This is a genomic window from Phyllobacterium sp. NPDC097923, from assembly GCF_044760925.1.
Lineage (GTDB): Bacteria > Pseudomonadota > Alphaproteobacteria > Rhizobiales > Rhizobiaceae > Phyllobacterium > Phyllobacterium calauticae.
Window position 1 is genome coordinate 1 of sequence record NZ_JBIWBL010000002.1, and the last position, 57,671, is coordinate 57,671.

Sequence of the window (57,671 nt, forward strand, 5' to 3'; positions counted from 1 at the left end):
ACCGTCCTGCCCGCCAGCGCCAGTCAATATAGCACCACTGCGAAACAAATACGAAACCAAAAGAAAATATAACGCGCATCAACTCCCCCGGCAAGCCGGGATTCAACGGGATGTTTCGACCAGCCGCACATCCGCGTCCGCACAAATCGTGCGGATGATCTCGCTGTCGCAGCGGTCGGTGATGAATGTATTGACCTGTGAGAGATGGCCGATGCGCACCGGAGCCGTCCGCTCGAACTTGGTGGAATCGGATACCAGGATCACGTGCCGGGCGTTGGCCATGATGGCCTGCGCCACCTTGACCTCGCGGAAATCGAAGTCGAGCAACGCGCCGTCATGGTCGATTGCCGACGTGCCGATGACGGCGAAATCCACCTTGAACTGACGGATGAAGTCCACGGCGGCCTCGCCGACAATACCGCCATCGGAACCGCGTACCACCCCGCCGGCAATGACCACCTCAATGTCGGGGTAAACCCGCAAATTGTTGGCGACATTGATATTATTTGTGATCACCATCAGGCCTTTCCGGCCCAGCAATGCCTGACCGACCGCTTCCGTGGTCGTGCCGATATTGACGAAGAGCGAGGCATTGTCGGGAATGAGCGCGGCGGCGGCCTGACCGATCGCCTCCTTTTCGGTTGCAGCGATCAAACGCCGTGCTTCATATTCCAGGTTCTGGATGCCCGACGGAAACAGCGCGCCGCCGTGGATCCGGTTCAGCAGCCGCTGATCGCACAGATCGTTCAAATCCTTGCGGATGGTCTGTGGCGTCACGCTGAAATGCGCAGCGAGATCATCCACAAGCACGCGGCCATGAAGTTTGGCCATTTCGAGAATTTCAGCGTGCCGGGGCGGCAGGAACATGAGGTATACTTTCGTTTTCGTTTTTCTGAATACTATACGAAAATGAAAATGAGCGCATGTCAATTAGCAATAAAGCGAAGTTGGCAAGCGAATGTGATTTCCAATGGACCAAACCATGCGGCCATCGTCGCGGTTTGAAGATACCCAAAGCAATTTTTGTTTATTCGGCGTCTGTCTCGGACTTACGGTCTGAGGTGGGCTTTATCTGCGCGATCCGCACCTGCATACCGTTCCGGGCGGCGGATGGCCAAGTGTGAGCCAACGCACCGATCCGGCCGCCGGCAAACGGCGGCCGGATCGTGGCTTGGTACTATCGGGTTGCGCGCAGTGTCAGCTGCGTTGCGCCCGCAGCGACATTCAGTCCCTGGGTGGCTTCCGCGCTGAACGGCTGCAGGCCGAAGTTCTTCGATGTGCCGCCAACCAGTGCGTTTGCACCGAGACCGAAGCCAACCGAGGCACCCGCTGTCACGCCGACATAATTGCCGGCAAGGGCGCCATCGCCCGCCCGGTTTCCGGCGGCGGTATAAACAACCCACTGCAGATAGGATTTCCTGGTCACCCCGATATCGACGCCAAGTTTGCCGATGCGTCCGGCATATCGTTCAACGGAACCATTGGTCCGCATGAACCTGCATTGAACAGCCTTGCTCGACCCGATCAGCATGCCAACGCCGCCGTCAACGGCGCAAGACAGCGTCCCGAGACGGGTCTTGGGGCCGTTCGCCGCATGGGCCTGGTGTTTGGTCTTCTGATGAAGGGGAGCGGCACCTGCGCCCGAAGCCAGAGCCATGGAAACAGCGGCAGCCATTACGATCATTGTTTTCATCATCTATCCTTATTCCGTTGCGGCCCGGCGGTTTGAATGCGCCGGCGAAACCTGAAAACAAACGTGTGCGGGCCGGTTTGGTTCCGGAAACAGGCTATTGCCGCCGACCACCGGCCTTGGCGCAACCGGCACAGCGGCAGGAGGCGCGAAAACCGGCATTGAAATTTCCGTGCAATCTGCAAGGTTTGCGCAACGGAAATGCCCCGGGGAGGACATGGATTTGGCTATCACGTTCCGTATTGATCCTTTCCCGTCCAATGACGAGATGAACGCACTTTGGGAATGGGCCTGGGATGACTTCGTCTGGAAGGATTTCTCCGTCATTCTGGCCCGCAGCCTTGCCCATGTGGGGGTCTATGACGGGCAGCGGCTGATCGGCTTCGTCAACGTGGCATGGGACGGCGGTGTTCATGCTTTTCTTCTGGATACCTGCGTGCATCCCAAATTCCGCCGGCAGGGCATAGCCACACAATTGGTCAAGGAGGCTGAAAACCTCGCGCGCGATCGCGGAGCGTTCTGGCTGCACGTGGATTTTGAAGCCCGGCTGACCGGATTCTACCGGGGCTGCGGATTCAGGATGACAGGAGCCGGACTGATCAAGCTGCAACCTTGATCCGGCACATCGGTGTTTTCCCGGACAGGAGGGTTGATACCCGGAAGCAGCGTGCGCTCACTCGCCAAACCGCGAAAGCCGGAATGGCGACAATCGCTCCTCCGGCCTGTCCGATAAAATTTCCCGGCTCAGCAGCAGGCCGACAGCAGGCGCAAGCGTCACGCCGGAATGCATGACGGCGATGGAAAGGCCATCGAGACGTCCGGCCGGCCCGACAATCGGGAACCCGTCGGCAGGGGTCGGCCGGTAGCCGATGGTGAAAAAATCCAGTGCCAGAGCATCCACATCGTCGAGGTTTGCTTTCAGGCGGGAGAACAGCGCATCCGCGGTTGCCTGCTGATCCTCGCCGGGATCGCTGCCGCCAAAATCCGCGCCCGCAATGATCCGCCCATCCACCGTCTGGCGCATGTGCAGATCAGGGGTGATCACGATGCCGTTGAGCCGTTTCTGCATCGGCTTTGAATGAACGATCAGACCCGGCGGCGTCTCCATGGGCAGGGTCACCCCCGCAGTCTGCGCCAGGGCAGCGGCCCCCGCGCCCGCCGCGAGCACCACATGGTCGGCCTTCACTGCGCCGAACGACGTAACGACGCCGGCAATGCGCCCGCTCTCCTGGACGAGCCGTGTAACGTTTGCACCAACCAGCCGCCGTGCGCCGCGCGCCTGCGCCCCGGCCAGCATGCGCTGCGCCGCGGCAACGGGCTCAACGGCGCCCTCTTCGGCAATATGCACGGCCGCATCCGGCAGTCGCGCCAGATAAGGCTCGCGCGCGGCCACGGCTTGCCGGTCGATGCGCCTCACTCCATAGCCCCAGTGCCCATGCCGCGTGACGTAGGCCTCAAGTTCATCCGGCGATAAATCCCAGCTGATGCCGCCGCACCAGTTCACCCCGATGCCGGGCAGCTCATCGTGCAGGCGCTGCCAGCCTTCCATGGCATAGCGGCGGAAGCGGAAATAGAACTCGGGATTGCCCCAGCTGGCATTGATCCATGCAAAGGACGCAGCCGTGGCAACCCCGCCGCTTTGTTCGGCAACCACCGTGACAGCCGCGCCCTGCCGCGCCAGATGCCAGGCAATCGACGCACCGATAATTCCGGCACCGACCACGATCACATGTTTCTGTTTCGCCATGATTCATTCCTCTTGGAAAGGCCGGGACTCTCTGCGCAGGGGAATGACAGCATCATTTCCGGGCGAATGCCACCGCAAAGGCCGCAAATTTGTGATGGCGCACATCCGGTGATAGAAAGGTCCGCATGATGAAGGGCCAGTTCAGGATAATGCGCTGTACAACCGCGGGGGTGGATGCCGTCGCGGCGGCCACGCGGCACAGCTTTTCCCGGCACACACACGAACAGTACGGCATAGGCGTCATTCACCAGGGCGCGCAAAAATCCCTGAGCGGCCGGGGAATGGTGGAGGCCGGCCCCGGCGACATGATCACCGTCAATCCCGGTGAAGTGCATGACGGCGCGCCCATCGGCGATGCAGGCCGCTCTTGGAAAATGCTCTATTTCGATCCGTCCCTCATTGGCGCGGTGACCACAGATCTGCAGGAGCAGGGCGAAAGACGCGACGAATTTCCCCGGCCCGTCATCCAGGACGTGCGGCTGGCGCACCAGTTCGAGCGGCTCTTCACCGCCATGACGACCACCGGCATTCCCTCGACCATCCGGCAGGAAGAAGCGCTGCTGATTCTGCTTGCCGGCGTGTTTGATGAACCGGGCAATCCGCAGCGGGTTCCGGCAATACCCCGAGCCATTCGCCGTGCCCGCGACCTGATCGATGATCAGCCGGCACGCGCGGTGACATTGGAGGACCTTTCACGGGAGAGCGGTTTGAGCCGCTTTCAGGTGGTCCGTGCCTTCGCCCGCGCCACCGGCATGACACCGCATGCCTATCTGGTGCAACGGCGCATCGACCTCGCCCGCCGGATGATCGCCGGGGGATCATCTCTGGCGGAAGCTGCCATTGCCAGCGGCTTTGCCGACCAGAGCCATATGACGCGCACCTTCATCCGCAAATACGGCCTGTCGCCCGGCGCCTATGCCGACGCCATGAACTGAAGCCTTTCCTGCAATTTCGTTCAAGACGAACCCCGCCCGATCCGCTGTTGTGCGCCTTCCCGGGATGAAAAGGATTGCGCATGTCCAAGCAGGTTCAAGGTTATGTTTTTCTCGCACTCGCCATGGTGCTCGTCGGCAGCACCATCATTGCCAGCAAGGTGATTGCAGCGGGCTTGCCGCCCTTTACGGCAACAGCCCTGCGCTTTGCCGTCGCCTTCCCGATATTTCTGTTGCTGATGCGACTGACACGAACCAAGTGGCCGCGGCTTGACCGCTCTGCCTGGATCCTTCTCGTCCTGCAGGCAGGTGCCGGCAGCGTCGGTTACACGACCCTGCTGATATCCGGCCTCACACTGACCTCGGCAACGGATGCCGGCGTCATCATCGGGACGCTGCCGGTGGTTGCCGCAGCCATCGCCATTCTCGTCCTCGGCGAACGGCCGCACCGCTTTACCCTGGTCGCCATTCTGCTGGCGACAGCGGGCGTTGTCAGCATCGCCTTCCGCCCCGGCGAAAGCGGCACACACTCCCTGCCGGGCAATGCGCTGATCTTTGCGGCTGTCATCTGCGAGGGCCTGTTCATCCTGATCAACAAGCGCCTGAGGACGCCCATTCCGCCGCTTGCCCTTTCAACGCTGATGACAGGCCTTGGACTGGCAGTGGCCATCGTGCCTGCACTGTTCGAAATGCCATGGACGGGCGGCATGAGCATTGGATCATTCTGGGCTGTGATCTACTACGCCATTGTTCCGACGGTTGGCGGCTTCCTCTTGTGGTATGCCGGTGCCGCGCGGGTCAGTGGCGCCGAAGCCTCGCTCTTTACCGCCGTGGCGCCCGTCTCGGCGGTGGTATTCGCCGTCATCTTCCTCGGGGAAACCGTCAGCCGGAACCAGATCATCGGCATCGCCTGCGTGCTCCTGGCCGTTGGCGGCCTCGGACTGCAATCCCTGAAGCCGGTCAAATCCGCCTGAGCGCGGCAGCGAGTTCGGACAGGACCGCCGTCATGCGGTTGCTCCTTCTATGATGTCATAGCCGGTGTTGATGATGGTCCTTTCAGCCGGGCGTTCGCGGCTTTCCAGGAGCTTTTCGGCGGCGGTCTTGCCGATCAGGAATCGCTTGGAAAGAATCGTCGACAGCGGCAACGGCAAGGCCTGCCCGATATCGAGGCCGTTGAAGCCGAAAATGCCCAACTGTTCCTTCGGCGTAATCCCCGCATGCATGCAATGGAAGATGCCGCCCATGGCCATGTCGTCATTGGGGAAGACGACCACATCAAGCCCCGGCGCTTTCCGGAGGATCGCCTCAAGCAGATGGCGTCCAGCCATGGTGGAGCTGCCCCCCTGCACGCGCTCTTCGGCAACCAGCAGCAGACCGGCCTCTTTCAACGCGGCCCGCAAGCCATCATAGCGGGCGCGGGCGCGATCATCGCTGGCAATGCTGTGACCGGCATAACCGAAACGGCGGTAGCCACGCTGCACCAGATGTTTGCCGGTGTCATAGCCGGCTTGCCAATGCGACATGCCCACCGCGATATCAACCGGATCCCCATCGATGTCCATGAGTTCGGCGACGCGAAAACGCCCATGCTCCAGATGCCGCCGTGCGGTGGCCGTATGATGCAATCCTGCCAGAATCACCGCTGCAGGCTGCCATGCGAGAAAAGACAAGAGAATACGTTCTTCGATCACCGGATCGTAGTCGGTGACGCCGATGACCGGCTGAAACGCTGTTTCCGTGAGAGCTGTGTGGATGCCGCGCAGCACATCCGGAAACACAATATTCGACAGGGAAGGCAGCAGCACGCTCATCAGCGTGGAACCCGAGGAAGCAAGACTGCCTGCCGCCCGATTGGGAATATAGCCAAGTTCGGCGATGGCGGCGAGGACCTTCGCCCGTGTCGCGTCGGCGATCGGCCCCTTGTTTCGGACCACGCGAGAGGCGGTGATATCGCTCACACCGGCAAGCCGCGCCACGTCAGCCAAAGTCGGCGTGTCGGCATTCCTGTGCGCGTTGCGTTTGCGTGGCATGGCATGATCCCGGTGGGATTGAGCAGAATAATGATAGCGCTACCATAAATCGCTTGATGAATGCTAGTGAGTGTGCATAACTTTGTGTTAGCGCTGTCATAAGACCCGCCAGGGCTGGCAGGATAAGACGTTCTGGGAGGATCGGTTCTTGAGTTCAGCGGCAGGTATTGCAGGGATTGGCCGTGGCCCAACGGGGCTTGGCATGGCCTCTCCGCCACTGTGTCACTGCGAACCTCGCATCTTTTCCCTCGCGCATAGCGTTTGAACAAAACGGGCGGACTGCCCGCATGGCAAAGAGGTTGATTGCATATGCACGTACTGGTCATTGGCGCCGCCGGGATGGTGGGCCGCAAATTGCTGGACAGGATCGCGGCTGAAGAGGGTATCCTCGGCGGCGGCATCGACACGCTGACGCTGGTCGATGTGATCGAGCCGGTGGCGCCGCGCGCCCTCGCCGGTATTTCCACGACAAAAGCGGCCGACATTTCCGATGCCGGTGTTGCGGAACGACTGATCGCCGGCCGGCCCGACCTGATCTTCCATCTCGCAGCCATTGTGTCGGGGGAAGCGGAAGCGGATTTCGAAAAAGGCTACAAGGTCAATCTCGACGGCACACGGTTCCTGTTTGAAGCGATCCGGCTGGAAAGCGCCAAGGCACCTTATCGTCCGCGTGTGGTCTTCGCCTCCTCCATCGCCGTGTTCGGCACGCCCTTTCCCGACAAGATCGGCGACGAATTCTTCACCACGCCGCTCACCAGCTATGGCACGCAGAAGGCGATCTCCGAGCTGCTGCTGTCCGACTACAGCCGCCGCGGCTTTTTCGATGGCATCGGCATTCGCCTGCCGACCATCTGTATTCGTCCCGGCAAGCCCAACAAGGCGGCTTCGGGGTTCTTCTCCAACATCCTGCGCGAGCCGCTGGCGGGGCAGGAAGCCATTCTGCCGGTGGACGAGAACGTACGGCACTGGTTCGCCAGCCCGCGCTCCGCGGTCGGCTTTTTCGTGCACGCGGCAACGCTGGACCTCGAAAAAGTCGGGCCGCGCCGCAACCTTTCAATGCCCGGCCTTTCCGCCCTCGTCGGCGAAGAGATTGCAGCCCTGAAACGCGTGGCGGGTGAAAAGGCGGTCAAGCTGATCCGGCGCGAACCGGACGCGACCATCCAGAAAATCGTGGCCGGCTGGGCGACGGATTTCGACACGCGGCGCGCGGCCGCGCTCGGGTTCAAGGCGGAGACCGTCTTTGACGACATCATCAAGGCGCATATCGAAGACGAACTGGGCGGAACACTATGACCAATTATCAGGATTCAGGCAGGGGCAAGATTGCACTGGTGACCGGCGGCGGCACGGGTGTCGGCAAGGCGATTTCTGTGGCACTGCTCGGTGTCGGCTGGACCGTCGTCATCACCGGGCGGCGCAAAGACGTGCTCGATGAAGCAGCAAGGACACTGGCCGCCGAGACCAAGGGAACGGTCAAGCCCATTGTCTCCGACGTCAGCGACCCCAAATCCGTCGCCGCACTGTTCGAAGCCGTCAAGGCGGCCTATGGACGGCTGGACCTGCTGATCAACAATGCCGGGATCAATGTGCCGAATGTCGCCATGGAAGAGGTGACGTTCGAGCAGTGGAACGCCATTGTCGGCGCCAATCTGACCGGCGCATTCCTGTGCACACAGCAGGCGCTGAAACTGATGAAGGCGCAGACGCCGCGCGGCGGGCGCATCATCAACAATGGCTCGATTTCCGCAACGACGCCGCGACCGAATTCAGCGCCCTATACAGCAACGAAACACGCCATCACGGGTCTGACCAAGTCGACCGCGCTGGATGGGCGGCCCTTCGACATTGCCTGCGGCCAGATCGATATCGGCAATGCCACCACCGAAATGACGTCGAAAATGGCGGGCGGCGTGCTGCAGGCCAACGGCGAGACGGCAAGCGAGCCAACCATACCGGCGCACTATATCGGCGATGCCGTTGTCTACATGGCCGGTTTGCCGCTGGAGGCCAATGTGCTGTCGCTGACGGTCATGGCGACGAAAATGCCACTGGTCGGCCGGGGATAGTATTTTCGCGCGGTGTTTTGGGAGAAGCACCGTTAGGCACATTTCAGGGAGGAACAGGCATGGCATCAGTCGAATTCGCCAATGTCAGAAAATCATTCGGGACGCATCCGGTTATCAAGGGGGTTGATATCGAGATCGCCGATGGCGAGTTCGTCATTCTGGTCGGGCCGTCGGGCTGCGGCAAGTCCACGCTGCTGCGCATGCTGGCGGGGCTGGAGAATATTTCCGCCGGCGAGATCCGCATCGGCGGACAGGTGGTCAATGGTCTCGCGCCGAAGGAGCGCGACATCGCCATGGTGTTCCAGAACTATGCGCTCTATCCGCACATGACCGTTGCCGACAACATGGCCTTTTCGCTGACGCTGAAGGGTGCCGCCAAGGCCGAGATCGACAAGCGCGTCAAACCGGCAGCGGAAATTCTGGGCCTCTCCCACCTGCTCGACCGCTTTCCCCGGCAATTGTCCGGCGGCCAGCGCCAGCGCGTGGCCATGGGCCGCGCCATTGTCCGCGATCCGCAGGTGTTCCTGTTCGATGAGCCACTCTCCAATCTTGATGCCAAACTGCGCGTCGCCATGCGCGCGGAGATCAAGGAACTGCACCAGCGCCTGAAGACGACCACGGTCTATGTGACGCACGACCAGATCGAGGCCATGACCATGGCCGACAAGATCGTCGTCATGCATGACGGTATCGTCGAACAGATCGGGGCGCCGCTCGAACTCTATGACCAGCCGGCCAATCTGTTCGTCGCCAGCTTCATCGGCTCGCCCGCCATGAACATGATCAAGGGCAGGCTCGACCCGAATGATGCGCTGAAATTCGTGACGGAGAAGGGTGTTGTCCTGCCGGTGGCCAAAGCGCCGGAAAGCGCCAGAGGACGCGCCCTGATCTACGGCCTGCGGCCCGAGCACATGACGATTGCCGATGGCGGCATTCCGGCAAACGTCGTGGTGATCGAGCCCACCGGATCGGAAACCCAGATGATCATGCGCATCGGCGGCGACGACATTACCGGCGTGTTCCACCAGCGCATCAATGCCCGTCCGGGCGAGACGGTCGGCCTGTCGATCCACGCCGAGGCGACGTATCTCTTCGACGCGGAGAGCGGCAAGCGGCTCGTCTGAAAACCACCAAGCGGCACCTGCCAGTCGGGGAGCGTGTGCCGGTCATATAAGCCCCCGGAAAGCATGGGCCGGAAGCGGGAGACGTTCCGGACATGCTTGTGAAACCCCAAGGAGGAGCATCCATGACCATCAACAGACGACATCTTCTCGGCGCTTCTGCCGGACTTGTGGCCGCTGCCGGGTTGAACCGGCTGGGCCTTACTCCGGCCTTTGCCCAGGCCGCCCCCGCCTACAAGCCGGAAGCAGGTGCAAAACTGCGCCTGTTGCGCTGGGTGCCGTTCGTGCCGGCAGAAGAAGCCGCATGGCTTGCCAATACCAAGAAGTTCAGCGACGCCACCGGTGTTGAAGTGCGTATCGACAAGGAAAGCTGGGAAGACGTGCGCCCGAAGGCCGCCGTCGCCGCTAACGTCGGCTCGGGCCCGGACATGGTGATGAGCTGGTTCGACGACCCGCATCAATATCCCGACAAGCTGGTCGATGTCAGCGAGCTCGGCACCTATCTCGGCGGCGCCCATGGCGGCTGGTATCCGGGTCTCGAAGGCTATGCCAAACGGGACGGCAAATTCATCGCCCTGCCGCTCTGCGCCATCGGCAACGCCATCGTCTACCGCGACAGCCACATGAAGGCCGCCGGCTTCAGCGAATTCCCCAAGGACACGGCAGGCTTTCTTGAGCTCTGCAAGGCCATGCACGCCAAGGGCACGCCCGCAGGCTTCCCGCACGGCAAGGCCGTGGGCGACGGCAACAATTACGCGCACTGGCTGCTGTGGAGCCATGGCGGCAAGATGGTCGACGAAAGCGGCAAGGTTGTCATCAACAGCCCGGAAACGCTGGCCTCGGTGAAATATGCGCAGGAGCTGTACAAGACCTTCATTCCCGGCACGGAAAGTTGGCAGGACGTCAACAACAACCGCGCCTTCCTGGCCGGGCAGATATCGCTGACCGCCAATGGCGTGTCTGTCTATTATGCGGCCAAGAAGGACCCGGCGATGGCAGCCATTGCCGACGACATGCGCTCGGTCAATCTGCCCATCGGCCCGGTCGGCCAGTCGGTCGAGCTGCACCAGGCGTCCACGGTCTCCATTTTCAAGCACACGAAATATCCGGAAGCCGCCAAGGCCTATCTGCAGTTCATGTATCAGGCAGACAATATGAACGCCTGGATCGAAGGCGCCAGTGCCTATTGCTGCCAGCCGCTGAAGGAATATGCCGCCAATCCCGTGTGGACATCCAACCCCATCCATGCGGCCTATGCCAAGGCATCGGGCAGCCTGCGGCCGAACGGCTATGCTGGACCGCTCGGAACGGCATCGGCCGGCGTGATGGCCGACTATGTGCTGGTCGACATGTATGCCACCGCCGTGACGGGACAGATGACGCCGGAAGACGCCATCGCCCAGGCGGAAAAACGCGCCAACCGTTACTACAACGTCTAGCCAAAGGGTGGAGACCGGCAGGATGACAAAGAGCGTGAATACAGGATGCTGTGAAGGGAGTGATGTTCTTCACCCCCCTCTGTCCTGCCGGACATCTCCCCCACAAGGGGGGAGATCACATCGGCATCTGCACTTTTGCTTACCTCGCAGTGGCTCAGAGCTGATTGAAACAGCGGTGAAGGTTGATCTCCCCCCTTGTGGGGGAGATGGGCGGCAGCCCAGAGGGGGGTATTCCTTATGACAGCAACAACAAAGCCACCTTCAGCGCTCGGCGCGCTGACCCGGAACAATACGTTCCTGGGTTTCATGTTCCTGTTGCCGGCGGCGGTGTTCCTGCTGTGCTTTCTGACCTATCCGCTCGGCCTTGGTGTCTGGCTTGGCTTCACCGATGCCAAGATCGGCCGGGATGGGGTTTTCATCGGTCTCGACAATTACATAGCGCTTGCCAACGATTCCGTGTTCTGGATGACGGTCTACAATACGGTTCTCTATACCTTTATCGCATCGATCCTGAAGTTCGCGCTGGGCCTGTGGCTCGCGCTGATCCTCAATGAAAACCTGCCGTTCAAGTCATTCTTCCGCGCCATTATCCTGCTGCCCTGGGTTGTCCCGACGGTGCTGTCGGCGCTGGCTTTCTGGTGGATTTACGATGCGCAGTTCTCGATCATTTCCTGGTCGCTGATCAAGCTCGGCCTGATCGATACGCCCATCAACTTCCTCGGTGACCCCAACAATGCGCGGGCATCGGTCATCGCCGCCAATGTCTGGCGCGGCATTCCCTTCGTTGCCATTTCGCTGCTCGCGGGCCTGCAGACCATTCCGCAATCGCTGCACGAGGCGGCCTCGCTCGACGGCGCGACCGGCTGGCAGCGGTTCCGCTTCATCACCCTGCCCATGCTTACCCCCATCATCGCCGTGGTGATGACCTTCTCGGTGCTCTTCACCTTCACCGATTTCCAGCTGATCTACGTGCTGACCAAGGGCGGGCCGGTCAATGCCACCCACCTCATGGCCACGCTTTCATTCCAGCGGGGCATCCCCGGCGGGCAGCTCGGCGAAGGCGCGGCGATTGCCGTCGCCATGATCCCGTTCCTGCTCGCCTCGATCCTGTTCTCATTCTTCGGCCTGCAGCGCCGGAAATGGCAGCAGGGCGGACAGGATTAAGGGGGAGAACGACCATGAGCATTTCCGAACAGACCGCCACGGCGCCACTCACCGACGACGCGCAGGGCATGAGCTATCTCAACCGGCTGCCGCGGCGCATCGTCGTGCTCTATCTGCCGCTGGCCGTTTTCATCATCGTGTTGCTGTTCCCGTTCTACTGGATGGCAATCACGGCGGTGAAACCCAACTCGCAGCTGACGGACTACAACAATTACAGCCCGTTCTGGGTGGTCGGGCCGACACTCGACCATATCAAATATCTCCTGTTCGAGACCTCCTACCCCGGCTGGCTGTGGAACACACTCGTCGTCTCGGTCTGCGCGACCGTGCTGTCGCTTGCAGCCTCGGTCTTTGCCGCCTATGCCATCGAGCGCATCCGTTTCAAGGGCTCGCGTTCCGTCGGGCTCCTGATCTTCCTTGCCTACCTCGTGCCACCTTCCATCCTGTTCATTCCGCTGGCGGTGATTGTCTTCAAGTTCGGCATCTATGACAGCAAGCTGGCGCTGATCTTCACCTACCCCACTTTCCTCATTCCGTTCTGCACCTGGCTGCTCATGGGCTACTTCCGTTCGATCCCGTTCGAGCTGGAAGAAAGCGCGCTGGTGGACGGCGCATCGCGCTGGCAAATCCTCGTCAGGGTCATATTGCCGCTGGCGGTGCCAGGACTGATCTCTGCCGGCATTTTCGCCTTCACTTTGTCGTGGAATGAGTTCATCTATGCGCTGACCTTTATCCAATCCTCGGAGAACAAGACTGTCCCGGTCGGTGTCCTGACGGAGCTGGTGCGAGGGGATGTTTTCGAGTGGGGTTCGCTGATGGCAGGGGCGCTGTTTGGCTCGCTGCCCGTCGTCATCCTCTACTCATTCTTTGTCGATTATTACGTGTCCTCGATGACCGGCGCGGTCAAAGAGTAATTGGGGCGTGCCCCCATCCAGGAGTTGCTTTCATGACCACCAACAAAACCCCGAAAAAGCTTCGCTCGCAGGAATGGTTCGACAATCCTGACAACCCGGGGATGACGGCGCTCTATCTCGAGCGTTATCTCAACTACGGCCTGACACGGGCGGAATTGCAGTCGGGCAAGCCGATCATCGGCATCGCCCAGACCGGCTCGGACCTTTCACCCTGCAACCGCCATCACATCGAATTGGCCAAGCGGGTGCGCGACGGCATCATCGCGGCGGGCGGTATCCCGTTCGAGTTTCCGGTTCATCCCATTCAGGAAACCGGCAAGCGTCCCGGCGCGGCGCTCGACCGCAACCTTGCCTATCTCGGGCTGGTGGAAGTCCTCTTCGGTTATCCGCTTGACGGCGTTGTGCTGACCATCGGCTGCGACAAGACCACACCAGCCATGCTGATGGGCGCCGCCACGGTGAACATTCCCGCCATCGCCCTCTCCGTCGGGCCCATGCTGAACGGCTGGCACCGCGGCGAGCGCACCGGCTCCGGCACCATCGTCTGGAAATCGCGCGAAAAGCTGACTTCAGGCGAAATCAACTACGACGAGTTCATGGATATTGTGGCGTCGTCGGCACCGTCCGTCGGCTACTGCAACACCATGGGCACTGCGACCACGATGAATTCGCTGGCCGAAGCACTCGGCATGGAACTGCCCGGCGGCGCTGCCATCCCGGCACCGTACCGCGAACGCGGCCAGATCGCCTATGATACCGGCAAGCGCATTGTCGATATGGTGCGCGAAGACCTGAAGCCTTCCGATATCATGACGCGCGAAGCCTTTGAGAATGCGATCGTCATCAACTCGGCCATCGGCGGTTCGACCAATGCGCCCATCCATCTGAACGCGATTGCCCGCCATCTCGATATCGCGCTCGACAATGATGACTGGCAGACCATCGGTCATGACGTGCCGCTGCTGGTCAACCTGCAGCCCGCAGGGGAATATCTAGGTGAGGATTACCACCGCGCAGGCGGCGTGCCTGCCGTCGTGGCGGAACTGCTCAAGGCGAAGCGACTGCCGCACCCATCGGCGCTGACGGTCAACGGCAAGAGCATCGGCACCAATTGCGAGGGCGTGGAAAATCTCAACACCGACGTCATTCGTCCCTATGAGACACCGCTGAAGAAGAAGGCCGGATTCATCAATCTCAAGGGCAACCTCTTCGACAGCGCCATCATGAAAACCAGCGTGATTTCCGACGAGTTCCGCGAGCGCTATCTTTCCGATCCGGACGATCCGGAAGCGTTCGAAGGCATCGCGGAAGTGTTCGAAGGTCCGGAAGATTACCATGCGCGGATCGACGATCCGAAACTTGGCCTCGACGAGAACAGCATTCTGATCATGCGTGGTACCGGCCCCATCGGCTATCCCGGCGCGGCCGAAGTGGTCAACATGCAGCCCCCTGGCTATCTGCTGAAGAAAGGCATCCATGCGCTGCCATGCCTCGGCGACGGCCGGCAGTCCGGCACGTCCGGTTCGCCGTCCATCCTCAATGCTTCGCCCGAGGCGGCGGTCAATGGCGGCTTGGCACTGGTGCGCTCCGGCGACCACCTGCGCATCGACCTGCGCAAAGGCACCGCCAACATCCTCATCGATGACGAGGAACTGCAAAAGCGCCGGGACGACCTTTTGGCAGCGGGCGGCTACAAATATCCGGCAAGCCAGACGCCATGGCAGGAAATCCAGCGCGGCATGGTTGATCAGCTGGCGCAGGGCATGATCCTGAAACCGGCGGTCGGTTTCCAGCGCATTGCCCAGACCAAGGGACTGCCGCGCGACAACCACTGAGGCCAACCGTTCGGGAGGGAACATGGCGAACACCATCAGGCGCTATGAGGGGCGGCATGCGGTCATTACCGGCGGTGCTTCCGGCATAGGCTACAGGACGGCGGAGCGGATCGTGTCGGAAGGCGGCACGGTCAGCCTCTGGGACGTCGACGCAGCACGGATCGAGGAAGCAAAAGCCAGGCTCGGTGAGGGCGCGCATGGGCTGGCGCTTGATGTTTCCGACCCGGCGCAGGTGGAAAAGGCGGCGCAGGACACCGCCGCCAGCGCCGGCAGGATCGATATCCTCATCTGTTCGGCCGGGATCACCGGGCCGAACGCCAAGGTGGCGGATTATCCGATCGATCAGTGGAAACGGGTGTTCGATATCAACCTCAACGGCCTGTTCTACTGCAACCGCTTCGTCGTGCCGTTCATGCAGAAGAACGGCTATGGCCGCATCGTCAATGTTGCGTCCATCGCCGGCAAGGAAGGCAATCCGAACGCCTCGGCCTACAGCGCGTCGAAGGCGGCGGTGATCGGCCTGACGAAATCGCTCGGCAAGGAGCTGGTGCATGACGGCATCACCGTCAATGCCATTACGCCAGCCACCGTCGATACGCCGATCCTGCAGCAGCTCAAACCCGAATTCATCGACTACATGCTGTCGAAAATACCCATGCAGCGGTTTGGCACCGTCGATGAACTGGCGTCCCTGATCAGCTGGATCGCCAGCGAGGAATGCTCGTTCACGACGGGTGCCGTTTTCGACATTTCCGGTGGCCGCGCCACCTATTGATCCCCTCCCAATCAGAAAGGTTACTCCATGAAACTCGTGCGTTACGGTCCTGCCGGTCAGGAAAAGCCCGGGCTTGTCGACAAGGATGGCAAGGTCCGTGATCTCTCGGCTCATGTCGGGGATATCGCCGGTGAAGCGATCTCACCCGCAGGGCTGAAGAAGCTTGCAGCCATTGATCCGGCCTCGCTGCCCGAGGTCGCCGTCGACCGTTACGGTCCCTGCGTCGCGGGAACCGGCAAGTTCATCTGCATCGGCCTCAACTATTCCGACCATGCGGCGGAAACCGGCGCAACCGTGCCGCCGGAGCCGATCATTTTCATGAAGGCGACCTCGGCCATTGTCGGCCCGAATGACGATGTGGAAATTCCGCGCGGCTCGCTGAAGACTGACTGGGAAGTCGAGCTCGGCGTGGTCATCGGCAAGCACGCCAAATATGTCAGCGAAAACGAGGCGCTCGACCATGTGGCGGGTTATTGCCTGATCAATGACGTGTCGGAGCGGGCCTTCCAGGCCGAACGCCAGGGGCAGTGGACCAAGGGCAAAAGCTGCGACACATTCGGTCCCACCGGCCCGTGGCTGGTGACGAAAGATGAAGTGGCCGACCCGCAGAAGTTGAAAATGTGGCTGGAGGTCAATGGTCACCGCTATCAGAACGGCTCGACCGAAACGATGGTCTACGGCGTCAAATATCTCGTTTCCTACCTGTCGCAGTTCATGAGCCTGCATCCCGGCGACATCATCTCCACCGGCACGCCGCCCGGTGTCGGCCTTGGCCAGAAACCCAATATCTTCCTGAAGGCCGGAGATGTCATGACACTGGGCATCGAGGGGCTGGGCGAGCAGAAGCAGACCGTGGTTCAGGGCTGACAAGGAGCCGGTTTTCCTTACTATGAGAATCATCGCGCCGGATAACGGCGCGGTTTCATGGGCGTTGCGCAGCGTCCGAACGGTACTGGGAGGTCCATTCATGAGCATCGCAACGTCATCTGCCCATCCGCCGCAAAAGGCGCCGGCGGGCGCCAGCAAGGTCCGCTACATCATTCTTGCCATGTGCTTTCTTGGCATAACGATGAATTACCTCGACCGGGCCAATCTGAGCGTGGCACTGCCCTATATCGATGCCGAACTCAATCTTCAGCTGACCAATGCGGAAAAGGGTCTGATCTTCGGCGCCTTCTTCTGGGCCTATGACGGGATGATGCTCATTGCCGGCTGGTTCACCGACAAGGTCGGTTCACGCCGGTCATTCACCATCGCGGCGGTCTGGTGGTCGATCTTTACGGCGCTGACACCGCTGGCCACCAGTTTCTGGGGTTTTTTCGCCGTGCGCTTTGCCCTGGGCGCCGGTGAGGCCCCGGCCTATCCCAGCGCAACCAAGGCAGCCTCCCGCTGGTTCCCGAAGAGCGAGCGGGCCTTCGCCACGGCGGTGATCGATTCCGGTTCACGTGTCGGCACGGTGCTTGCCTTGCCGATCGTTACGGGAATTATCGCCCTGACCACCTGGCATTATTCCTTCGCCATCCTCGGCGCACTCGGCCTTGTCTGGGCGTTCTTCTGGTATGTGATGTACCGCGATCCGGCAGAACACACCGGCGCCAATGATCTCGAGCGTCAGTACATCACCGACAATGGCGGACGCACCGATGCAACCGACGATGCGGAAGCGGTCAAGATTCGCTGGATCGACCTTTTCCGCTACCGCACCATCTGGGGCATGATGATCGGATTTTTCTGCCTGAACTTCGTCATCTATTTCTTCCTCACCTGGTTTCCGGACTATCTGAAGAATGCCCGTGGCCTCAACCTGGCGGAGCTTGGTACATTCGGCATGATTCCGGGCCTGACTGCGGTGGTCGCCGCATGGAGCGCAGGCGCTTGGGCGGACCGGGCGATCCGCGGCGGTGCCGACGTCACGGCCATTCGCAAGCTCATCATGGTCGGAGGCCTGCTGGGCGGCGCGGCCATTCTCCCGGCGGCACTGGTCTCATCGCTTTACATGGCACTCATCTTCCTGGCGATTTCCTACAGCAGTCTCGCCGTAGCCGCCACGGCCATCTGGTCCCTGCCCGCCGATGTGGCGCCCAGTTCCCATCACGTCGCATCCATCGGCGGTATCCAGAATTTTGCCTCGAACATTGCCGGCATCATCAGCCCGTTCCTGTTCGGCGCACTGCTTGACCGTTTCCACGGCAACTATACGCCCTCCTTCGCCATGGCAGCCTTCATGGCGCTGGTCGGCGCGTTCACCTATGCCTTTGTGGTCGGCCGTGCAGAACCGTTGCCCGTGCTTCCGCCAAGAACCTGAGATGGAGAAGGACATCCCCCTCCGTTCCTGCAGCGCCGGTCAGTAATCTCTTTCGAAGAACACGCCGGCGCCAGAGTCACCATCGCTGCCGACGGAGCCCTTGGCCTTCAGCTGCGGCGTCACGTCGAGATTGATCGTGCCCTTGGTCTTGCCGCCGGCACCCGCTTCCACGCCAAGATAGACATTGTCGCGGATATAGCGCCCGGCCTTGACACCGGCATTGCCTTCGCTGTCCGTCGTCACATCGAGATCGTCGAGGCCAGTGCCTTTGCGCAGGCTGTCGAGCAGGGATGAGTTCGATCCGCCGGCCAGTTCGGCCGCGGCGGCTGCCAGCCGCGCAATCTGCAATGGCGACAATTCACTGATGGAACGGTTGAAGATCAGGCGGGCAAGGACTTCGTCCTGCGGCAATTCCGGCTGCGACGAGAACGCGATCTGCAGATCGGATACCCGCCCCTTGACCGTGACATTGACGGTAATGTCGCTGCTCTGGGTGCTCGCGACGAAATTGAGTTCCGGGTTGAGATCCCCGACCAGCGTGACCTGGCCTTCGGTGAAGGTGATACGCTGCCCGAGAATTTCAAGGCGCCCGCGCACCAGGTCGAACGCACCGACCGGCTGGATATCGGTTGCGGGGCCAGTGAGCCGCACTGAGCCGCCGATCTCCGTATCCAGACCCCGGCCGCGCACGAAGATCTTGTTGGGCGCTGTCACATTGATATCGAGCCGCACCACACTGGGCCGCGCGGTGGGTGTTGCCGTGGCGGGTTGGTCGGCCTTGGCGCGCTTCAGCGTCGTGGCGACGGCCTTCGGCGTCTTCTTGTGCTTGACGTCGATGACCGCCGACGAACCGCCAAAGCTTTCGGGAACGCTGATTTCCGCACGGTCGACATTAATGTTGCCGGAAATCACGGGATCGCGCGTCAAGGGGCCGTTGACGCCGAGCGCACCGGTCAGCGTGGCGACGACAAGATTGCCGTCGGCATAGCGGGCCTTGTCGAGCTTGATCTGGATGTTGGCGGGGAAATTGGCCGCTGCATCGGTGGAGATGGTGCCCGTGGCGCTGACGGTACCGCCGGTGGAAAGCCCGGCATTGAGCGTGCGGATGGTGACGGTCTGTCCTTCCATGCTGCCAAGCAGGGTAATGCGCTGCAGCCGCAGATTGGTTTCGGGATCCACCACTTCGGCACCATTGGCCGAGAACATGCCGCGGATCAGCGGCTGCTGGAAGCTGCCGGAGACGGATGCTGTGACGTCAATATTGCCCTTTGCCTGCGTGCCGCGATCGGCAAGGAAGCGGTTGGCCAGGGACAACGGGATATTGCCCGTTACATTGATGCCAAGCCCGTTTCCGGAAACCGGCACATTGCCATTGGCCGACACGGTGAAACCCTGCGGCCCGTCAGCCTTGGCCGAGGCCAGCGTCAGCGTATCATTGGCAAAGCGGCCGGCGGCGGTCAGCTGCAACGGCGACAGACCGGCGTCCTGCAAAGGCTTGGCGGACAGGCCCGACCCCTTCAGGTCAAACTCCGCATTGGGCTTTTGCACCGTGCCGGTGATGCGGCCCCTGCCGGTGACGTTGCCTGCCAGGTTCTGATCCTTGACGACGCCATTCAGAGCGCGCAACGGCAGGTTGCCGAGTGTCAGATCGACGGCAAGCTGTCCCGGCGTCAGCGGAACCGAGCCTTTGGCCGACGCATCGAGCCCGTTTGCACCAGTCAGGCGCGCATCGACATTGAGCTGATCGGTGGTCGATGTGCCCTTGGCGTCCAGATTGAGGCCGTCCAGTCCGGCCTTTTTCAGCACGGCGGCGGTGATCGCACGGGCCTGCACATTGAAGTTCACGTCGGGCTTGTCGCGCGTGCCGCCGATCCTGGCGGTGCCATTGACTTCACCGCCCAGTCCCAGATCGGGCTTGACCGCATTGGCGACATCGAGCGGCAGCTTTTCGATGGCAACGGCAAGGTCCAGCTTCTCGGCGACATCGCCGCGGATCGTGACCTTGCCCTTGCCGATATCCAGAATGATATCACCGAAGGAAACATTGCTGTCGGCGACATTGATGGCGGCCGGCTGGACCAGCCGGGCGGCAAGCGCGCCACGGGTCAGGTCCGCATTGGCGAGCGACAGGAGAAAGCCCTTTTCCGTCGGTTGGAGCGAACCGCCAACGGATGTCTTCGCACCATTTTTCAGCGCGGCGTTCAGCTTGAAATCGGTGGTCTTGCCCTGTTGCGCGGCCTGGGCATCGAGGGTTGAGATATCGACACCACCGGCCGAAACCGTGGTGGCCGTGATCGTGCCGTTGGCGGACGGAACCTTGAAGATGTTCTGGGCGGCCAGCACAATCGCCGCCTTGCCGACGATGACATTGTTGGCCTTCAGCCCGTCAATATCGCCCTTGATGTCGATGTTCTGGCTCTCCTCATCATGGCTCAGCGCAATGGCGGCGTTCGCCTTGCCGGTCGCCTCCATGAGGAACAGGGCTGCGGCCGTCGACGCATCGCTGGACGCGAGGGTCAGGTTGCCCTGAAGCAGCCCCTTCTTGTCCTGGGTGACATCACCGCGCAGCCGCGTGCCGCCGGCAATGAACTGGATATTGCTCAGGCGTTTTTCGTCCTTGCGCAAGGCAAGTTCCGTGGCAAGATCGGCCCGCACGCCGTCGAGGAACGCCAGACCGGACACCTTGCCGTCCAGAGCATCCTTGAGCAGAAGTCCGTTGAAGGAGAACGCGCCTTCGCTGAGCTTCCGCCCGGAAAGTTTGCCATCCGGAACCCCGGCATTAAAGGCAAGAGCGATGATGCCCTCACTGCCGCGCGCGCTGCCCTTGACCTTGAGCGCGCCGCTGGTCTTTTCCGACAGGAGCGCGAGGTTGGTGAGATCGAGACCGAAATCGAAATTGGCAGCGCCCGTGGCAAAGGTGCCATTGGCAGTCACCAGCGTCTGCGGGTTTTCGACCCGGAAGTTCCTGGCGCTCAGACCCGCTTCGCCGCGCGCAAGGCCGCCGGTGATACGGGTTTCGCCCTCAAGCACGCGATCCGCCGCATCAATGCCAAGCGTCATGCCGGTTGCATGGCCATCCAGCATCAGATTGAAGCCACCCGTCAGCGCTTCGACAGCACCATTGGCCTTCAGATCGAGCGCGCCGGCGAGATCGCGTCCGGCAAGTTCGGAAAACGGTGCGATGCTCGATGCCTTGACCAGGATATCGCCGTTATAGATGAACTTGTCGATGGTGCCGGCCAGCGCCGTGCTGAAGCCGTTGGCGGCAACCAGCGCCTGTTTGAGATTGACCGGCGTACCAGCCTTCCAGTCGCCGTTGATCTTCAGCTGGATCAGGTCGCCCAGTGCCTTGGCGATATCGGCGCGCTTGGCCGTGATGCCGGAGACATTGCCGTTCACATCATAGCTCAGGGAACGGGCGGCCGGGTTGTCGAGATTTTCCGCCAGGCCTTTGGCAACGAGATTGACCGTTTTGGCGGCAAAATTGTTGGTGGTGAGGTTGGTAACGTCAAGCGTGCTCGACCAGTCATTGCCGGCACTTGCCCCGAACGCAACCGCCAGCACAGCCTTGTCGACGGTTGTCTGGCCGCCCGCAACCGGCAGAATGACCTTCTTGCCGCTGGGATCGGCAATCGAGGCGTCCACCTTCAGGCGGCGCAAAAATCCATCGTTGGTTGTATCGGCTGTCGCATCGACCGCAAGGGCAGCGCTCTTGATGTTCAACCGGTCAAGCGAAACACCGCCGGCATCGCGCACCACGCCATTGACCGCCAGCGCGGTATCGTTGCCGAAGAAATCCCGGAAGAGCGGCGGAACCAGCATGGCAATCGCGCCATCGACGGTTGTCTTGAACGCAAGTCCCTCGCCCTGACGGTTGATCTGCGTGCTGCCGGTGAGAACGCGCTTGCCCGCGGCATCGAGCGTCAACTGCAAGGCAATATCGCTGAGCGGGCCCGATCCCTTCAGCGAAAGTGCGACTGGCGGCCTGCCTTCAATATTGAGAAGATTGGCGGCAATACCGTTCTGCGGTTCATTGAGCGACAGATCCAGGTCGAGCTTCTGGCTTTCCTTGGCATAGGCCGCCTTGATCGCAAAGGTGCCGCCCGGGCCGTCAAGGCGCTGCACCTTGAGGTTCGAATCCAGGGAGCCGCCATCGAGCGTCAGGCTGCCCGCCAGAGAGATTTCCGACTTCAACCCGAAAATACTGTCGCCGAAGGCAACGCGTCCTACCTGCAAATCCTGCAGGATGACCGCAAGCGGCAACTCCGGCAGACTGAAACCCTTGGCTTCGGGTGAAGGCAGGCTGCTGGTGTCCGGCAGCGGCTTGCGCATGACATCGATGCGCTCCGCGCCGAGGCTGTTGATATCCAGACGCCCGCGCAGCAACGCCAGACGGCTCCAGACAATTTTCGCGTTGGTAATGCGCAGCCAGATTCCTTCACGGTCGGCAATGGTGATGCTGCCAATATTGGCTTCCGACGACAGCACGCCCTGAATGTCGGAAATGGAAATCTGGCGATTGGGTGTCGACAGCTGTTCCTCGACGAAGCTGAGGAAATAGGACTTTTCCGCCTCGGCGCTATCCTGCGCGAAAGCCGGTGCTGCAAAAAGCATAAGGAATATGACTGCGAAAATCCGGGTCAAAACGCCTGTCCTATACCAACGTAGAATGCAAAACTCGGGTCGTTTGTCCGCCGGTCGAGCGGCATGGCCACATCGAGGCGGATCGGGCCAAGGCCCGTATTGTAACGAATGCCGGCACCAACGCCCACACGCAACTGCTGGGCAAAATCGGGGAAAGACTCTTCACCCACATAGCCCGCATCGACAAAACCGACGGCACCGATGGTGTTCGTGATCTTGGCGCGCGCCTCCACGGATCCCTCGACCAGTGACCGCCCGCCGATCACATAGCTTGTGCCGTTGCGCTCGACATTGACGCCGATGTTGCGATAGGCGTAGCCGCGCACCGAACCGCCGCCACCGGCAAAGAACAACTGGTCCGAAGGCAGTTCGGCAATTTCTGCGCCGACAATCGTGCCGAGTTTCAGGCGGCTGGCGAGCACGAACCGGTCGTCCTTGCCGAAGCCGAAATAGGTGCGGCCCTCCGCCGTGAATTTGGTGGCGAAGTTGCCATGCTCGATCTCGTAGAACGGCGACAGCAACCCTTCCAGAAAATAGCCGCGCGCCGGATCGACCTTGCTGTTGCGGCTGTCATAGGTGAGGCCGCCCAGCAGACCGACGGTGAGAAAATCGCGCGTGCCGAAGAAATCGTCCTTGAACTGCGATTTGGAAACATTGGCCGTAAGCCTGCCAGAGAGCTCATCGGAGAAAATCTGGGTGAACCCGGCATCGGCCGTAATCGACGTCTGCGTGTAGGCATCGAGCACCTTGCGCTCGCCAATCAGCGAGGCGATGAAATCGGTATCAGGCGTATAAACGCCAGGCTTGGTGAAACTTGCACCCAGCAGATAGCTGTATTCCGAGGGATCGTAGGACTGACTGCCGATGCCGCCGATCTTGGCGTCAATGCGCAGCCGTTCCGCCCGGCCGAAGAGGTTGCGGTGCAGCCAGTATGTCTCAAGACCGAGACCGTCCAGCGTCGAATAACTGCCGCCAACGCCGAAGCGGCGCAACTTCTGTTCCTGCACCGCCACGGTGATCGGCAGCAGGCCGTTGCTATCAATTGCATCGCCTTCCTCGATCCGAGCCGAGCGGAAGACTTCGAGGCGCGACAGCCGTTTCTTGGCTCTCTCGATTTCGTCGGGATCGTATTCCTGTCCCGGCTGCAGGCCGGTGATGAACGCCACGAATTCCGGGTCCATGCGCTCGGTGCCCTTGACCTGCACCGGTCCAAAACCAGCCTTGGCACCGGGATCGGCATCGATGGTCGCGTCAACCCGGTTGGTCTCGTGGTCGGCAATAACTTCCCGGCTGACAATTCTGGCTTTTGGATGCCCCTGCTGGCGCCAGGCATCGACCACCAGCCGCTCAGCTTTGACGATGGCTGTCGAGCGGGCGATCTCGCCAGCGATGTAGCCCTGTTTCTCCGGGCTTTCGACAAAGTCTTTCGGGTCGAGCGTCGGCGGCGCCATGTTCTTGACCCGGGCCGACGCAAACAAGAATTGTGATCCGGGATCGACTGAAATGACCACCTTGGCCGGCTTGGACAGCACGGCATCCGGCGGAATATCGCTCGCCTCCTTGCCATCGACCTGAATGCTGATGGTGCCGCCATAGCGGCCGTCCGCATAGAGCGCACCAAGGATGCGGCGGTAGTCTCCGCGCGCCTTGGCGAGCAGTCCCGCCGCACCGGAGGCAGGCTTGTCCTTGTCGGCAAACAGGCTCGATGCGCCCTCCACGAGCGCCTTGGTTTCATCGCTTGTCGAAGCAGCGGTTTCAACCGTGTATCTCTGCGGATCGGCGATGACCGAATCCGGATCGTCCTCCTTCTTGGCACCCCAGAGATGAACGCCGAAAAGATCAAAGGCCTGGGCAGGCGAGACAAGGGCCGTAAGGGCCAGCAATGCGGCACCGAAACAACTGGCCTGTGGGCGCTTCAAGTCCATCAACCAGCAAATTCCCTACACATCAATAAACACAAGGATACACTGCAGGGACCGTGCGCACGCTGCCTGCAATTGATAAAATTCGCCCTTCGAGCTTAAGAAAACGATAACATGCCGGGAAAAGCTGGCCAACCCGCAATGGCACCTGATCGGCCATGCAACCCGGCATTAGTGGCCATATCGCCACAAAACCGCGATACAAGCGCATTTAAACGCCAATCACTTTTTATGTGCCGCGCGCAATAGTTCGCCTGAAGCCAAACCCATTTCCACCCGCATCGCTGAATGACACATTTGCGTTTTCAAGTGCCGCAACTCTTAAAGTGCACGCTGCGCACTAATTATTGACAAAGTGCATGTTGTGCACTATTTTATCGAAAGCTATTTTAAAAATGCCAACCATTGCCAGAATTGGAAAAATACTCATCCGGATGTTTGCTGACGATCATAACCCGCCGCATTTCCACGTTGTGACCCCGGATTATCAAGCGCTCATCAGAATTTCAGATTTTTCCACCATTGGCGGCTGGGTACCGTCGAGCATTCGTCAAACGGCATTGCAGTGGGCTTCGCAGAACAAGGAAAGGCTCGAACGTGAGTGGGACAGGCTTAGAGAACGATGACATCATCAATGTCGGGTTGCCGCTACCCCGCATCAGAGACGTTGTTCCGCTGGATGGGCGTAAGGTTGCCGTCACATGGCGCTCGGGTGAAACGAAGATCGTGGATCTTGCTCCCGCCTTTGCCAGTCGCCGTGTCTACATACCACTGCGGGAAAATGACGACCTGTTCAGTACCGTGCGCGTCAGTGAATATGGCGAGGCGATCGAATGGACGGATGAGCTGGATTTTTCAGCGGTGTGGATTGCGCGCCTCCCCCCGGTGACATTCGACAATCAGGAATTCAGAACTGCCATGGATGAGCTTGGCATGAGCCTTGATGGCATGGCGGCAGCGCTTGAAGTCTCACGCCGCCTGATCGCCGATTTCCGTAGAGATAAGCCCATTCCACGGCACATCGCGCTTGCCACCCGCTACCTGGTCGAACACCATAAAAAGGGAACCTGAGGCAACAGGCACTCCTTTGCGTGCAAGCCGGTTTATTCTGCTGCGGCGAGCCAGCCGCCCTGCGGGCTAGCATTGACGGGCATGGCGGCGCTGATGTGCCCGGCGACGATTTCAGCCGTGGCGGCAGACAGTGTCCAGCCGAGATGGCCATGGCCGGTGTTGTAGAACACACCGGGCCGCTTGCCCGCGCCGACACGCGGCAGCATGTTCGGCATCATCGGGCGCAGGCCGGCCCACGGCACCACATTGGACGTGTCCATGCCCGGGAACAGGTCGCGGCTCCAGTCGACCAGCGGCTTGACCCGGTCGTGGCGAATGTCGCGGTTCTCGCCATTGTATTCGGCTGTACCGGCTACACGCAGGCGCCCCGCCCCAAGACGGCTTGTGACGATCTTTGCATCATCGTCGAGCAGGCTCACCCATGGCGCCGACTCCTGGCTCCCGGCATCGTCCAGATTGACGGTGATCGAGTATCCCTTGACCGGATAGATATTGACGCGGTCGCCGAGCTGGGCGGCAAATTTGCGGCTGGCAATGCCGGCGCAGATGACGATGGCGTCAAAACGCTCCGTCTCCGCCTTAGCATCGGCAACGGAGGCCCTGTTCCATGCAACCACAACGCCACCGGTGCCATGCTTCAACTCCGCCACATCAGCGTCGCCAATGAAGCGCACGCCATAGCGGATGGCAGCAGCGGCAAGGCCGCGGGTGAATTTGTGGATATCGCCGGTCGAATCGGATGGCGTGAAGAACCCGCCATAGAAGGAACCGTTCAGGGCCGGTTCGATGCTGCGGATTTCCTCGTTGGTGACGGCGCGGCGATCGAGACCGCCGGCCTCCAGCAGTCTGTTGACCTTGACGGCGTGGTCATAACCATATTTCGAGCGGTAAATATGCAGGATCCCGCGCTTTTCCAGGTCGAAATCGATCTTTTCATCCGCAGCGATTTCGAACATGCGCTTGCGCGCTTCAATGGCGAGCCTGGTGGTGGCGATGGTATTTTCTTCGTAGTGCGGGATGTTCATGACGAATTCCGCCATCCAGGAATATTTGTGCCAGGAGGGTTTCGGGTTCATCAGCAGCGGCGCATCCTTGCGCAGCATCCACTTCATGCCTTTAAGCACCGTGGACCAGCTGTTCCACACCTCCGCATTGGATGCGGAGAGCTGACCGCCATTGGCGAAGGATGTTTCCATGGCCGCATAGCGGTTGCGGTCGAACACGGTGACGGAATAGCCCTGGCGGGCAAGCGCATAGGCAGTCGTCACGCCGGTGATACCGGCGCCGATAATGGCGATATGGGTCATGATAAAACGGGCCTCAAGCAACACATGGTTTCAGTTTCGCCGTTGACAACGGCACGAAACCCCATCTGTCACGGAACCTGAGAGCTTGGCCCTTTGAGCGCCCGCCGGATGTTTGTCATCCGTGTCGTCGGCGCCTTTTTCCGGTCATGCAACCGGGCAGGGCTTTCTCCTTCGGTGGGTACGACTGTTCAAGCCATACCTCTCTCCAGATGTTCTAGACTATTCTGGTCCTTTTGCCTGAGAGTTTCCGGGGCGGTTGCTCCATCGGCGCCGGTTTTACCGGTCTCTCCCAGATAGTCTGTGCGAACGCGGGGATATATATCGCAGTTGCGAGACGAGAACAACTGGCTAAGAAGCGTCGCAGCAATTATGCTGACTGAAAATCGCCCAGCCTTCCGGAGGAATTTATGAAGCCTGTCTTTCTGCAACTGCAATGCGCACCCGGCAAGACATACGAAGTTGCAAAAACCCTGTTCGAGCGTGAAATCGTCTCGGAGCTTTATTCGACCAGCGGCGAGTTCGACCTTCTGGCCAAGATCTACATTCCGGAAGATCAGGATATCGGCAAATTCATTAACACCAACGTGCTCGATATATCAGGCATTGCGCGATCGCTGACAACGCTGACCTTCACCGCGTTCTGACAGGCCCTCGGCGGGGCGAGACATTACGTCCCGTTTCATGCGCCCGGTATCTGCCTTATGTAATCAATGCAATGAAACACGCCCCTTCAAGGCAATAAAATTCCATTCTTTTGCCATGGAAGCACTTTTTCTGTAAGAGATGCTCCCTCGCCCGTCATCAGCAGGATTTTCGACAATGCCTCCTTATCGTTCACGCACAACCACACATGGCCGCAACATGGCAGGAGCCCGCGGGCTCTGGCGCGCGACCGGCATGAAAGACGAGGATTTCGGCAAGCCGATCATCGCCGTGGTGAACTCGTTCACCCAGTTCGTGCCCGGCCACGTCCACCTGAAGGATCTCGGCCAGCTCGTGGCGCGCGAGATCGAAAGCGCCGGCGGCGTCGCCAAGGAATTCAACACGATTGCCGTGGATGACGGCATCGCCATGGGTCACGACGGCATGCTTTATTCCCTGCCGTCGCGTGAAATCATCGCCGACAGCGTCGAATATATGGTCAACGCCCACTGTGCGGATGCCATGGTCTGCATTTCCAACTGCGACAAGATCACGCCCGGCATGCTGATGGCAGCGCTGCGCCTCAACATCCCCGTCGTTTTTGTCTCCGGCGGACCGATGGAAGCGGGCAAAGTCGTCTGGGAAGACAAGGAAAAGAAGCTCGACCTGGTCGATGCCATGGTTGCGGCCGCTGACGACCGCATTTCCGACGAGGAAGTGAAGGCCATCGAGCGCTCGGCCTGCCCGACCTGTGGTTCCTGCTCCGGCATGTTCACCGCCAATTCCATGAACTGCCTGACCGAGGCACTCGGCCTTTCCCTGCCGGGCAACGGTTCGACGCTCGCCACCCATGCGGACCGCCGCCGCCTCTTTGTCGAGGCCGGTCATCTCGTGGTCGATCTCGCCCGCCGCTATTACGAACAGGACGATGAAACGGTTCTGCCGCGCTCCATCGCTTCGTTTGCCGCCTTCGAAAACGCCATGACCCTCGATATCGCCATGGGCGGCTCGACAAACACCGTGCTGCATCTGCTGGCCGCTGCGCATGAAGGCGAAGTCGACTTCACCATGAGCGATATCGACCGCCTGTCCCGCCGCGTTCCCGTCCTGTGCAAGGTGGCACCGGCCGTTGCCAATGTGCACATGGAAGATGTGCACCACGCGGGCGGTGTCATGGGTATTCTCGGCGAACTCGACCGCGCCGGTTTGCTTGATACATCCGTCTATTCCGTACACGCAGCCAATCTCGGCGCGGCGCTCGACCGCTGGGATGTGGTGCGCAGCAAGAACCCTTCCGTGCATGATTTCTTCAAGGCGGCACCGGGCGGCGTCCCCACACAGGTCGCCTTCAGTCAGGAACGCCGCTTTGCCGATGTCGATCTTGACCGCGAAAAGGGTGTCATCCGCAATCTTGAACACGCCTATTCCAGGGATGGTGGTCTGGCCGTGCTCTACGGCAATCTGGCGGAAGACGGCTGCATCGTCAAAACCGCCGGTGTTGACGACTCGATCCTGAAATTCTCCGGTCCCGCCCGCATTTTCGAAAGCCAGGACAGTGCTGTTCTCGGCATTCTCAATGGCGGCATCAAACCGGGCGACATCGTGCTGATCCGCTACGAAGGACCACGCGGCGGACCGGGCATGCAGGAAATGCTCTATCCGACCAGCTATCTGAAATCGAAGGGTCTCGGCAAGGCCTGCGCACTGATCACCGATGGCCGGTTCTCCGGCGGTTCATCCGGCCTTTCCATCGGCCACGTTTCACCGGAAGCGGCGGAAGGCGGCCTGATTGGTCTGGTTGAGGATGGCGATATTATCGATATCGACATTCCGAACCGCGGGATTCATCTGGCCGTCGACGATGCCATCCTGGCCGAACGCCGCGCAAAAATGGAAGCCAAGGGCACCGCTGCTTGGAAGCCGGAAGAAAAGCGCAAGCGCAAGATCACCACGGCTCTGCGCGCCTATGGCGCCATGGCAACCAGTGCTGCCCGGGGTGCCGTGCGCCAGATTCCCGAGGACTGGAACTGATCGGGGTTCAACGGATACCTACTGGAAGCGGGCTTCCAGTAGGTCGATATCCCGCACCATTTTTGTGGCAATGCTGCTTTCAAGCCGCCTTGCCCGAACCAGGCGGTGAATTTCCTGCCGTTCCGCCCGAAGCGCGGTGATGCGCAGCAGCTTCTCGATCTCCTCGCTTCGCGCCACCTCTTCGCGCTCTTCCCCGAGCTGCATGCGCCCGTCAATACGCTTGCGGTAAAGCTCCATGATGTGGTTGGCGACATCCGTATAGATATCGGCGTCAGCGCGACCCGATGCCAGGCTGTGCTGGGCCCGTTCGATCGCCATAATTGCGGCTTCCGCGGCAGCGATACGGGCATAATCCTCTTCGCGCTGGTTTGAATCCTCGATGGGCAGGTCGATGTTGCGCAGCAGGCGCGGCAGGCTGACGCTGGCCATGACCAGCGACAGGATGATCACACCGGTGGCGAGGAAAATGACGAGATCGCGGGCCGGAAACAGCGAGCCATCGTAAAGGAACAGCGGCAGTGTCAGGATACCCGCAAGGGTGATGGCACCGCGAACGCCGGCAAACGACATGGCGGCGATCAGCTGCCAGCTTGGCTTGACCACGGCCTCACCCTGCCTGCGGCGCTGCGCCATGGTTACGCGCCACGAGACCCAGACCCAGAGAAAGCGCAGGGCAGCCAGAGCGGCATAAATGACGACGACATAGACCAACAGCCACCAGGGGCTGGTCTCGCCGTGCCGCACATTCTCGACGGCACCGGAGAAAATGCCGGGCAGCTGTTCGCCGAGCAGAACGAAGATGGCGCCATTGGCGGCGAACTGCGCCGTATCCCACACCGCGGTGCGGCGCACGCGGGTCAGCGCCATGGACTGGGCCGTGTTCTCGGCATAGCTCATGGTGATACCGGCGGCTACAGCGGCAAGGATGCCCGAGGCATGCACATGTTCGGCCAGCAGGTATGCGCCGAAGGGGATGAGCAGGCTGATGAGAATCTGCGAGCCGCTCTCCTCACCGAGCTTGCGGGCGAGGAATGCCTTGCCGCGCGTGACGCCAATGGTCACGCCGATACCGATGGCAATGCCGGCAAAAGCAAGCCAGAGGAACGTAAAGAACGCCTCGGTGATCGAGAAGCTGCCGGTCAGCATCGCGGCCACGGCAAAACGCATACAGACGAGGCCGGACGCATCGTTGAGCAGGGATTCCCCTTCGAGAATATGCATCATGCGCGAGGGAATCGGCACGCGCGCCGCAATGGCGGAAACAGCGATCGGATCGGTCGGCGAGACGATGGCCGCCAGCGCGAAGGCCACCGGCAGGGGTACCGACGGGATCATCCAGTGCACGAAGAAGCCGACACCGATCACCGTGAAGATGACAAGGCCGAGCGCCATCTCCAGAATGATGCCCTTGTCCCGGAAAAGACCCTCCTTGGGGATGCGCCAGCCATCGAGAAACAACAGCGGCGGCAGAAACAGCAGGAAGAAAATGTTGGGATCGAGCTGCACACGGATGCTGGTAACCGAGGCAATCGCTGCGCCAAGCCCGATCTGCACCAGCGGCAGCGGTACGGCCAGAGGCAGCACGCGCACGATGGAGTCACTGACCACAACGGCCAGAAGCATCAGCAAGACGATGGTGATTGTTTCCACGGCGAATCCATTTTGATTGTCGGTGCAGGATGAAGGAAAGGCCGGTGCTTTGTCGAGGCGAACCTTGGCAACTTTGCGCCCAGATCGTGCCGATTGGGTGAATTGGCGGCAAAGCACGACAATTCCGCGACAATCAATTTTACGTTTACGTCAATGTAATACTTGCAAGCGCACCGCCTATCGCCATAGATAGAATTGTTGAGTAGCATGTTTAGGGTTGGAGGACCGTGGGCCAGCTACAAGGAAACCATCAGGGGAGGTTAATGTGGCAAAACAGACAACGCCGGTAAAAACATCCGTGACAGCCAAGCGCGCCACTGCAAAGGCAGCGCCAGCCAAAACGGCGAAACCCGCCGCCACGACTGCCAAAGCCGCCGCGAACAAACCAGCCGGTGAGGTCAAGACAACGAAAGCCGCCAGTGCGGCGAAACCCGCTGTGGTAAAGACGGCTGCCAAGGCTGCAAGAACGGCAACAAAACCTGCCGCGAAAACCACAGCGCCGGTTGCGAGCGAAGCCAAGATTGCGGCAAAACCCAAAGCCGCTGCCAAAGCAAACAGTGCAGCACCGGAAAAAGCGGCGGTGAAAACTCCCGCCAAGACACCTGCGATAAAGAAGCCTGCAGCCAAAGCCAAAACGGCGGCGCCAGCCGCCGAGGCAGCAACGGCAAAGGCGGCGTCCCTCGCCCAAATGCCCGAGCCGAAACTGTGGGTCAAATCCTATCCGGAAGGCGTTCCCGCCGAGATCGGACCGCTGCCCTACGAGAACATCAACGCGCTTTTTGCCACCGCCTACAAGAAATACGCCAACCGGCCGGCCTTTACCTGCATGGGCAAGGTGATGACCTATGCGGAAATGGATCGCAAGTCACAGGCATTCGCGGCATGGCTCCAGTTACGCGGGCTGGTCAAGGGCGACCGGGTCGCGGTGATGATGCCGAACATCCTGCAATATCCGGTGGCCATCGCCGCGATTCTGCGGGCGGGCCTGACTGTGGTCAATATCAATCCGCTCTACACGCCGCGCGAGCTTGAACATCAGCTCAAGGACAGCGGTGCGAAAGCGATCATCATTCTGGAAAACTTCGCCACGACGCTGCAAAAGGTCCTGACAGCGACGCCGGTCAAACATGTTGTCGTTGCGACCATGGGCGACATGCTGGGTCTCAAGGGCCATATCGTCAATCTGGTCGTGCGCCGCGTCAAGAAAATGGTGCCGGCCTGGTCCCTGCCCGGTCATACGCCGTTCAAAACCGCGCTGGCGCAAGGGGCCGCGCTCACGCTGAAGCCGGTCGAGGTCAAGCGGGACGATATCGCCTTCCTGCAATATACCGGCGGTACGACAGGGGTTTCCAAGGGCGCCGTGCTGATGCACAGCAACATCGTGGCCAATGTCACGCAGATGCGCCTGTGGGTGGAGGTCGGCTTCCGCAAGAAGGGCCGTCCGGACAATCTGACGTTCATCTGCGCCTTGCCGCTCTATCATATTTTCGGCCTCACCGTGAATGCGATGATCAGCATGGAACTCGGCGGCAACAATGTGCTGATCCCCAATCCGCGCGACATTCCTGCCTTCGTCAAGGAATTGCAGAAAGTGCCGATCCACGTCTTCCCCGGTCTCAACACGCTCTTCAACGGACTGCTCAACAACGAGGATTTCCGCAAGCTCGACTTCCGTAACCTGATCCTGACACTGGGTGGTGGCATGGCCGTGCAAAGACCGGTCGCCGATCGCTGGTTCGAGGTGACGCGCGGCCTGATCACCGAAGGGTTCGGCCTTTCCGAGACGTCGCCGGTTGCCTCGGCCAACCGCCTGGATGCAACGGAATTCTCCGGCACGATCGGCACGCCGCTGCCATCGACCGACTTCTCCATTCGCGATGATGACGGCAAGGAACTGCCATTGCTGGAAGTCGGCGAAATCTGCATTCGCGGGCCGCAGGTCATGGCCGGATACTGGAACCGTCCGGACGAGACAGCCAAAGTCATGACGCCGGACGGCTTCTTCCGCTCCGGCGACATGGGCTACATGGACGAGCGCGGCTACACCAAGATCGTCGACCGCAAGAAGGACATGATCCTGGTGTCCGGCTTCAATGTCTATCCCAACGAGATCGAAGAAGTCGCCATGGAACATCCCGGTGTGCGCGAGGCGGCGGCAATCGGCGTTCCCAACGAGCACTCCGGCGAAGTGGTCAAGCTCTTCATCGTGCGCAAGGATCCCCTGCTCACGGAAGAGGCGGTCAAGGCATTCTGTGCCGAGCGGCTGACCAACTACAAGCGTCCCCGGACGGTCGAATTCCGCGACGAGCTGCCGAAAAGCAATGTCGGCAAAATCCTGCGGCGCGAGTTGCGCGGCTGACATCCGAGAAAGCCGCCCCCGAGCGGCTTTCTTCTTTTCAGACGCTGGCACGCCGGTAGAGCGCGAGCGAACCGGCAAGCGCCAGCAATGCACCGCCGCAGATGCGGTCGAGCCACAGCGCGCCTGATTTCTTCAGGACGCGGACCGCTTGGGAACCGAGCAGGGCATAACCGAACATGATTGCAAAATCGAGCGTGGCGAAAATCACCGCCAGCACCGCATATTGCGGGATTTGCGGCATATCGGGCGCGATGAATTGCGGCAGGAAGGCCGAAAAGAACAGGTAGCCCTTGGGGTTGGTCACCGCAACAAGGAAGCTCTTGAGAAAGATGGCGCGGGTGGTTGCCGGTGGCTCGTGCGTGGCTGTGCGCAGCGACAGGTCAAGCGTTCCCTTCGAGCGCAGAAGCATGAGGCCGAGAAAGGCGAGATAACCGGCACCGAGCCATTTGACCACCGAGAACCAGAACTCCGAGGCCGCAAGCAAAGCGCCAAGGCCAAGGGCAACGGAGCCGATCAGGACGAAATCGGAAATGACCGCACCCGCCATCCCCGCCAGGGCGCGGCGGACACCGAAGCGCGAGCCATTGGTCAAAGCCAGAAGAACCGTCGGCCCCGGCGTGGCTATGCCGACGAAAGCGACGAGAGCAAAGGCCAGAAGCGTTGTTGCGGTCATGATCATCCCTCTTGGCGCCAGATTACGGACATCCCTGCCGCTGACATTACCCATGGCACGAAGCCGGTCAAGCGGGCGCGCATCCCTGTCCTTCACGGAGAAGGACAGGGCAGCCGGAGATTAAAGCGGCTGGGCGACATCAATGCGGTTGCCGTCGAAATCCTCGAAGACGAAGGCCCTGAGGCCATACTCCTTGTCCTTCAAACCCTTGATGATGCGCAGACCTTGTGCCCGGCAGATCGCATGCAGGGCATCGACATTGTCCACCATCATATGGATGACATTGAAGGGCACTGCCTTGTGGCCTTTCTGCAATGTCAGGTGCAGTTCGGCATTGTCGCGTTTCAAAATCATGAACCCGACGGGATCACCATTCTGGAAGGTTCTGGAAAAGCCGAGAACGCCCGTGTAGAAATCATGGGCGCGCTGCATATCCGCAACCGGCAGCATGGCGGCTATCCGTCCGAAATGGATGGAGCGGGCGGGACTATCGTTCATGTCATAACCTCATGGCTTGAAAGCTCAGGCAGGCTTTCCCGGACGATGCCGGTTGGAGCTGCTGCTTTTGTCGATCAGATCATGAGACGGTGCCCACCGGATTTCTATAGCGAGAGGTGTTGTCTCCATCAAGTCCGCAAAGCTTTATCGCGTCCCGCCAGGAAATCCGGCAGATCGGCGATCGAGCCCAGAATGGCGTCGCTCAGCGATGCCAGATCATCCAGCGTGCTGTTGCCCGAGAGAACGCCAACAGCCAATCCTGCGCCGGCCGCATGGGCCATTTCCAGATCGTGGCCGTTATCGCCGACCATGGCGATGGCGCTGGCCGGAATACCGGTCTTGGCCGCAAACAGCTCGAGCTGGTCGGCGTGGGGTTTTGCCCGTGCGACGGAATCATAGCCGATGATCACTGAAAACAATGCGGTCAATCCCAAAGCCTCGGCGGTTGCGCGCGCACCGGCTTCCGAATCATTGGTGGCGATGCCAAGGACGAACCCCTGCGCGGCCAGCCGCTCCAGCGTTTCGCGCAATCCGTCGATGCCGACGGCCCGGCGCGACCCTTCGCGCACCGTATAATCATCGTAGCTGCGGATACGCTCGCGCTTTTCCTCCAGCGTCAGTTCCGGATGCCAGAGATCGACAATGTCATTGATCGTTCCGGCGGCGACAACCGAGCCGCCGCGGAACCGTTCCATCTCCCAGTCATAGCCGCCCGCTTCGACAAGCGCGCGGGCGCGATCCACATCGCCATCCGCCGCCTTGTGCGCCAGTTCCATGGTGATGCCGAACCACGTCCGGTTGAAATCGACCAGCGTTCCATCCTTGTCAAACAGGATGGCACGGATTTCCGAAGGATGCGCGCGGGGCATCATGCTTCCAGCGAGCCCGGCCGCGCCTGTTCGGAGCGCTTGGAACCCAGGAGCTTGAGAAGGTCATCGCCCCGGCGGGTGTAACGATGGCTGCGCCGCGTCAGAATGCGGCCCGCCTGCGGCGCCGTCAGCGTGATATCGCCGGAGGGATCGCCGGGAACGGTGACCACCGTGACGAGTTTTGCGCCTGCCGCGACCTCGTCGCCAATGTTCACATGGAACAGGATCATGCCGCCCTGCGGCGCACGTACCATTTCGACATTCTCGAGTGGCGTAACCGGGCCCTTGAAATCAACCGTCAGCGTGACGGCGGGATCGGTGATCACACCGCGATGCACCAGGAACCGGTACAGGCCTTCCGCATCCGCCTTGCCTGTTGCAATATCGACATCGTTCAATCCGCGAAATTCGACTGTCGTAACAGCGCGCCGCTTCACGTCACGCTTGCCTTCCGGCAGCTGCAATACCGGATGGGCGCAGGCTTCCTCAAAGGCCGCATCGGCAGTGCTGTTCCAGGACAGGATCGCCGTTGATCCGAGCGCCGCAGCCAGATCGTACATCTCCGGCAGGAATGCCTGATGGATGTAGAGGTAGTTTTCGCTCTCGTCATCGCAGTGCAGATCGAGCACGATGTCGTGCGGCAAAGCGAGGCGCAGCAATTGCGCTTTCAGCCGTTCAGCCAGGGATTTCGGACCATCGATCGGAACCAGGCCCGATGTATCGAACGTATCGAGCAAAGGAAAAGAGCGGTTGAAATTGCCGCTGGAGAAGAATTCGAAACGGCCGAGATGCTGATGCGACAACCACTGAGCGGAACCAACCGGATTGGCCTGCGGGACAACGGTAATGTTACCGGCGATGCGGCCTTCCCTGCCGGCTTTTTCCAGCATGGGGATGAGGAAATGCAGCGCCGCCTGTCCGGGCAGTTCCGAACCATGGAGCGACGATTGCAGATAGGCACTGACCGCCTTTTCATCCTTGCCGGCAAAACGCAGCACACGCAGTTCGATATGATTGCCCGGCACATCGCCGGCCAGCTGGATCGTTTCCGTCTTCATCAATGCTTTTCCAGTTCCTCACTTCCGGCCCTGGAGCAGAGGCCGGATACCCATTCTGTTTGTTATCGGGCCACTATAGCCTATTTGCCGCGACGCTTCCTCAAGTGCGCGACAAGACCTTGCGTGGATGCGTCCTTGTCCGTTGGTTTTGCCGCTCCGGAGACGATCGGCAGAAGCTCGGTCGCCAGTTCCTTGCCGAGCTCGACACCCCATTGATCGAAGGCATTGATGCCGAAAAGCTGGGCCTCGACGAAAACGCGATGCTCGTAAAGCGCGATCAGGCGTCCCAAGGAGAACGGATCGAGTTTGTCATAGACGATGGTGATCGATGGCCGGTTGCCTTTGAAAACACGGTGCGGCGCAATGCGGTTCACCTCGGATTTCGCCAGGTTCTTTGCCGCGAGCTGCGCCCTGGCTTCTTCCAGCGTGCGGCCCTTCATCAGGGCTTCCGACTGGGCCAGACAATTGGCCAGGAGCATCTCATGCTGATTGTCGAGATGCGGCTCGTGGCCCTTCGCCGCGACGATGAATTCAAGCGGGATCGTATCGGTTCCCTGATGCAGGAGCTGGAAGAAGGCATGCTGACCGTTGGTGCCGGGTTCGCCCCAGACCACCGGGCCGGTCGGACCGGACACCGGCTTGCCGTCGACGGTGACGCCCTTGCCGTTCGATTCCATGTCGAGCTGCTGCAGGTAGGCCGGCAGGCGGGCCAGCCGCTGATCATATGGGATCACGGCGCGGCTGGTATAGCCGGAGATGGCGCGATGCCAGTAGCCGACCAGACCAAGCATCATCGGCAGGTTCTTGGAAAGCGCCGCCTTGCGGAAATGTTCGTCCATCGCATGGGCGCCATCGAGAAACCGGCCAAAGTTCTCTGGCCCGATCGCAATCATCAATGGCAGACCGATGGCCGACCAGATGGAATAACGGCCGCCTACCCAGTCCCAGAAGCCGAAGATACGATCTTCCGGAATGCCGAAGGCGTCGACCTTGTCGAGCGCCGTGGAAACGGCGGCAAAGTGCTTGCCGACAGCCTTTTCACCCAGCGCATCGGCGATCCATTTGCGCGCGGCGCGGGCATTGGTCATGGTCTCGATGGTGGTGAAGGTTTTCGACGCGATGATGATCAGCGTCGTCGCCGGATCGAGGTCTTTCAAGGTATCGGCGATGTGTGCCCCATCGACATTGGAGACGAAATGGGTCTTCGGCCCGTCATGATAGGGTGACAGGGCGAGCGTTGCCATGGCCGGTCCGAGATCGGAGCCGCCAATGCCGATATTGACCACATCGGTGATCGGTTTGTTCTTCGAACCCTTGATGGCGCCGGAGCGCAGGCCATCCGCATAGGCGCCCATGCGCTTCAGCACATCGTTGACGCCGGGCATGACATCCACGCCGTCAACCTTGATCGGCTTGTTGGAACGGTTGCGCAGCGCCACGTGGAGCACGGCGCGGCCTTCAGTATTGTTGATTGGTTCGCCGGCAAACATCGCATCGCGCCGGGCTTCCACATGGGCAACTTTTGCCAGATCAGCAAGGAGGGAAAGCGTCTCGTCATTGACCAGGCACTTCGACCAGTCGAGGAGAAGATCGTCGAGACTGAGGGAATAACGGGAGAAGCGTTTGGGATCTTCCACGAAGGTCGCGCGCATGTTTTTCGGCGCGCCGCTTTTGAAGTGTGCTTTCAATGCCTGAACGGAGCCACGCAGGTCGTTCGCTTTCACTGTCGCCATTTCTCTCTCCTGAAGTCACGCCTTGATCCTGACAGAGTGGAACCTGCCACCGGAATCATTTTGTTTCAATCGATTTAAAGCAGAATCTCTTCCGATTTTACATCAGGTAATCTGCGCCGCAAATCCGGGCGGAACTGCGGCGCGAAAGTTTACGAGCCCTTGATGGCTGTCAGAACGTCGTCATACGCCTTGCAGGCATCTTTCAGATCGGTCTGGCCCTGATATTTGGTGGCCAGTTCCTGCATCTTGGCAACGATTCCCTGAGCCTTGGACGGGTCCTTGGTAATGACCTGCTGAACGGCAGCGGTGATTTCACCGGCCTTTTTGGTCAGCTCTTCCTGGGTGCAGGTGGGGGCTTTGGAACAGCCGACGAGAGCGACAGCCAGCAGCGAAATGCCGGCGACCATTTTCAATTTCATGTGCAGTCTCCCTTGATGAGATGAATGAAGTAGAAGAATAGTTGGGTCAGTACTTTGTGGCCGTCATCCCTGCGGAATCACAAAGTCTTAATCCTGTTATTACACCGCTCCTGTCCGGTCCAGCATCTTCATCGCCAGTATCATGATGTTTTGTGACAGGATTTAATACAGCGGCAGGAAGAACGAAGTTTTATAAATCATGGACAGATGAAGTCGTCTATCTTAGCTTTCTTCTTCCAGGGAGGCATTGAAACATGGATATGACCGGCGAAGAACGCATTGCAGCGCCCCGCGAAGCAGTCTGGAAGGCATTGAACGACACGGAGGTGTTGAAAGCCTGCATTCCCGGCTGCGAAAGCCTCGAGCGGATTTCCGATACGGAACTGGAAGCCACGGTCGGCGTCAAACTCGGCCCCGTCAAGGCGCGCTTCAACGGCAAGGTCGAATTGAGCAATCTCAATCCTCCGCTGTCCTACACGATCACGGGCGAGGGCAAGGGTGGTATTGCCGGTTTTGCCAAGGGTGGCGCCGATGTCACCCTGATCGAGGAAGGCGGCGAGACCGTGCTCACCTATACGGTCAATGCCGATGTCGGCGGCAAGATCGCCCAACTCGGCAGCCGCCTTATATCATCCTCCGCCAAGAAACTCGCCACCCAGTTTTTCGAGAATCTCAATCAGGCCGCTGCCGGCACCTGACACGCCGGACAATTCGACAGGCCTGTCGCATTTTCCATAAGCCATGGCGGAATGACGTTTGGGTTTGCTACGATGAAGCCGGATATCCTGCCTGGATAAATAGATTGTGTTCGGGCTGGAATTCATGCGCGCGTTTGATTTCATCATTGTCGGATCAGGCTCTGCCGGATCGGTTGTCGCCGAGCGCTTGTCCGCCAGCGGACGCCACACGGTTCTTGTGCTGGAAGCGGGCGGGACGGACCGTCGGTTCTTCGTGCAGATGCCGCTCGGATACGGCAAGACCTTCTATGACAAATCCGTCAACTGGATGTACAAGGCTGAACCCGATCCGGGGCTTGGCGGCAATGCGGATTACTGGCCGCGCGGCAAGGTACTGGGCGGGTCAAGTTCGATCAATGCCATGGTCTATATCCGCGGCGCGAAGGAGGATTTCGACGAATGGCGCGCGCGCGGCAATCCCGGCTGGGGCTATGACGATGTGCTGCCGGTGTTTCAGGCACTGGAAGACCATGACGGCCCCGCAAAAAGCCTTGGCCGCGGCGGACCACTGCATGTCACCGATTGCTCGCACCTGTTTCATCCGCTGGCCAATCAGATTCTGAAGGGCGCGCAGGAGGCCGGGCTGCACTACAACCCCGATTTCAATGGCGCCACGCAGGAAGGCACGGGGCCATTTCAGCTGACCACGAAAGGCGGACGGCGCATGTCCGCCGCCAGGGCTTTTCTGCGCCCGGCGATGAAACGCCCCAATGTCACGGTTCTGACCGGCGCGATGGTGCAGCGGATTGTCTTTGAGGGCAAACGGGCTACCGGTGTTGCGTTCACCCGCAACGGCCGGACCGAGACGGTCAGGGCCGGGCGCGAAGTGATCCTGTGCGGTGGCTCCGTCAATTCTCCGCAACTGCTCGAACTGTCCGGGATTGGCAATGCGGCACGGCTGCGGGAATTCGGCATACCCATCGTGCACGCCAACAGCCAGGTTGGGGAAAACCTGCAGGACCATCTCGGCATCAATTACACCTACCGGGCCAACGTGGCCTCGCTCAACCAGGTGCTGCGTCCGTGGTGGGGAAAACTGCGCGTCGGCATCGAATATCTGCTGCTGCGGACGGGACCCCTGTCGATCAGCATGAATCAGGGCGGTGGCTTTTTCCGCACCGATCCGTCGCGGCAGCGCCCGAACATGCAGCTGTATTTTCAGGCCTTTTCCACCGTGCGGCCGAGGGAAGGCGAGCGCCCGATTCTGACCCCCGATCCCTGGCCGGGCTTTTCCATCGGCCTGTCCAATTGCCGTCCGACCAGCGTCGGGTCCATCCATATCCGCTCCGGCAATCCGCTCGACGCACCGACCATCGCGCCGAACGCTTTTTCAACCGGGCATGACGTTGCCGAGATGCTGGATGCGGTAAAGTTCCTGCGGAAAATCGCAGCGACGCCAACCCTGTCGAAGCTGATCGTCGAGGAATTGCTGCCCGGTCCGCATTGCCGGAGCGACGAGGATCTCATTGCCGATTTCCGCCGGCGCAGCGGCACGGTCTATCACCCGGTTTCGACCTGCCGCATGGGGCCGGACCCGGCAGTATCGGTAGTCGACCCGCGTTTGCGGGTGCACGGCGTCGAAGGGCTGCGTGTGATCGACTGCTCGATCTTCCCCAATATCATTTCCGGCAATACCAATGCCGCCGCCATGATGGTCGGGGCAAAAGGCGCAAGCCTTGTTCTGAACGATCTGACCTAACCCTTCCCCGCTGCCCTTGCCAGATTTGCGAGAATATCCAGCCGTGCAAACGAAACGAATATGATTCAATTTCATATTTCTTGACCGTTTGATAAAAAATTTGACCTTTTGTGAAAATCTGGCATTCTTTCCATCAACAGGCGCCGGACAAACCGGCCCATCACCAAATTGCGGCACGCCCAAAGGGAACGGGATGCTGCAGTTTCAGAAATGGAGAGGCGATTTCATGGGATCGATCGATTCTGGAATCCGTGATGTGAGGGCCGGGCGGCTAGAGTCCGATGCCTACACCGATGTTTTTTCCGATCTGCACCCGGCATTGACGCGGCATGAAGCCTTTGTCGAATCCGACCGCTGCTACTTCTGCTACGATGCGCCCTGCATGAACGCCTGCCCGACGGGCATTGATATTCCGCTGTTCATTCGCCAGATCGCCGCCGACAATCCCACCGGTTCTGCCAAGACGATTCTGGCCGAAAACATTCTCGGCGGCATGTGTGCCCGCGTCTGCCCGACGGAAACCCTGTGCGAACAGGCCTGCGTGCGTGAGACCGCCGAGGGCAAGCCGGTGAAAATCGGCCTTCTGCAGCGCTACGCCACCGACCATCTGATGGAAAAGGGCCAGCACCCCTTCAAGCGCGCCGAGCCGACAGGCAAAAGCATTGCCGTGGTCGGCGCGGGTCCGGCCGGCTTGTCGGCGGCGCACCGTCTGGCCAAGCATGGGCACAATGTGACGATTTTCGAAGCCAGGCCGAAAGCCGGCGGCCTCAATGAATATGGCATTGCCGCCTATAAGAGCGTCGACAATTTTGCCCAGAAGGAACTCGATTTCATTCTGGAAATCGGCGGGATCACCATCGAGAACGACAAGGCGCTTGGCCGGGACATCAGCATCGATGCGCTGAAAGCCGGTTTTGATGCGGTTTTCCTCGGCATGGGATTGCCGGGTGTGAACGAGCTTGGCCTCGAAGGCGAAGATGCCGCCGGTTGCATCGATGCCGTCGACTACATCTCCGTATTGCGCCAGAGCGAGGACCTGTCGCAGATCGCCGTCGGGCGCGACGTCGTCGTCATCGGCGGCGGCATGACGGCCATCGACGTGGCCGTGCAGACCAAGCTGCTGGGCGCCGAGAACGTCATCATCGCCTATCGGCGCGGGCCGGAAAGCATGAACGCCAGCCCCTATGAGCAGGAACTGGCGCTGAAAACCGGAGTGATCATCCGTCATTGGTTGCAGCCGCGGGCGCTGACCCGCAACGCATCCGGCGAAGTCTGCGGCATCACGCTGGACTATACCGCCATGGCCGACGGCAGGCTTGCCGTCACCGGCGAAAGCATCACCCTTGCCAGCGACCAGATTTTCAAGGCCATCGGCCAGACGCCGGCGGAGAGCATCCTTACCGAAGCCGGGCTTGCCCTATCGAAGGGACGTATCAGCGTCGATGACGACCGCCGCACCTCGATCCCCGGCATATGGGCTGGCGGCGATTGCATTGCCGGTGGTCAGGACCTGACCGTGGCCGCGGTGCAGGACGGCAAGCTTGCCGCTGAATCCATCCACCGGACACTGACGCAGCAGCCGGAGAAAGTCAGCGGCTTTGTCGAAGCCGTCATGGCGGAAAATCCGGACGGCGCGTCGGCACCGGCGCAGCACCCCACCCATCCAAGCCACATCGCTGGCTGAAGGAGATCGACATGGCTGATCTTTCATCGAATTTCCTCGGCATCAAATCCCCCAACCCCTTCTGGCTGGCCTCCGCACCGCCGACAGACAAGGCCTACAATGTCGAGCGCGCCTTCAAGGCGGGCTGGGGCGGCGTTGTGTGGAAGACACTGGGCGAAGAGGGCCCGCCCGTCGTCAACGTCAACGGCCCGCGCTATGGCGCGATCCACGGCCCGGACCGGCGCTTGCTCGGCCTGAACAATATCGAGCTCATCACCGACCGTCCGCTGGAAGTGAACCTGCGTGAAATGACCGAGGTGAAGAAGAAGTGGCCCGACCGGGCGCTGATCGCCTCCATCATGGTGCCCTGCGAGGAGAACGCCTGGAAAGCCATCCTGCCGCTGGTCGAGGCTACCGGTGCGGACGGCATCGAGCTCAACTTCGGCTGCCCGCACGGCATGTCCGAACGCGGCATGGGCGCGGCGGTCGGCCAGGTGCCGGAATATATCGAGATGGTGGTGCGCTGGTGCAAGCAGTATACGCGCATGCCCGTCATCACCAAGCTGACGCCCAATATCACCGACATCCGCAAACCGGCACGGGCAGCAAAATCCGGTGGTACCGATGCCGTGTCACTGATCAACACGATCAACTCCATCGTGTCGGTCGATCTCGATACCTTTGCGCCCAATCCCTCGATTGACGGGCGCGGGTCGCATGGCGGCTATTGCGGTCCGGCTGTCAAACCGATTGCGCTCAACATGGTGGCGGAAATCGCCCGCGATGCGGAGACGCGTGGCCTGCCGATCTCCGGCATCGGCGGCATCACGACATGGCGCGATGCGGCGGAATTCATCGCGCTCGGTTGCGGCAATGTGCAGGTGTGCACGGCGGCCATGACCTATGGCTTCAAGGTCGTGCAGGAAATGATCGACGGGCTCTCCGACTGGATGGACTCCCGCGGCTTCGCTTCCATCGAGGACTTCCGCGGCATGGCCGTGCCGAACGTCTCCGACTGGCAGTACCTCAATCTCAACTACATCACCAAGGCGCAGATCGACCAGGACCTGTGCATCAAATGCGGCCGCTGCCACATTGCCTGCGAGGACACGTCGCACCAGGCCATCACGGCAATGGTGGACGGCGCCCGGCATTTCGAGGTGATCGACGAGGAATGCGTCGGCTGCAACCTCTGCGTCAACGTCTGCCCTGTCGACAACTGCATCACCATGGTGCCGATGACCTCGGGAGTTGACCCGCGCACCAAGCTGCCGATCCAGCCGGACTACGCCAACTGGACCACCCATCCCAACAATCCGATGGCCAAGGCCGCCGCCGAATAACATTCAAAACCCGCCGTTAAGGCGGGTTTTTTCTTTGTCAGACTGCCCGCAACCGGCAGCTACCCCTTCATGTAATCGTACACGACTTCCCCGAGCCCGAGGGTCAGATCGGCGATGAAATGCGTTCCCGACAAGACTTCCAGAACGGGCAGGCCCGCAACATTGGCCATGACATGCGCATGAAGTTCGAGCGCCGCCGGTGCCGTCCACGCGCCTTTCAGATCGATATCCTGCAGGTGATATTCGACCAGCTCGCAGATGCGCGCGGTACCGTCCACATGCGGAATGATCTTGATGAGATAATTCGGCAGCAGCATGGATTTCAGAACGGCGGCATGATCGGCCGGCTTGTGCTTGTAGCCCATGGTGCCGGTGGCACAGAGCACACTGCCGTAATGCAGCGTGCCGAGGATGGTTTCGCCCTCATGGGAGATTTTCGGCTTGGCGAGTTTCTTGGGAAAGCCCCAGATTTCGCGCCCGCCGGCAATCGGCGCATCATCGTCGAGATACATGGAATGGACGTAGACGCCCTCCTTGCCGTTGAAGCGAACCGGAATGACCTGACCGGATTCAGTGTAATCGCCAAAGCCGGTGGAATCCGGCATGCGGATGAACTCGAACTTGACAATGGGTTCGGCGATCTCAAGCGGTTCGGGCACCACCGCCCGCAGCGCTTCCGGATCGGTGCGATAGGTGATGACCACGAATTCGCGGTTGATGAAGCGGTAGGGACCCGGCGGATAGGAGGGGTTGGTGAGCGGCATGGCATAGGCGGAACGAACATCGGATATTTTCACGGGGGCATCTCCGGATGTCAGGGGAACCGGCTTTGATGCAAGCCAGGCGCGGCAACGGATATTGCGACGCAGCGGAACAATAGTGCAATGCACAATCCGCGTCTGTCAATTTCGCGTGAGGCATGTGTTTTGCGTCAACATCGTGCGTGGTTCGACAAGCTCACCATGAGGGATGGAGGTGGATGGCAGGGAGCTATATCCACTGCATTTCCGATTGGCCTTGCAGTCAACAATCTCCCTCATGGTGAGCTTGTCGAACCACGCACAATCGACCAATCCCCTCACCCGCGCGGGCGAATGCCATTGAGAATGATGCTCAGGACCGCCTGCGCCGTCTGCTCGCGGAAACCGGGGCGGCCAACCTGATTGCCCATGATGGCGCGGACCTGCACATCAAAATCCGCATAGTGCTGCGTGGTCGCCCAGATCATGAAAATCAGGTGATAGGGATCGACCGGTGCGAGCTTGCCTTCGCCGACCCAGCGGCGGATCACCGCCGCCTTGTCGTCGACCAGCGGCTTCAGGTGCTTGCTCAGGAATTCACTGATCGCTGGTGCGCCGTGCAATACTTCGTTGGCAAACAGCCGCGATGCCTCCGGGTGGCTCTCCGACATGCGGATTTTCAGGGTTATGTATTTGCGCAACTGCTCGATCGGGTCGCCCTCGGGATCGATTTCCGCCAGCGGCGCCAGCCACTCCGCCAGCGTCTCTTCCAGCAGCGTCACATAGATGTTCTGCTTGCGCGGAAAATAGTAGAGCAGGTTCGGCTTCGACATCCCCGCCTTGTCGGCAATCTGGTCGATGGTGGTGCCGCGAAAGCCATAGGCGGAGAAAACATCGAGAGCGGCATCGAGGATGAGACGGCGATTGATTTCCTGGATGCGCGTCGTCTTTTCCGGCACATCGCTCGTCTTTTTCTTCGCTGCCCTCGCCATGCCACTCATCCCTTTTTGTTATCCGGCGCGACGGGCCGTTTCGTCGCATCCCGGAACCGCTTTTATTCCCCATAAAGCGCTTGACCGGCTTCCTATGCTCTTCTAGCCTGCATTTTGACCAACTAGTCAAGTTTTTGATTGCACCACAGGTTCAATCATTCGGGAACACAAAACAAGCGGCAATGTCCGCAAACAGGAGGCGTACGTCACATGTCGAAATCGGCATTGGGATTGGGCACCAATAATCTCGAGGCGTTCTGGATGCCGTTTTCGGCAAACAGGCAGTTCAAGCAAAATCCCCGTCTTCTGGTCAGCGCCAAGGACATGCATTTCAAGTCCGCCGACGGCCGCGAAATCCTCGACGGAACCGCCGGTCTGTGGTGCTGCAACGCCGGTCATTCGCGCCCGAAAATCGTCGAGGCCGTACAGAAGCAGGTTGCCGAACTCGACTACGCGCCCGCCTTCCAGATGGGCCATCCCAAGGTCTTCGAGCTGGCGGCGCGGCTTGCAGCCATGTTGCCGTCCCCCATCGATCACGTCTTCTTCACCAATTCCGGTTCGGAATCGGTCGACACGGCGCTCAAGATCGCCCTCGCCTATCACCGCGCCAAGGGCAACGGCACCAAGACCAAGCTGATCGGCCGCGAGCGCGGCTACCACGGCGTCGGCTTCGGCGGCATTTCCGTCGGCGGCATTTCCGGCAACCGCAAGACATTCGGCAATGCGCTCGGCGGTGTCGACCACATCCGCCATACCCACGATCTCGCACGCAACGCCTTCACGCGCGGCGAGCCCGAATATGGCGTCGAATTTGCCGATGATCTGGAAAAGGTGATCGCCCTGCACGATGCTTCCAACATCGCTGCCGTGATCGTCGAACCGGTGGCCGGATCGACCGGCGTGCTCATCCCGCCGAAGGGGTACCTGCAGCGCCTGCGCGAGATTTGCACGAAGAACGATATCCTGCTGATCTTCGATGAAGTCATCACCGGCTTCGGCCGCCTCGGCACCCCCTTCGCCGTGGATTATTTCGGCGTGGTTCCCGATCTCATCACCACCGCCAAGGGCATCACCAGCGGCGTGATCCCGATGGGCGCGGTGTTTGCATCCAAGCAGATCTACGATGCGTTCATGACCGGCCCGGAAAACATGATCGAACTTTTCCATGGCTATACCTATTCCGGCCACCCCATTGCCTGCGCGGCAGCGCTTGCAACGCTGGATACCTATGAGGAAGAGGGCCTGCTTACCCGTGCGGCGGAGCTTTCCGACTACTGGGCCGATGCATTGCATGCCCTGAAGGGCCTGCCGCATGTCATCGACATCCGCAACCTCGGCCTGATCGGCGCCATCGAGCTGGAACCCATACCAGGCGCACCGACCAAGCGCGCCTTCCAGGCATTCCTCGATGCCTATGAAAAGGGTGTCCTTATCCGCACCACGGGCGATATCATTGCGCTATCGCCACCCCTGATCATCACCAAGGGCCAGATCGAGCACCTCTTCGATACACTGGCCGACGTCCTGAAAAACCTGGCATAGTTGAAAGGCTCTCACATGGCGCTCACTGGAAATCTCAGGATCAACGGCGACCGTCTCTGGGACAGTCTGATGGACATGGCGAAGATCGGACCGGGACTGCGCGGCGGCAACAACCGCCAGACCCTGACCGACGAGGACGCCGAAGGCAGGCGCCTGTTCCAGAGCTGGTGCGAAAAGGCCGGGCTGACCATGGGCGTCGATACCATGGGCAACATGTTCTTCCGCCGCGAAGGCACCGACCCGGATGCCCTGCCCGTCTATGTCGGGAGCCATCTCGACACCCAGCCGACCGGCGGCAAATATGACGGCGTACTCGGTGTCCTCGGCGGCCTCGAACTTGTCCGTACGCTCAACGATCTCAACATCAAGACCAAGCACCCGATTGTCGTGGTCAACTGGACCAATGAGGAGGGTACGCGCTTTGCCCCCGCCATGCTGGCATCGGGTGTCTTTGCCGGTATCCACACGCAGGACTGGGCCTATGCCCGCGAAGACGCCAAGGGCAAGACGTTCGGCGACGAGCTGGAGCGCATCGGCTGGAAGGGCGACGAGGAGGTGGGCGCGCGCAAGATGCACGCACTGTTCGAACTGCATATCGAGCAGGGCCCGATCCTCGAAATCGAAGGCAAGGATATCGGCGTCGTCACCCATGGCCAGGGCCTGTGGTGGCTGCAGATCACGCTGACCGGCAAGGACAGCCATACGGGTTCCACACCAATGCCGATGCGCCGGAACGCCGGGCTGGGCATGGCCCGCATCACCGAACTCGTCCACACCATCGCCATGGCGCACCAGCCCAGCGCGGTCGGCGCGATCGGCCATTGCGATGTCTATCCGAACTCCCGCAATGTCATTCCCGGCAAGGTGGTCTTCACCGTTGATTTCCGCTCGCCCGACCTTGCGACACTCAATACGATGAAGGCAGAGCTCGAGGAGAAGGCGCCGAAGATTGCCAAAGAGCTCGGGCTTGAAATCAAGATCGAGGAAGCCGGACATTTCGATCCCGTCACTTTCGACGAAGGCTGCGTAACCGCCGTGCGCAATGCGGCCGAGCGGCTGGGTTACAGCCACCGCAACATCATTTCCGGCGCGGGGCACGACGCCTGCTGGGTCAACCGGGTTGCGCCAACGGCCATGGTCATGTGTCCATGCGTCGACGGGCTCAGCCACAATGAAGATGAAGAGATTTCCAAGGAATGGGCGGCCGCCGGCGCGGACGTCCTCCTGCATGCTGTTCTGGAAACGGCCGTGATCCAGACCTGACCGGATACCATTTCCATACAGAGCAACATGTTCGACAAAAGACCAATAAGGGGAACGGACACATGGCTACGAAAGTGATCAAAGGCGGGACCATCATTGCCGCCGACCGCACCTACAAGGCGGATGTGCTGATCGAGGGCGACATCATTGCCCAGATCGGTGCGGATCTTTCCGGCGATGAGATTATCGATGCGACGGGCTGCTACCTGATGCCGGGCGGCATCGATCCGCACACCCATCTCGAAATGCCCTTCATGGGCACCCACTCTTCCGATGATTTCGACACAGGCACCGCCGCGGCGCTGGCGGGCGGCACCACCATGGTGGTCGATTTCGTCCTGCCCGGCGCCGACGGCTTGCTGGCAGCCTTGCAGGACTGGTTCCAGAAGGCAGGCAAGGCACGTACCGACTATTCCTTCCACATGGCCATCACCGGCTGGAACAAGCAGATCTTTGACGAGATGCCGAAGGTAGTGGAACGCGGCATCAACACGTTCAAGCACTTCATGGCCTACAAGGGCGCGCTGATGGTGGACGATGACGAGATGTTTGCCTCGTTCACGCGCTGTGCCGAGATCGGCGCCATGCCGCTGGTCCACGCCGAGAATGGCGACGTGGTAGCGCATCTCCAGCAAAAACTCCTGGCGGAAGGCAACAATGGACCGGAAGCCCATGGCTATTCCCGGCCGCCGGAGGTCGAGGGGGAAGCGGCCAACCGCGCCATCATGATCGCCGATCAGGCCGGCGTGCCGCTCTACATCGTGCACGTGTCCTGCGAGCAGGCGCATGAAGCCATCCGCCGCGCCCGCCAGAAGGGCATGCGCGTCTATGGCGAGCCGCTGGTGCAGCATCTGACGCTCGACGAGAGCGAGTACAAGAACAAGGACTGGGACTATGCGGCGCGCCGGGTGATGTCGCCGCCCTTCCGCGACAAGAGCCATCAGGACGGCCTATGGGCCGGTCTCGCCTCCGGCAGCCTGCAGGTGGTGGCGACCGATCACTGCGCCTTCACCACGGAGCAGAAGCGTTTTGGCGTCGGCGATTTCACCAAGATTCCCAACGGCACCGGCGGCCTCGAAGACCGCATGCCCGTCCTGTGGACCAGGGGCGTTCGCACCGGCCGCCTGACGCCGAACGAATTCGTGGCCGTAACCTCCACCAACATCGCCCGCATCCTCAACATCTATCCGCGCAAGGGCGCCATCCTGCCGGGCTCCGATGCGGATATCGTCATCTGGGACCCCGAGGCATCGAAAGTGATTTCCGCCAAGACACAGAAATCCGCCATCGACTACAACGTGTTCGAAGGGATCGAGGTCACCGGCCTGCCGCGCATCACCCTGTCGCGCGGACAGATCGCCTACAAGGACGGCGAAGTGCTGGCCCCGACCGGCAGCGGCCGCTTTGTCGAACGCGAGGCCAATGCGCCGGCCAATCGTGCACTTTCCACGTGGAAGGAACTCACGGCACCGCGTAAGGTGGAGCGCGATCCGAAAAACATACCGGCGGGCGTCTGATGACAGTCGTCGCGCTCCGACCCAAGGCCCAGTCAATGCCAAACGCGACGCCAAAGAATGTGATCGACGTCAAGGACCTGTCCCTGGTCTTTCAGACCAATGACGGGCCGGTCAATGCCCTGTCGAACATCAACCTTGCGGTCAATGGCGGCGAGTTCGTTTCCTTCATCGGGCCCTCGGGCTGCGGCAAGACCACCCTCCTGCGGGTGATCGCCGATCTGGAGCAGCCGACATCCGGGACCATTTCCGTCAATGGCTTGACGCCATCCGAAGCGCGGCAGAATCGCGCCTATGGCTATGTGTTCCAGGCGGCGGCGCTTTATCCATGGCGCACCATCGGCGGCAATATTTCCCTGCCGCTGGAAGTGATGGGCGTGCCAAAAGCCGAACGGGCGAGCCGCATCGCCAAAAACCTTGATCTGGTCAACCTTGCCGGTTTCGAGAAAAAATTTCCGTGGCAGCTGTCGGGCGGCATGCAGCAGCGCGCCTCCATAGCGCGGGCCCTGTCCTTCGATCCCGACATGCTGCTGATGGACGAACCGTTCGGTGCGCTGGACGAGATCGTCCGCGACCACCTCAACGAAGAACTGCTGAAGCTGTGGGCGAAGACACAGAAGACGGTGATCTTCGTCACGCACTCCATTCCGGAAGCGGTGTTCCTGTCGACAAAGATCGTGGTGATGAGCCCGCGTCCCGGCCGTATCCATGAGATCATCGACTGCAATCTCGGCACGGAACGCACGCTCGATATCCGCGAAACGCCGGAATTTCTCGAGATTGCCCACCGGGTGCGCGAGGGCCTGCGCCATGGCCATTCCTATGATGAATAGCCGGGGCGCATGATGACCACGATCCGCGCCGCCAAACTGCGTGACATGTCCGACTGCGCGGCTATCGTCAATGCGTGGATCGACGTGACGGAATGGATGCCGCGCATTCATTCGGCGGACGATGTCACGGACTATTATTGCGATACCGTCTTTTCCAGATACGAAGTCTTTGTCGCCGATGACCATGACATGATAGCCGGCATGGTTGCGCTCGCGCCTGACAACATGGTCAATGCACTCTACGTGCATGCCGACCGGCGCGGCAGGGGCATCGGCAAGGCACTGCTGGATCACGCCAAGCGGCAGGCCACGGGACCGGTGGAGCTTTGGACCTTTGTGGCGAATACCGGTGCCCAGTCCTTCTACAGGCGCGAAGGCTTCACCGAAGTGCGCCGCACCGATGGCGACAATGAGGAATATTTGCCGGATATTCTGTACCGCTGGCAGCCTGAAGCGGGGATGCATTCATGAACTTCATCCGCAACAGCGTTATTCCCGTTGGCACTGTTCTCCTCGCCATTCTGGCGCTGTGGTATGCCTTCGCCATTATCCTCAATGCACCGTTCGAGCGGGATCAGGCGGCACGCGCCAACACAACGATCTCCACCGGCCAACTGATCGCCAACACGATGGCGCAGGAGCGCCCGGTCCTGCCCGCACCGCATCAGGTGGCCGAGGAAATCCGCAAGACCGTGTTCGATATCAGCCCGACATCGAAGCGCAGTCTCGTTTATCACGGTGGTGTCACCCTGTCCTCGACCTTGCTGGGTTTCGGGCTTGGCACGCTGCTCGGCATCCTGCTGGCCATTGCCATTGTCCATTCGCGCACGCTCGATAAAAGCCTGATGCCGTGGATCATCACGTCGCAGACCGTGCCGATCCTTGCCATCGCGCCGATGATCATCGTGGTGCTCAATGCGGTCAATATCACCGGGCTCCTGCCCAAGGCGATGATCTCCACCTATCTGTCGTTCTTTCCTGTTGCCGTCGGCATGGTCAAGGGCCTGCGCTCATCCGAGATCATGCATCTCGACCTGATGCACACCTATAACGCCTCGAAGGCGCAGGTGTTCTGGAAGCTGCGCTGGCCGGCGTCCATGCCCTACCTCTTCACCTCGATGAAGATTGCCGTCGCCATCAGTCTGGTCGGCGCCATTGTCGGTGAACTGCCGACCGGTGCGGTCGCGGGCATCGGTGCGCGGCTGCTGGCCGGTTCCTATTATGGCCAGACGGTGCAGATCTGGGCCGCATTGATCGCGGCGGCGCTGATGGCGGCCATTCTGGTCAGCCTGATCGGGCTGGTGGCCACGCTCGTCAACCGGCGCATGGGAGTACGGCCATGAGACTGTCCCGCTCCCCGCTGGCCATTGCCGCCTTCCTGCTCGCCGTTCCCGGATTGCTGATATCGTCCGGCGGCGACGTTCTCGACACGCTCAGCTATTCGACCCCGGTTATCCTGTTTGTTGCCGCTGCCGTTGCCCTGTTCACGAGCGTATCGATACCATCGCTGATCGTCGTTCTCGCGCTTGTCCATGTGGTCGCCTTCTGCCTCATCGGACTGCTCCACGCCATGCCGCAGCCGCCGGGACCGTCGATCGGCTACTGGTGCATGGTGACCTCATCCTGGCTGCTTGCGTGGTTCAGCGTGCAGAATCTGGCCGGCCTGAAACTCACTTCGCCGCAGGCCCAGCGGCTGGTCAATCTCGCCCTGCCGGTGCTGTTCGGTGCGTGGCTGCTGATCCTGTGGGAAATCATCGTCCGCGGCTTTGGCGTACCGAGCATTCTGCTGCCGCCGCCATCCATGATCGCCGAGCGTATTTCCAGTTCCGTACCGACGCTCTGGGCGGATTTTCAGCAGACCTATCTGAAGGCCGCCATTGCCGGTTATGTCATCGGTTGCGGTTCGGGTTTCCTTGCCGCCATCATTGTCGACCGGGTGCCTTTCCTGCGCCGGGGACTGCTGCCCATCGGCAATCTTGTGGCCGCCCTTCCCGTTGTCGGCATCGCGCCGATCATGGTCATGTGGTTCGGTTCCTACTGGGAATCGAAGGCCGCCGTGGTCGTCATCATGACCTTCTTTCCCATGCTGGTGAATACCGTGGCCGGACTTGCCGCATCCGGCGCGATGGAACGCGACCTGATGCAGACCTATGGCTCCAGCTACGGACAGACTCTTGTGAAGCTGCGCCTGCCCGCCGCCATGCCCTTCATCTTCAACGCGCTGAAGATCAATTCGACGCTGGCCCTCATCGGCGCCATCGTTGCCGAATTCTTCGGCTCGCCCATTGTCGGCATGGGCTTCCGCATCTCGGCGGAAGTCGGCCGCATGAATGTCGATATGGTGTGGGCGGAAATTTTTGTCGCGGCGCTTGCGGGCTCGTTGTCTTACGGGCTTATTACCCTCATCGAGCGGGCGGTTACTTTCTGGCACCCTTCCTACAGAACTTAAAAAACAAGAACAGAGGAGAACTGAAACATGAAGAAGACGATAGCATTGACGATGGGTCTGGCGATGACGCTGATGGCGGGCTCGGCGCTGGCGGCCGACAAGCTGACCCTGCAGCTCAAATGGGTCACGCAAGGCCAGTTCGCCGGCTATTATGTCGCCAAGGACAAGGGTTTCTACAAGGAGGCCAATCTCGACGTGGAAATCAAGCCGGGCGGGCCTGACGTTGCCCCGCCGCAGGTGATCGCCGGCGGCGGCGCCGACGTGGTCGTCGACTGGATGCCGTCTGCCCTCGCCACGCGCGAAAAGGGCCTGCCGCTCGTCAACATCGCCCAGCCGTTCAAGCGCTCCGGCATGATGCTGACCTGCCGCAAGGAGACTGGCATCACCAAGCCGCAGGATTTCAAGGGCAAGACCCTCGGCGTCTGGTTCGGCGGCAATGAATATCCGTTCCTGTCGTGGATGAACCACCTCGGCCTCAAGACCGATGGCGGTCCGAATGGCGTCACCGTCCTCAAGCAGGGCTTCAATGTGGATCCGCTGATCCAGAAGCAGGCGGACTGCATCTCGACCATGACCTACAATGAATACTGGCAGGTGATCGATGCCGGTATTCCCGCCGATCAGCTGGTCACGTTCAAGTATGAGGACGAGAAGGTCGCCACGCTCGAAGACGGTCTTTACGTGCTGCAGAAGAGCCTCGATGACCCGAAGATGGTGGAAAAACTTGCCCGCTTCGTCAAGGCCTCGATGAAGGGCTGGGACTATGCCCGCCAGCATCCGGATGAAGCGGCCAACATCGTGCTTGAAAACGATGCCAGCGGCGCGCAGACCGAAAAGCACCAGAAGCGCATGGTGGCTGAGATCAACAAGCTGACTGAGGGCTCCACCGGCGTTCTCGATGTGGCAGCGGCCGAGCGCACCGTAGACACACTCCTCGGCGGCGGCTCCGATCCCGTCATCACCAAGAAGCCGGAAGGCGCTTGGACAACGAAGGTTACGGACGCCGCGAAATAACGATTCGCAGCCGGAATGAACAAGGCGGGGAGTGATCCCCGCCTTTTGTTTGCATGAATACGGATCCTATTCAGCGGGCAAGGGCGGCTGCGACACCACTTCCAGAAGTTCCCGCTCGAGCCGCGCTTCCTCTTCCGCTTTCGGCTTGGAGAAACCGGCGAGCAGGAGATAGGCAACCGGCGTCAGGAACAATGTCGAGGCCGTGGCAAGGCCGAGACCGCCGACGATGACCCAGCCGAGGGCAATGCGGGCCTCGGCACCGGCACCGCTGGCCAGAACCAACGGAACGCCGCCGAGAATGGCGCAGAGCATCGTCATGACCACCGGGCGCAGGCGGATATTGGAGGCTTCCTCGATGGCCTGCCGCACGCTCCGGCCCTGATCGCGCAAATGGTTGGCGAATTCAACAATCAGGATGCCGTTCTTGGCCATGATGCCGACAAGCAACACCAGCCCGATCTGGCTGTAGACATTCATGCTGGTGCCGGTGAGCACCATGGCAAAGACCGCGCAGGCCAGGCCGAGCGGGACGGTCGCCATCACGATAACCGCGCTGATGAAGCTTTCAAACTGTGCCGCGAGCACGAGCAGGATGATCAGGATGGCGAAACCGAAGGTAACGAACATGCTGGCGGAATTCTCGCCGAGCGTTGCCGCCTCGGCGAGCGGAATGAGGCGGTAGCCCGGCGGAAGCAGTGGTGCAGCCACCTCCTGCGCTACCTTATAGGCATCACCCAGGGCAAAGTCAGGACTGAGGGCGGCCGTTATGGCGACTGACCGCATCTGCTGCTCGCGGGTCAATGCCGGCGGCACTGCCACTTCTGTCAGCTTGGCGATGGTCGCCATCGGCACGAAGCGGCCATCGCTGGTGCGCATGAAGACGTTTTCGAGATCAGTCGGATCATTGATCGGATTGGTGGTCGAGACCAGCTTCACATCGAAACTGCGGTCCTCGATGTAGACCGAACCGATCTTGTAGCCATCCAGCACCGATTGCAGCGCCTCGGCGAGGCCGGTGATGTCGATGCCGAGATCGGAAGCACGCTCGCGATCAATGGACACGGAGAGCTGCGGCTGCGTCGGTTCATTGGTCAGACGAGGCCGGTCAAAGCGTTTGTCCTTTTCCAGCGCCGACACGATCTTGGCGGCAGCCGTTCCGAGGTCGGCGTAGTTGGTCCCGACAATGGCGAACTGCAGGCCGTTGCCCGCGCCGCGAATACCGAGCGAATTGGGCTGGGCGGCAAAGACCTGGATGCCGGGAATATTGCGCACGCGCTTGGACACGTCGGCGAGAATTTCCTGCTGGCTCCGGTGACGTTCCTTCCATGTGGCAAGGCTGAGCACCATGAAACCGCGATTGGTGTTGCCGTTCTGTCCGGCGATGGAAAACGTGTTCTGGATTTCACCGGAATCGCGCATCGGCTGGATCAGCGTCTCGATCTGGCGCATCTGGTCGTTGAGATATTCAAGGCTGACGCCCTGCGGCGCCGTGATGCGCAGGAAGGCCGAAGCGCGGTCCTCGGTCGGCGTCAATTCCTGTTTAAGCAGCGAAAAGGCGCCAAAGGCTGCCCCGGCAAACAGCAGCGATGCCAGGACCACGAGCCATGGCGCAGCCAGACATCCGTGCAGCATGCGGCGATAGGCTTCGAGGAACCAGCCGCCCACCCGCCGGACAAGGCCCGGCGAATGGTTGATATCCTCGTGCTTGGCTTCGCTTGCCGAGAGCAGGCGCGAGGCGAGCATCGGACAGAGCGTGAGCGCGACGACGGCCGAGAGCAGCACGCAGATTGCCAGCACGAAGCCGAATTCGCGGAAGAGGCCGCCGGTCTGTCCGGGCAGGAACGAGAGCGGCACGAACACTGCCGCCAGCGTCACCGTCGTCGCGATGACCGCGAAAAACACCTCTTGCGTGCCAAGCACGGCAGCGGCGCGCGGCCCCATGCCCTGGTTGCGGCGCCGGACGATATTTTCGAGCACGACAATGGCATCGTCCACCACGAGACCCGTCGCCAGCACCAGCGCCAGCAGCGTCAGGATGTTGATCGAGAAACCGGCGAGATAGATCGCCGAGATGGTTCCGATCAGGGCGACCGGCATCGACACCGCGGGGATCAGCGTCGCACGCAGGTCCCACAGGAAGAGATAGATGATCAGGATGATGATGAAGACCGAGGCGCCCAGCGCGATTTCAACCTCATGCACGGCACCGTTGATGAAATCGGCATCGTCACTGGTCACGCGGATATCGACGCCTTCCGGCAAGGTTTTTTGCAACTGACCGATAGCCGTCCGGACGCCTTTGGAGATATCGAGCGTGTTGGACTGCGCCTGGCGGATGATGCCAAGACCAATGCCGGTCTTGCCATTGGCGCGCAGCGTCGATGTGCCGATATCGGGACCGAGCGTGACGGTTGCGACATCCCTGATCTTGGTGCGATCCTTGATGATGATGTTTTCGAAATCTTCCGGCGTCGACACCGGCGCGGTGGCGCGGACGACGATGCTCTGGGCGCTGCTGTTGATCTGACCGGCGGGCGTATCGAACGCCATCGTGTTGAGGGCCGTGCGGACATTGGCAACCGTCAACCCAAGGCTTGCCAGTTTGCCCTGATCGATATCGATGCGGAAAATCTTGCTGCGGTTGCCGTTGATTTGCACGTCCGCGACACCGGGCACCGATGCAAGCACGTCCTTGATCTGGTCTTCGACCAGAACGGTCATGTCTTCGACGGCCATCGTGGTCGAGGTGACGGCAAGGCGCATCACCGCATCGGCATTGGCATCCGCCTTGACGATCTGCGGCGGGTCGGCCTGCTCCGGCAGTGTGTTGGTGATGCGGCTGATGGCATCGCGCATGTCGGCGGCGGCGACGTTCAGATCGACACCGTCATTGAACTCCACGGTGACGCGGCTGGTCCCGAAGGACGAGCTGGAGGAAATGGATTTGACCCCGGAAACGCGGGACACCGCGCCTTCAATCGCGGCGGT

At 60.6% G+C, this 57,671-nt stretch carries 47 protein-coding genes and 1 riboswitch (1 of these 48 running past the window's edge); of the genes, 30 read left to right on the forward strand and 17 right to left on the reverse strand.

What is annotated here, in order from left to right; genetic code table 11:
• Positions 1-102: 102 nt before the first annotated feature.
• Together ACIQWS_RS12345 and ACIQWS_RS12350 are read right to left on the reverse strand one after the other, a co-directional pair.
• Entirely contained in the window at positions 103-867 is a 765-nt protein-coding gene (locus tag ACIQWS_RS12345; RefSeq protein ID WP_223614114.1) for a DeoR/GlpR family DNA-binding transcription regulator, read from the reverse strand.
• Between the two features lie 310 nt (positions 868-1,177).
• Entirely contained in the window at positions 1,178-1,693 is a 516-nt protein-coding gene (locus ACIQWS_RS12350) for a DUF992 domain-containing protein (protein ID WP_403179349.1), read from the reverse strand.
• Positions 1,694-1,907: 214 nt separating this feature from the next.
• Between ACIQWS_RS12350 and ACIQWS_RS12355 the strand changes: the two genes are divergently transcribed.
• Entirely contained in the window at positions 1,908-2,306 is a 399-nt protein-coding gene (locus ACIQWS_RS12355) for a GNAT family N-acetyltransferase (protein WP_403179356.1), read from the forward strand.
• 57 nt (positions 2,307-2,363) lie between these two features.
• Here the strand turns inward: ACIQWS_RS12355 and ACIQWS_RS12360 are convergent, their stop codons facing one another.
• Positions 2,364-3,437 (reverse strand): NAD(P)/FAD-dependent oxidoreductase, encoded by a 1,074-nt coding sequence (locus tag ACIQWS_RS12360; protein ID WP_403179360.1) that lies wholly within the window; start codon positions 3,435-3,437, stop codon positions 2,364-2,366.
• Positions 3,438-3,562: 125 nt separating this feature from the next.
• On the opposite strand from ACIQWS_RS12360, the gene ACIQWS_RS12365 reads away from it, so the two are divergent.
• The gene (locus ACIQWS_RS12365; protein ID WP_403179364.1) at positions 3,563-4,372 is read left to right on the forward strand and encodes an AraC family ligand binding domain-containing protein; all 810 of its coding nucleotides are present in this window, start codon (positions 3,563-3,565) and stop codon (positions 4,370-4,372) included.
• Between the two features lie 80 nt (positions 4,373-4,452).
• Entirely contained in the window at positions 4,453-5,343 is an 891-nt protein-coding gene (locus tag ACIQWS_RS12370) for a DMT family transporter (RefSeq protein ID WP_346305281.1), read from the forward strand.
• Between the two features lie 30 nt (positions 5,344-5,373).
• Here the strand turns inward: ACIQWS_RS12370 and ACIQWS_RS12375 are convergent, their stop codons facing one another.
• A complete protein-coding gene (locus ACIQWS_RS12375; RefSeq protein ID WP_403179371.1) occupies positions 5,374-6,399 on the reverse strand; it encodes a LacI family DNA-binding transcriptional regulator in 1,026 nt (341 codons plus the stop codon).
• A 309-nt stretch (positions 6,400-6,708) separates the two neighbouring features.
• Here ACIQWS_RS12375 and denD point away from each other — a divergent pair, with 309 nt between their 5' ends.
• The 10 genes from denD (at position 6,709) to ACIQWS_RS12425 (ending at position 18,018) form a co-directional block, all read left to right on the forward strand.
• Positions 6,709-7,692 carry a D-erythronate dehydrogenase gene (gene denD / locus ACIQWS_RS12380; RefSeq protein ID WP_403180950.1) on the forward strand — a complete coding sequence of 328 codons (984 nt, stop codon included), beginning with the start codon at positions 6,709-6,711 and terminating at the stop codon, positions 7,690-7,692.
• A complete protein-coding gene (locus tag ACIQWS_RS12385; protein WP_403179375.1) occupies positions 7,689-8,465 on the forward strand; it encodes an SDR family oxidoreductase in 777 nt (258 codons plus the stop codon). The genes denD and ACIQWS_RS12385 overlap by 4 nt, the downstream gene beginning before the upstream one ends.
• Before the next feature lie 59 nt (positions 8,466-8,524).
• A complete protein-coding gene (locus ACIQWS_RS12390) occupies positions 8,525-9,589 on the forward strand; it encodes an ABC transporter ATP-binding protein (protein ID WP_403179379.1) in 1,065 nt (354 codons plus the stop codon).
• Positions 9,590-9,711: 122 nt separating this feature from the next.
• Positions 9,712-11,025 carry an ABC transporter substrate-binding protein gene (locus ACIQWS_RS12395; RefSeq protein ID WP_223614104.1) on the forward strand — a complete coding sequence of 438 codons (1,314 nt, stop codon included), beginning with the start codon at positions 9,712-9,714 and terminating at the stop codon, positions 11,023-11,025.
• 237 nt (positions 11,026-11,262) lie between these two features.
• On the forward strand, positions 11,263-12,189 hold the full coding sequence (locus ACIQWS_RS12400) for a carbohydrate ABC transporter permease (protein WP_403179385.1): 927 nt from the start codon (positions 11,263-11,265) through the stop codon (positions 12,187-12,189).
• A 14-nt stretch (positions 12,190-12,203) separates the two neighbouring features.
• The gene (locus ACIQWS_RS12405; protein WP_223614102.1) at positions 12,204-13,103 is read left to right on the forward strand and encodes a carbohydrate ABC transporter permease; all 900 of its coding nucleotides are present in this window, start codon (positions 12,204-12,206) and stop codon (positions 13,101-13,103) included.
• Positions 13,104-13,135: 32 nt separating this feature from the next.
• Entirely contained in the window at positions 13,136-14,938 is a 1,803-nt protein-coding gene (locus tag ACIQWS_RS12410; protein ID WP_403179390.1) for an IlvD/Edd family dehydratase, read from the forward strand.
• A gap of 22 nt (positions 14,939-14,960) precedes the next feature.
• Positions 14,961-15,713 carry an SDR family NAD(P)-dependent oxidoreductase gene (locus ACIQWS_RS12415; protein WP_403179396.1) on the forward strand — a complete coding sequence of 251 codons (753 nt, stop codon included), beginning with the start codon at positions 14,961-14,963 and terminating at the stop codon, positions 15,711-15,713.
• Positions 15,714-15,740: 27 nt separating this feature from the next.
• Positions 15,741-16,580: a fumarylacetoacetate hydrolase family protein gene (locus tag ACIQWS_RS12420; protein WP_346305274.1), complete on the forward strand. Its 840-nt coding sequence runs from the start codon at positions 15,741-15,743 to the stop codon at positions 16,578-16,580.
• A gap of 100 nt (positions 16,581-16,680) precedes the next feature.
• Positions 16,681-18,018 carry an MFS transporter gene (locus tag ACIQWS_RS12425; protein ID WP_403179404.1) on the forward strand — a complete coding sequence of 446 codons (1,338 nt, stop codon included), beginning with the start codon at positions 16,681-16,683 and terminating at the stop codon, positions 18,016-18,018.
• Between the two features lie 39 nt (positions 18,019-18,057).
• On the opposite strand, the gene ACIQWS_RS12430 is transcribed toward ACIQWS_RS12425, so the two are convergent.
• Both ACIQWS_RS12430 and ACIQWS_RS12435 read right to left on the reverse strand, forming a co-directional pair.
• The gene (locus ACIQWS_RS12430) at positions 18,058-22,632 is read right to left on the reverse strand and encodes a translocation/assembly module TamB domain-containing protein (RefSeq protein WP_403179408.1); all 4,575 of its coding nucleotides are present in this window, start codon (positions 22,630-22,632) and stop codon (positions 18,058-18,060) included.
• A 26-nt stretch (positions 22,633-22,658) separates the two neighbouring features.
• Complete coding sequence (locus ACIQWS_RS12435; RefSeq protein ID WP_403180954.1) at positions 22,659-24,545, reverse strand: autotransporter assembly complex family protein; 1,887 nt, start codon at positions 24,543-24,545, stop codon at positions 22,659-22,661.
• Between the two features lie 398 nt (positions 24,546-24,943).
• Between ACIQWS_RS12435 and ACIQWS_RS12440 the strand changes: the two genes are divergently transcribed.
• Together ACIQWS_RS12440 and ACIQWS_RS12445 are read left to right on the forward strand one after the other, a co-directional pair.
• Entirely contained in the window at positions 24,944-25,210 is a 267-nt protein-coding gene (locus tag ACIQWS_RS12440; protein ID WP_403179410.1) for a DUF4160 domain-containing protein, read from the forward strand.
• Entirely contained in the window at positions 25,182-25,655 is a 474-nt protein-coding gene (locus tag ACIQWS_RS12445; RefSeq protein ID WP_403179413.1) for a DUF2442 domain-containing protein, read from the forward strand. The genes ACIQWS_RS12440 and ACIQWS_RS12445 overlap by 29 nt, the downstream gene beginning before the upstream one ends.
• Positions 25,656-25,687: 32 nt before the next feature.
• Here ACIQWS_RS12445 and ACIQWS_RS12450 read toward each other — a convergent pair whose 3' ends face one another.
• Positions 25,688-26,962, reverse strand: coding sequence for a D-amino acid dehydrogenase (locus tag ACIQWS_RS12450; protein ID WP_403179415.1), 1,275 nt, complete (start codon positions 26,960-26,962; stop codon positions 25,688-25,690).
• Positions 26,963-27,177: 215 nt separating this feature from the next.
• A riboswitch (glycine riboswitch) is annotated at positions 27,178-27,264 on the reverse strand.
• A gap of 105 nt (positions 27,265-27,369) precedes the next feature.
• Between ACIQWS_RS12450 and ACIQWS_RS12455 the strand changes: the two genes are divergently transcribed.
• Together ACIQWS_RS12455 and ilvD are read left to right on the forward strand one after the other, a co-directional pair.
• Positions 27,370-27,606, forward strand: a complete 237-nt coding sequence (locus ACIQWS_RS12455; RefSeq protein WP_105733984.1) for an Lrp/AsnC ligand binding domain-containing protein — start codon at positions 27,370-27,372, stop codon at positions 27,604-27,606.
• Between the two features lie 175 nt (positions 27,607-27,781).
• Positions 27,782-29,635: a dihydroxy-acid dehydratase gene (gene ilvD / locus ACIQWS_RS12460; RefSeq protein ID WP_346305269.1), complete on the forward strand. Its 1,854-nt coding sequence runs from the start codon at positions 27,782-27,784 to the stop codon at positions 29,633-29,635.
• Positions 29,636-29,653: 18 nt separating this feature from the next.
• Here the strand turns inward: ilvD and ACIQWS_RS12465 are convergent, their stop codons facing one another.
• Positions 29,654-31,285 carry a Na+/H+ antiporter gene (locus ACIQWS_RS12465; protein WP_346305268.1) on the reverse strand — a complete coding sequence of 544 codons (1,632 nt, stop codon included), beginning with the start codon at positions 31,283-31,285 and terminating at the stop codon, positions 29,654-29,656.
• A 607-nt stretch (positions 31,286-31,892) separates the two neighbouring features.
• Between ACIQWS_RS12465 and ACIQWS_RS12470 the strand changes: the two genes are divergently transcribed.
• Positions 31,893-33,644, forward strand: a complete 1,752-nt coding sequence (locus ACIQWS_RS12470; RefSeq protein WP_403180957.1) for a long-chain-fatty-acid--CoA ligase — start codon at positions 31,893-31,895, stop codon at positions 33,642-33,644.
• 37 nt (positions 33,645-33,681) lie between these two features.
• Here the strand turns inward: ACIQWS_RS12470 and ACIQWS_RS12475 are convergent, their stop codons facing one another.
• The 6 genes from ACIQWS_RS12475 to ACIQWS_RS12500 all read right to left on the reverse strand — a co-directional run bounded on the left by ACIQWS_RS12475 (position 33,682) and on the right by ACIQWS_RS12500 (position 38,894).
• Positions 33,682-34,317, reverse strand: coding sequence for a LysE family translocator (locus ACIQWS_RS12475; protein ID WP_346305267.1), 636 nt, complete (start codon positions 34,315-34,317; stop codon positions 33,682-33,684).
• 120 nt (positions 34,318-34,437) lie between these two features.
• A complete protein-coding gene (locus ACIQWS_RS12480) occupies positions 34,438-34,815 on the reverse strand; it encodes a glyoxalase superfamily protein (RefSeq protein ID WP_403179423.1) in 378 nt (125 codons plus the stop codon).
• A gap of 128 nt (positions 34,816-34,943) precedes the next feature.
• A complete protein-coding gene (locus ACIQWS_RS12485) occupies positions 34,944-35,684 on the reverse strand; it encodes an HAD family hydrolase (protein ID WP_403179426.1) in 741 nt (246 codons plus the stop codon).
• Positions 35,684-36,742 (reverse strand): succinylglutamate desuccinylase/aspartoacylase family protein, encoded by a 1,059-nt coding sequence (locus ACIQWS_RS12490; protein ID WP_403179428.1) that lies wholly within the window; start codon positions 36,740-36,742, stop codon positions 35,684-35,686. The genes ACIQWS_RS12485 and ACIQWS_RS12490 overlap by 1 nt, the downstream gene beginning before the upstream one ends.
• An 80-nt stretch (positions 36,743-36,822) precedes the next feature.
• Complete coding sequence (pgi, locus tag ACIQWS_RS12495) at positions 36,823-38,451, reverse strand: glucose-6-phosphate isomerase (RefSeq protein WP_403180960.1); 1,629 nt, start codon at positions 38,449-38,451, stop codon at positions 36,823-36,825.
• A 173-nt stretch (positions 38,452-38,624) separates the two neighbouring features.
• The gene (locus ACIQWS_RS12500) at positions 38,625-38,894 is read right to left on the reverse strand and encodes a hypothetical protein (RefSeq protein WP_223614085.1); all 270 of its coding nucleotides are present in this window, start codon (positions 38,892-38,894) and stop codon (positions 38,625-38,627) included.
• A gap of 254 nt (positions 38,895-39,148) precedes the next feature.
• On the opposite strand from ACIQWS_RS12500, the gene ACIQWS_RS12505 reads away from it, so the two are divergent.
• The 4 genes from ACIQWS_RS12505 to preA all read left to right on the forward strand — a co-directional run bounded on the left by ACIQWS_RS12505 (position 39,149) and on the right by preA (position 44,336).
• On the forward strand, positions 39,149-39,592 hold the full coding sequence (locus ACIQWS_RS12505) for a carbon monoxide dehydrogenase subunit G (protein WP_346305262.1): 444 nt from the start codon (positions 39,149-39,151) through the stop codon (positions 39,590-39,592).
• Between the two features lie 124 nt (positions 39,593-39,716).
• Positions 39,717-41,330, forward strand: a complete 1,614-nt coding sequence (locus tag ACIQWS_RS12510) for a GMC family oxidoreductase (protein ID WP_403179434.1) — start codon at positions 39,717-39,719, stop codon at positions 41,328-41,330.
• Between the two features lie 226 nt (positions 41,331-41,556).
• On the forward strand, positions 41,557-43,014 hold the full coding sequence (locus ACIQWS_RS12515; protein ID WP_403179437.1) for an NAD(P)-dependent oxidoreductase: 1,458 nt from the start codon (positions 41,557-41,559) through the stop codon (positions 43,012-43,014).
• Between the two features lie 11 nt (positions 43,015-43,025).
• Entirely contained in the window at positions 43,026-44,336 is a 1,311-nt protein-coding gene (gene preA, locus ACIQWS_RS12520) for an NAD-dependent dihydropyrimidine dehydrogenase subunit PreA (RefSeq protein WP_346305259.1), read from the forward strand.
• A gap of 59 nt (positions 44,337-44,395) precedes the next feature.
• On the opposite strand, the gene ACIQWS_RS12525 is transcribed toward preA, so the two are convergent.
• Both ACIQWS_RS12525 and rutR read right to left on the reverse strand, forming a co-directional pair.
• Positions 44,396-45,133: an acetoacetate decarboxylase gene (locus ACIQWS_RS12525; protein ID WP_105733997.1), complete on the reverse strand. Its 738-nt coding sequence runs from the start codon at positions 45,131-45,133 to the stop codon at positions 44,396-44,398.
• A gap of 281 nt (positions 45,134-45,414) precedes the next feature.
• The gene (gene rutR / locus ACIQWS_RS12530; RefSeq protein ID WP_223614079.1) at positions 45,415-46,068 is read right to left on the reverse strand and encodes an HTH-type transcriptional regulator RutR; all 654 of its coding nucleotides are present in this window, start codon (positions 46,066-46,068) and stop codon (positions 45,415-45,417) included.
• A gap of 210 nt (positions 46,069-46,278) precedes the next feature.
• Here rutR and ACIQWS_RS12535 point away from each other — a divergent pair, with 210 nt between their 5' ends.
• The 8 genes from ACIQWS_RS12535 (at position 46,279) to ACIQWS_RS12570 (ending at position 54,683) form a co-directional block, all read left to right on the forward strand.
• Positions 46,279-47,610, forward strand: a complete 1,332-nt coding sequence (locus ACIQWS_RS12535) for an aspartate aminotransferase family protein (protein WP_105733999.1) — start codon at positions 46,279-46,281, stop codon at positions 47,608-47,610.
• Between the two features lie 15 nt (positions 47,611-47,625).
• The gene (locus ACIQWS_RS12540; RefSeq protein ID WP_403179445.1) at positions 47,626-48,873 is read left to right on the forward strand and encodes a Zn-dependent hydrolase; all 1,248 of its coding nucleotides are present in this window, start codon (positions 47,626-47,628) and stop codon (positions 48,871-48,873) included.
• A gap of 62 nt (positions 48,874-48,935) precedes the next feature.
• Complete coding sequence (gene hydA / locus ACIQWS_RS12545) at positions 48,936-50,390, forward strand: dihydropyrimidinase (RefSeq protein WP_403179448.1); 1,455 nt, start codon at positions 48,936-48,938, stop codon at positions 50,388-50,390.
• 35 nt (positions 50,391-50,425) lie between these two features.
• Positions 50,426-51,220 (forward strand): ABC transporter ATP-binding protein, encoded by a 795-nt coding sequence (locus tag ACIQWS_RS12550; protein ID WP_403180963.1) that lies wholly within the window; start codon positions 50,426-50,428, stop codon positions 51,218-51,220.
• 12 nt (positions 51,221-51,232) lie between these two features.
• Positions 51,233-51,691, forward strand: a complete 459-nt coding sequence (locus tag ACIQWS_RS12555; RefSeq protein ID WP_403179455.1) for a GNAT family N-acetyltransferase — start codon at positions 51,233-51,235, stop codon at positions 51,689-51,691.
• A complete protein-coding gene (locus ACIQWS_RS12560) occupies positions 51,688-52,563 on the forward strand; it encodes an ABC transporter permease (RefSeq protein ID WP_403179459.1) in 876 nt (291 codons plus the stop codon). Before ACIQWS_RS12555 ends, ACIQWS_RS12560 begins: the two co-directional genes overlap by 4 nt.
• Positions 52,560-53,669: an ABC transporter permease gene (locus ACIQWS_RS12565; RefSeq protein WP_403179463.1), complete on the forward strand. Its 1,110-nt coding sequence runs from the start codon at positions 52,560-52,562 to the stop codon at positions 53,667-53,669. The genes ACIQWS_RS12560 and ACIQWS_RS12565 overlap by 4 nt, the downstream gene beginning before the upstream one ends.
• A gap of 27 nt (positions 53,670-53,696) precedes the next feature.
• On the forward strand, positions 53,697-54,683 hold the full coding sequence (locus tag ACIQWS_RS12570; protein ID WP_105734004.1) for an ABC transporter substrate-binding protein: 987 nt from the start codon (positions 53,697-53,699) through the stop codon (positions 54,681-54,683).
• Between the two features lie 66 nt (positions 54,684-54,749).
• Here ACIQWS_RS12570 and ACIQWS_RS12575 read toward each other — a convergent pair whose 3' ends face one another.
• Positions 54,750-57,671 carry the 3' portion of an efflux RND transporter permease subunit gene (locus ACIQWS_RS12575; protein WP_403179469.1) on the reverse strand. It continues 216 nt past the right edge of the window, so 2,922 of the gene's 3,138 nt are visible here — the last part of the coding sequence; its start codon lies off the right edge, out of view — the gene reads right to left on this strand; its stop codon occupies positions 54,750-54,752.

Excerpts from the sequence above, each read along its gene's own strand:
- ACIQWS_RS12345 (WP_223614114.1), bottom strand. The coding sequence starts at position 867 with ATGTTCCTGCCGCCCCGGCACGCTGAAATTCTCGAAATGGCCAAACTT.
- ACIQWS_RS12350 (WP_403179349.1), bottom strand. The coding sequence starts at position 1,693 with ATGAAAACAATGATCGTAATGGCTGCCGCTGTTTCCATGGCTCTGGCT.
- ACIQWS_RS12355 (WP_403179356.1), top strand. The coding sequence starts at position 1,908 with ATGGATTTGGCTATCACGTTCCGTATTGATCCTTTCCCGTCCAATGAC.
- ACIQWS_RS12360 (WP_403179360.1), bottom strand. The coding sequence starts at position 3,437 with ATGGCGAAACAGAAACATGTGATCGTGGTCGGTGCCGGAATTATCGGT.
- ACIQWS_RS12365 (WP_403179364.1), top strand. The coding sequence starts at position 3,563 with ATGATGAAGGGCCAGTTCAGGATAATGCGCTGTACAACCGCGGGGGTG.
- ACIQWS_RS12370 (WP_346305281.1), top strand. The coding sequence starts at position 4,453 with ATGTCCAAGCAGGTTCAAGGTTATGTTTTTCTCGCACTCGCCATGGTG.
- ACIQWS_RS12375 (WP_403179371.1), bottom strand. The coding sequence starts at position 6,399 with ATGCCACGCAAACGCAACGCGCACAGGAATGCCGACACGCCGACTTTG.
- denD (WP_403180950.1), top strand. The coding sequence starts at position 6,709 with ATGCACGTACTGGTCATTGGCGCCGCCGGGATGGTGGGCCGCAAATTG.
- ACIQWS_RS12385 (WP_403179375.1), top strand. The coding sequence starts at position 7,689 with ATGACCAATTATCAGGATTCAGGCAGGGGCAAGATTGCACTGGTGACC.
- ACIQWS_RS12390 (WP_403179379.1), top strand. The coding sequence starts at position 8,525 with ATGGCATCAGTCGAATTCGCCAATGTCAGAAAATCATTCGGGACGCAT.
- ACIQWS_RS12395 (WP_223614104.1), top strand. The coding sequence starts at position 9,712 with ATGACCATCAACAGACGACATCTTCTCGGCGCTTCTGCCGGACTTGTG.
- ACIQWS_RS12400 (WP_403179385.1), top strand. The coding sequence starts at position 11,263 with ATGACAGCAACAACAAAGCCACCTTCAGCGCTCGGCGCGCTGACCCGG.
- ACIQWS_RS12405 (WP_223614102.1), top strand. The coding sequence starts at position 12,204 with ATGAGCATTTCCGAACAGACCGCCACGGCGCCACTCACCGACGACGCG.
- ACIQWS_RS12410 (WP_403179390.1), top strand. The coding sequence starts at position 13,136 with ATGACCACCAACAAAACCCCGAAAAAGCTTCGCTCGCAGGAATGGTTC.
- ACIQWS_RS12415 (WP_403179396.1), top strand. The coding sequence starts at position 14,961 with ATGGCGAACACCATCAGGCGCTATGAGGGGCGGCATGCGGTCATTACC.
- ACIQWS_RS12420 (WP_346305274.1), top strand. The coding sequence starts at position 15,741 with ATGAAACTCGTGCGTTACGGTCCTGCCGGTCAGGAAAAGCCCGGGCTT.
- ACIQWS_RS12425 (WP_403179404.1), top strand. The coding sequence starts at position 16,681 with ATGAGCATCGCAACGTCATCTGCCCATCCGCCGCAAAAGGCGCCGGCG.
- ACIQWS_RS12430 (WP_403179408.1), bottom strand. The coding sequence starts at position 22,632 with ATGCTTTTTGCAGCACCGGCTTTCGCGCAGGATAGCGCCGAGGCGGAA.
- ACIQWS_RS12440 (WP_403179410.1), top strand. The coding sequence starts at position 24,944 with ATGTTGTGCACTATTTTATCGAAAGCTATTTTAAAAATGCCAACCATT.
- ACIQWS_RS12450 (WP_403179415.1), bottom strand. The coding sequence starts at position 26,962 with ATGACCCATATCGCCATTATCGGCGCCGGTATCACCGGCGTGACGACT.
- ACIQWS_RS12455 (WP_105733984.1), top strand. The coding sequence starts at position 27,370 with ATGAAGCCTGTCTTTCTGCAACTGCAATGCGCACCCGGCAAGACATAC.
- ilvD (WP_346305269.1), top strand. The coding sequence starts at position 27,782 with ATGCCTCCTTATCGTTCACGCACAACCACACATGGCCGCAACATGGCA.
- ACIQWS_RS12475 (WP_346305267.1), bottom strand. The coding sequence starts at position 34,317 with ATGACCGCAACAACGCTTCTGGCCTTTGCTCTCGTCGCTTTCGTCGGC.
- ACIQWS_RS12480 (WP_403179423.1), bottom strand. The coding sequence starts at position 34,815 with ATGAACGATAGTCCCGCCCGCTCCATCCATTTCGGACGGATAGCCGCC.
- ACIQWS_RS12485 (WP_403179426.1), bottom strand. The coding sequence starts at position 35,684 with ATGCCCCGCGCGCATCCTTCGGAAATCCGTGCCATCCTGTTTGACAAG.
- ACIQWS_RS12490 (WP_403179428.1), bottom strand. The coding sequence starts at position 36,742 with ATGAAGACGGAAACGATCCAGCTGGCCGGCGATGTGCCGGGCAATCAT.
- ACIQWS_RS12500 (WP_223614085.1), bottom strand. The coding sequence starts at position 38,894 with ATGAAATTGAAAATGGTCGCCGGCATTTCGCTGCTGGCTGTCGCTCTC.
- ACIQWS_RS12505 (WP_346305262.1), top strand. The coding sequence starts at position 39,149 with ATGGATATGACCGGCGAAGAACGCATTGCAGCGCCCCGCGAAGCAGTC.
- ACIQWS_RS12510 (WP_403179434.1), top strand. The coding sequence starts at position 39,717 with ATGCGCGCGTTTGATTTCATCATTGTCGGATCAGGCTCTGCCGGATCG.
- ACIQWS_RS12515 (WP_403179437.1), top strand. The coding sequence starts at position 41,557 with ATGGGATCGATCGATTCTGGAATCCGTGATGTGAGGGCCGGGCGGCTA.
- preA (WP_346305259.1), top strand. The coding sequence starts at position 43,026 with ATGGCTGATCTTTCATCGAATTTCCTCGGCATCAAATCCCCCAACCCC.
- rutR (WP_223614079.1), bottom strand. The coding sequence starts at position 46,068 with ATGGCGAGGGCAGCGAAGAAAAAGACGAGCGATGTGCCGGAAAAGACG.
- ACIQWS_RS12535 (WP_105733999.1), top strand. The coding sequence starts at position 46,279 with ATGTCGAAATCGGCATTGGGATTGGGCACCAATAATCTCGAGGCGTTC.
- ACIQWS_RS12540 (WP_403179445.1), top strand. The coding sequence starts at position 47,626 with ATGGCGCTCACTGGAAATCTCAGGATCAACGGCGACCGTCTCTGGGAC.
- hydA (WP_403179448.1), top strand. The coding sequence starts at position 48,936 with ATGGCTACGAAAGTGATCAAAGGCGGGACCATCATTGCCGCCGACCGC.
- ACIQWS_RS12550 (WP_403180963.1), top strand. The coding sequence starts at position 50,426 with ATGCCAAACGCGACGCCAAAGAATGTGATCGACGTCAAGGACCTGTCC.
- ACIQWS_RS12555 (WP_403179455.1), top strand. The coding sequence starts at position 51,233 with ATGACCACGATCCGCGCCGCCAAACTGCGTGACATGTCCGACTGCGCG.
- ACIQWS_RS12560 (WP_403179459.1), top strand. The coding sequence starts at position 51,688 with ATGAACTTCATCCGCAACAGCGTTATTCCCGTTGGCACTGTTCTCCTC.
- ACIQWS_RS12565 (WP_403179463.1), top strand. The coding sequence starts at position 52,560 with ATGAGACTGTCCCGCTCCCCGCTGGCCATTGCCGCCTTCCTGCTCGCC.
- ACIQWS_RS12570 (WP_105734004.1), top strand. The coding sequence starts at position 53,697 with ATGAAGAAGACGATAGCATTGACGATGGGTCTGGCGATGACGCTGATG.